The organism is Streptomyces brasiliensis (genome assembly GCF_014647875.1).
In the GTDB taxonomy this organism is placed as follows: Bacteria; Actinomycetota; Actinomycetes; order Streptomycetales; family Streptomycetaceae; genus Streptomyces; species Streptomyces brasiliensis.
Genome location: NZ_BMQA01000032.1, coordinates 1 through 56,130 on the forward strand (window position 1 = coordinate 1; position 56,130 = coordinate 56,130).

Consider the following 56,130-nt stretch of genomic DNA (forward strand, 5'->3'; position numbering starts at 1 on the left):
TCTCGATCCGATTTCCTCGGTGCTTTCCAGGTTCCCGCTCTCGCGTTTCCCTTTCCGGCGGTTCCGACTCTATCAGATCCTTTCGGTTCCGATTCCCAGCCGGCGGGCCCGTCTTCGCGGCTGTTGGGCCGTTCCGACGAGTGAGACTTTAGCGGATTCCCGGCCTCCGAGCTAATCGGGGGTCGTCGTCCTTTCGAACGCGGATTCCTCATTTCGCAAATACGCACGCCAAAACAACGCGACGACGGATCGCCGATTGCTCGGTGAGTACCTACGGAATGGCTGCCCGGGGACCGACCGGAGTCGGCGCTCACGTCGGACAACTCGGAGAACACTACGTATCCGGTCGGGGTGTGTCAACTCACCTCCGGACGACCCCCGGAGGCGTACTGTGGAACGCGTGATGACGCATACGTGCAACGACCAGTGGTGGGCCGCCTGACGGCGGCCGCGCTCACGTATGCACTCAACGGCCGCCGCCTCGGCGGCCGTTCTCGTATCTCCCTCCAGAGCTCTTGAGGGCCGGCCGCCCGGGGCGGCGGTCTCGACCAGGAGATGGAGTGGAGATGACACGGGTCTTCAGCGGGGTCAAGCCGACCGGGCACCTGACGTTGGGGAACTACCTGGGGGCGATCCGACAGTGGGCCGCCGTCGACCAGCACCGGTCCGACGCGTTGTTCTGCGTCGTCGACCTGCACGCCCTGACCGTGGACCACGATCCCGCGCGGGTGCGCAGGCTCAGTCGGCAGGCGGCGACGTTGTTGCTCGCGGCCGGGCTCGATCCACAGCTGTGCACGCTCTTCGTGCAGTCACACGTCGACGAGCACGCTCGGCTGTCGTACGTCCTGGAGTGCGTGGCCACGGACGGCGAGATGCGGCGGATGATCCAGTACAAGGAGAAGGCCGCGCGGGAGCGGGAGCGGGGCGGGAGCGTTCGGCTGTCGCTGCTGACGTACCCCGTGCTGATGGCGGCGGACATCCTGGCGTACGGGACGGACGAGGTGCCCGTCGGGGACGACCAGACGCAGCACGTGGAGCTGGCGCGGGATCTGGCGGTGCGGTTCAACCAGCGCTACGGGCACACCTTCGTGGTGCCGAAGGCGACGCGGCCGCCGGTGGCCTCGCGGGTGATGAACCTGCAGGACCCGATGTCGAAGATGGGGAAGTCGGACGACTCGGGGTCGGGCATCGTCTATCTGCTCGACGAGCCGGACGTGGTGCGCAAGAAGGTGATGCGCGCCGTGACGGACAGCGGGCGGGACGTCGTGTACGACCCGGAGGGACGGCCGGGGGTCGCGAATCTGCTGGAGATCCTGGCGGCGTGCACGGGTGGGAACCCCGGGGCCTTGGGCGGTGTATATGAGTCGTACGGCGCCTTGAAAAAGGACACCGCGGACGCCGTGGTCGAGGTCCTCAAGCCCGTACAGGCCAGGCACAAGGAGTTGTGCGCGGATCCTGTGTATGTGGAGGGGGTGCTGCGGGATGGTGCTGAGAAGGCCCGGGCGATGGCCCGGCCGACCGTCGACGCGGCCTATCGGGCGATCGGGCTGCTGGAGCCCTCGTCGGACCCGGTGGCGGAGCCTGTACTGAACGCCGCGCGGTAGGCACGTGGGCTGGTGGCGAGGCGCGATGCGAAGTGCTGGCGCATCGTGACCTCGCTGCCGAAGCCCGCACAGCGGGCGATCTCGGGCATGGGCAGGTCGGTGCGCTCGAGGAGTTTCTGGGCGGCGGCGATGCGCTGGTCGAGGAGCCAGCGGAGCGGTGTCGTTCCGGTCACCGCGGTGAAGTGGCGGGCGAAGGACCGCGGGGACATGCCCGCATGGGCTGCCAGGTCGGCGACGGTGAGTGGTTCGTGGAGGCGACGCAGGGCGTGTTCGCGTACGGCGGCCATGGCGTCGGCGTCGCGGTCCACACGCGGGGTGGGGTGCTCGATGAACTGTGCCTGGGTGCCGGTGCGGAAGGGCGCGGTAACCATGGAGCGGGCGATGGTGGCGGCTGCCTCGGCTCCGTGGGACAGGCGGACGAGGTGGAGGCAGAGGTCGATGCCGGCCGCGGTGCCGGCGGCGGTCCAGATGTTGTCGTCCTCGATGAAGAGGGCGTCGGGGACGACGGTGACGTGGGGGTGATGCGTGCGGAAGAGGTCGATCAGGTTCCAGTGGGTGATCGCTCGGCGGCCGTCGAGGAGGCCGGCCTGGGCGAGGGTGAAGGCGCCGCCGCAGAGGGCGGCGAGGGTGGTGCCGCGAGCGTGGGCGCCGCGGAGGGCGTCGAGGACGGGAGCGGGTGCGGGAGTGAGGTGGTCGTCGAGGCCGGGGATGACGACGAGGTCGGCTCGGTCCAGCCAGGTGAGGGTGCGGTCGGGGTGGAGTGCGAGACCGCCGCGCATCGGGATGGGGGCGGGTTCGGCCGCCACCCGGCGGAGGCCGAAGGAGGGGGCGCCGCGGTCGGTGCGGTCGGTGCCCCAGACCTCGGTGATGACGGAGACGTCGAAGGCGCGGACGCCGGGGAAGGCGACAAGGGCGACGCGGTACGGGGAGGTCACGTCGGGCTTCTCGGCTGACGTCGGGTCCGGCATCACGCCTGGCAGTAAACCATCGATCGGTGACTTTTACCCCTCTGGGGCGCGAGCGGCTCCGGCGGCAGGATCGAGGGCATGGAGATCGCAGAGAACGCAGCGCTGGTGGTCGTGGACGTGCAGAAGGGCTTTGACGAGCTCGACTTCTGGGGTCCGCGGAACAATCCGGGGGCGGACGACAACATCGCGGCACTGATCGGCACCTGGCAGTCGACGGGGCGCCCGGTCGTGTTCGTACGGCACGATTCGCCGAAGCCGCAGTCGCCACTCCGCCCCGGCTACGAGGGGAACGAGTTCAAGGAATACGTGCAGGAGCGGCGCGGGAAGGGGGCGGGAGGCGAGCTGTTCGTCACCAAGACGGTGAACTCGGCCTTCCTCGGGGCGCCGGATCTGGGCGCCTGGCTGAAGGAGCAGGGCATCGGGCAGATCGTGCTGGCCGGGATCCAGACGAACATGTGCGTGGAGACGACGGCCCGGATGGGAGGCAACCTGGGGTACGACGTGCTGGTGGCGTACGACGCGACGTACACGTTCGATCTGGCAGGGCCGTTCGGCTGGCGGCGGAGCGCCGAGGAGATCGCCCAGGCGTCTGCGGTTTCCCTGCACGGCGGCGGGTTCGCCCGGGTGGTGACCACCGAGGAGGTGGTGGGCGCGGCCGGGTGAGCGGCCGCGCGGCCGGGGTCAGTCCTTCTTGCCGGAGGCCAGTTCGCGGCTGCGGTCGCGGGCGGCTTCGAGGGCGGCGATGAGGGCTGCTCGCACACCGTGGTTCTCGAGTTCGCGGATGGCGTTGATGGTGGTGCCCGCGGGGGAGGTGACGTTCTCCCGGAGTTTGACAGGGTGTTCGCCGCTGTCACGGAGCATCGTGGCTGCGCCGATCGCGGACTGGACGATGAGGTCGTGGGCCTTGTCGCGGGGCAGGCCGAGGAGGATGCCGGCGTCGGTCATGGCTTCGACCAGGTAGAAGAAGTACGCCGGGCCGGAGCCGGAGAGGGCGGTGCAGGCGTCCTGCTGGGACTCGGGGACGCGGAGCGTCTTGCCGACGGCGCCGAAGATCTCCTCGGCGTGGGCGAGGTGTTCGGCGGTGGCGTGGCTGCCGGCGGAGATGACGGACATGGCCTCGTCGACGAGGGCGGGGGTGTTCGTCATGACGCGGACGACCGCGGTGCCGGCGGCGAGGCGCTCCTCGATGAAGGAGGTGGGGATGCCTGCGGCTCCGCTGATGATCAGGCGGTCGGCGGGGATGTGCGGGGCGAGTTCGTCGAGGAGGGCGCCCATGTCCTGCGGTTTGACCGTGAGGATCAGGGTGTCGGCGGTCTTGGCGGCCTCGGGGTTGCTGACCGGGCTGACACCGTGGCGGGCGCGGAGCTCATCGGCGCGCTCGGGGCGGCGGGTGGTGACGAGGAGGTCGGCGGGGGCCCAACCGGCTCGGATCATTCCGCTGAGCAGGGCTTCACCGATCTTGCCGGTGCCGAGGACTGCGACTTTCTGAGTCATGGCGAGGGATGCCTCCGGGGGTGCGTCGTCCGGGGTACATCGTCGCACTGGGGGTGTGGGGCGTGGGTGGTTGTCCGGTTGGCGGACATGGGTGGAGTGGGCGAGCGGGGTGATGTTGTGGGCGGGCGCGGGATCCCTCGGGCCCTTCGGATCCCCGGGTCACCGATCCCCGGTTCACGGTGTGCGGCGTCGCAGGGTTGCCGCGCCCAGGCCCAGCACCAGCAGGGCGCAGCCCGCCACGATCAGGGCGTCCCTGATGAAGGTGGCCGTCATATCGGTGTGGCGGAGGACCTCGTTCATGCCGTCGACGGCGTACGACATGGGGAGGACGTCGGAGAGGCCCTCGAGGACGGACTGCATGTTGGAGCGCGGGGTGAAGAGGCCGCAGAGCAGGAGTTGGGGGAAGATCACCGCGGGCATGAACTGGACCGCCTGGAATTCCGAGGCCGCGAAGGCCGAGACGAAGAGACCGAGGGCCGTACCGAGCAGGGCGTCGAGGAGGGCGACCAGCAGGAGGAGCCAGGGAGAACCGGTGACGTCCAGGCCCAGGAACCACACCGCCAGTCCGGTGGCCAGCGCCGACTGGATGATGGCGAGGACGCCGAAGGCGAGGGCGTAGCCGACGATGAGGTCGGCCTTGCCGAGGGGCATGGCGAGGAGACGTTCGAGGGTGCCCGAGGTGCGCTCGCGCAGGGTGGCGATGGACGTGACCAGGAACATCGTGATCAGAGGGAAGATCCCCAAGAGTGACGCGCCGATGCTGTCGAAGGTGCGCGGGCTGCCGTCGAAGACGTAGCGGAGCAGGAACAGCATCAGGCAGGGGATCAGGATCATCAGCGCGATCGTGCGCGGGTCGTGCCGCAGCTGGCGCAGGACACGGGTCGCGGTGGCCGTCGTCCGGGCAACGTTCAGGGCGCCGGTGGGGGCAGGGGTCGTCGTCGTGCTCATCGCGTCGTCTCCTTGGCGCGGCCCGCTGCGACCGCCTCGTCGACCAGGTGCAGGAAGGCCGCCTCGACGGTCTCCGACCCGGTGCGGGTGCGGAGGGCCTCGGGGGTGTCGTCGGCGAGGATCTCGCCCTCGCGCATGAGGAGGAGCCGGTGGCAGCGCTCGGCCTCGTCCATGACGTGGGAGGAGATGAGGAGGGTGGCGCCGCGGGTGGCGGCGATGTCGTGGAAGAGGTTCCACAGGTCGCGGCGCAGGACCGGGTCGAGGCCGACGGTCGGTTCGTCGAGGACCAGGAGTTCGGGGGTGCCGAGAAGGGCGACGGCGAGGGAGACGCGGCTGCGCTGACCGCCGGAGAGGTTGCCGGCGAGAGCGTCGGCGTGGCTGGTGAGGTCGACATCGGTGATGGCGCGGGTGACGTCGGCCTGTCGGCGTTCGGCGGCGGCGCGGCCGGGGTCGAGGATCGCGGCGAAGTAGTCGAGGTTCTGGCGGACCGTCAGATCGTCATAGACGGAGGGGGCCTGGGTGACGTAGCCGATGCGGGTGCGGAGGGTGGGGTGACCGGCGAGTCGGCCGAGGACTTCGAGGGTGCCGGCGACCTTGGCCTGGGTGCCGACGATGGAGCGCATCAGCGTGGACTTGCCGCAGCCAGAGGGGCCGAGCAAGCCGGTGATCTGGCCGCGTGGGACGGCGAATTCGAGGCCGCGGAGGACGGTGCGGGGTCCGCGTACGACGGTGAGGCCGACGGCCCTGACCGCGGGGGTCTCGGCAGGACCGGGCAAGTAATTCATCATGCGATGAATAATGCTCTGAGGGTCGGGACCCGTCAAGTGCCGGACGGGGTAGGGCTTAGGGGGTATCCGCCCGGGTTGCCCCACCGGGGTGCGCGATCGGATGCCGGCCTTCCGGGTCCGGACATGCGGGCGCGGCAGCCGCCGGAGTGGGTCCGGGGACTGCCGCGCGGGGCGAGGGGGTGAGGACGGGGTCAGGTGTCCAGGTCGGTCCGGGTGTTGAGGGCGACGAGAAGCATCACGTCGTACGTCTCCTCGACGATGCCGTCCGGGAAGACGTTCAGCAGGTGGGCGCGCTCCGCGTCCAAGAAGGCATCTCTGCTGCCCTCCGGGGCGACGAGGAAGGCCGAGTGGCTGCCGATGTTGGCGAGGTGCATGTCGAGCGTGATGCGGCGGCTCCAGCGGACCGTGCGGCGGGTGAAGCCGAGGCGGTCGATGAAGTGGGCCATCGCGGAACGCGCGCCGTCGCCGTTCTTCGCCACGACCCCGTCGACGCCGAAGTGGCTCTGGATGCGGTCCGCCTGTTCGCCTATCCACGGCACGTCGAGCGCGTCGGTGTTCCACCACAGCGCCAGCGCGCCGCCCGGCCGCAGCACGCGCAGTGCCTCCGGCAGAGAACGCTCCGGGTCGGTCCAGTGCCAGGCCTGGGCGTAGGTGATGAAGTCGGCGGTGGCGCCGGCGAGGGGCAGGGCGTTGCCGTTGCCGCGCACGATCGGCACGTCGGGCAGGCCGCGACGGAACTCGGCCGCCATGCCGGCACCGGGTTCGACGGCGATCACCCGCGCACCGCGCTCACGCAGCCGCGCGCTCGCGATCCCCGTGCCGGCGCCCACGTCCACGACCCGGGCACCGGTGAGGGAGCGGCCGGCGAGCTCTTCGAGCGTGTCGAAGAGGGCGGGTGGGTAGGAGGGGCGGTTCTCGGCGTACTGGGCTGCGGCGGCGTTGAAGGAGTGCGCGCGGGTGGAGATGAGGCCGGTGGTGTCGGCGGTACGGGAGGTGTCCGGGTCCGGGGTGGGCGGCTTCGTCGTCATACAGACATGGTCGTCCGGGTGGGGCGGAAGGGGACAGTCGATATAGGTGGGAGGTCGGTACCGGAGCGTGTCCGACGGGGTCTTCCGTCATGGCGGGACCGGCGACGGCTTGCCGGCTCCGGCTCCGGCTCCGGCTCCGGCTCCGGCTGTCGGACATAACCGGCCGTGATGCACCGCGGCCCGGGCGGCGGGGGCCGTTCCGGGCTACTTCTTGCGGCGCTTCTTCGACGGGTTGCCGGTGCGGCGGGCCGAGCGGCTCTCGTACTGACGGAGGGCCGACTCGTACTCCTCGCGGTGCAGCTTCTCGCCCGGGGCCTCGGTGAGGGAGCGGAAGAAGCAGGCGAGGAGCGAGCCCACGAAACCGATTGCCAGGAGGCCACGGAGGGAAGCCTGACGGTCGGGGTCGGGGCGCTTGGTGAAGCCGTCCCAGGTGTTGCGGAAGGCCATCGCGCTGCAGATCGCGAACATCACGACGACCAGGACGGTCACGAAGGAACCGGTGTCGGCGATCTGCAGGCCCTGGTAGGCGAAGCGCAGGACCAGGCAGGAGACGCCGGCCGCCACGAGCGAGCCGACGGCCACGCCGGCCCGGCGGGCGGCGTAGCCGTCGTCGTGGTTCACCCAGGACGTGCCGAAGAATCGGAGGGGCTCGGGCCGTGGGCCGCCACCCGGCTCGCCGCCGGTGGGGGCCGCGGGGGTGCCCGGGGTGCCTGGTTCGTCGCTCACGGGACGATTATGGCGCCGGGGTGGTGGGCTCCTGCATGGGGGTCAGCCGCAGGGTGAGGCGACATTGCCGTCGCTGCCCGTGTACACGTAGGCGTCGGACACGTACTCACCGTTGTCGATGTTGTCCCAGATCTTCGACGTGCCGTACGGACCCGTCACCGTCGTACCCGTCGTCTGGCAGAAAATCGGAACGCGCGCGCCTTCGGGCAGGACGCGCACGATGCCGTAAGTCGTGCCGGGACCACTGCGGACGTTCAGACGAACGCCCGGAGCGACCGGGTAGGTGCGGATCGTGTCCGCGTCGGCAACAACAGGAGTTCCCAGCACCATGAGAAAGGCGCCTGCTGCGCCTGCGAGTAAGACGGATCTGCGTCTGCGGGATTTCATTCCAGTCCCCCTCAGGAGTGTCGGTCAGGCGCACCGGTCGGCCACGTAGCCGTCGCTGCCGGTGTGCACGTAGGTGTCCGAGACGAACTCGCCGTTGCTGATGTTGTCCCAGATGTTCGACGTGCCGTAGTAGCCGGTCACCTTCGTGCCCGGCGTCTGGCAGTAGACCGGGACCCTGGCTCCCTCGGGCAGCAGCCGGACGATGCCGTAGCCGGTGCCGGGACCGCTACGGACATTGAGCCGGACGCCCGGTGCCACCGGGTAGTAGCGCACGGTTGGCGACGTCGCCGTGACGGCCTCTGCCTCGCCCTTGCTGTCGCCCTCTTCGATGCGGTCAACAGACATGAAAAACCTCCCCCGTTGGTCCCATGACTGCCATGGGACCCGTTGATTCCCCTGAATCGCGCGACGAAACGCATGTACGCAACTCGCACTCGGAGGCTAGCAAGCCGCCTCTGTCTCGTACGAGTCATCGACTAGGCTCCCTGCGTCGCGCGCGCGGATGAACAGCACGGGGGTGGTCCCATGGCGCCACGGTGGAACACCGGAGCGAGCGCGGAAGAAGAACTTCCCGAGTACGCCGGTCACTACCGCCTGGAGTCCTGCCTGGGGTCGGGTGGCATGGGCGTCGTGCATCTGGCCCGAAGCACCTCGGGGCTGAAGCTCGCGGTGAAGGTCGTACACGCCGAATTCGCCAAGGACCGTGAGTTCAGGGGACGTTTCCGGCAGGAGGTCGCCGCTGCCCGACGGGTCAGCGGTGCTTTCACCGCGCCCGTCGTCGATGCCGATCCGGAGGCCGACCGGCCCTGGATGGCCACATTGTTCATCCCGGGGCCGACCCTTTCCGAGTACGTCAAGCAGAACGGCCCGATGCCACCCGCGCAGTTGCGCCGGTTGATGGCAGGGCTCGCCGAGGCCCTCCGGGACATCCATCGGGTCGGGGTCGTGCACCGCGACCTGAAGCCGAGCAACGTACTGCTCGCCGAGGACGGTCCCAAGGTCATCGACTTCGGCATCTCCCGGCCGAAGGACAGCGAACTGCGCACCGAGACCGGGAAGCTGATCGGCACGCCGCCGTTCATGGCACCCGAGCAGTTCCGGCGACCGCGGGAGGTCGGGCCGGCCGCCGACATCTTCGCGCTGGGTTCTGTGCTGGTGCATGCGGCCACCGGGCGTGGGCCGTTCGACTCCGACAGTCCGTACGTCGTGGCGTATCAGGTCGTGCACGACGAGCCGGATCTGACCGGCGTACCGGAGAATCTGGCTCCGCTGGTGCTGCGGTGCCTCGCCAAGGAGCCCGAGGACCGGCCGACTCCGGACGAACTCATGCGGGAACTGCGTTCGGTCTCGGCCTCGTACGACACACAGGCGTTCATACCGGCGCAGCGGTCCGACGACAGGCCGAAGCCGGATCCCGTCGTGCCACCGGCGGTACGGCCCAGGCGTCGTCGCCTCAGCAGACGGGCCGCCCTCTCCATCGGAGCCCTCGGCCTGGTCCTGGCGGGTGCGCTTGCCTCGGTGGTGTGGCTCTTGAGCGACAGCGGTCCTATGCCGAAGGCGACCGGCGCCCAGGGCGCGCCGAACAGATTCGCCGGCTGGCAGACGAGACCGGGCGACGGAGGCTCGGGCACACCTCAATGCACATATGGGGCGGGGTACTTGATCTGCTCCCGTACCGGGTCGGTCTTCGCTCTCGACCCGGCCGACGGCACGGTTCTGTGGAAGCGCTCTGTCGCGAAGACCCACTGGAGCGGCCCGCCGATCGTGTCGGGCGGACTCGTCCAGTTCAAGGCGGACGGGCAGCGCCACGTGGAGGCGCTCGACCCCGTCTCGGGCAGAACACAGTGGCAGCGGGACCTGCCCGAGAACAACGAAACGGTGTACGCCGGCAACATGCTCCTGCTCCGCCGCCCCGACGGCACCGTCACCGGTGTCGACAGTGCCTCGGGCCACACGGAGTGGACCGAGCGGATACCAGGCCACGGTCAGCTGCACATCCACTACTTCTCGGGGGACTCGCTGGCATACGCGACGAGCACCTCGAACGACGGGGCGAGCACCCACGTCACCGCGGTGGATCCGGCAAGCGGCGCCCTACGGTGGGACACACGGTTGAAGGGGCTGCTCGAGCCGGTCGGTGCCCGCGCCGGGTCCGTCTACCTCCTCGCGGCCGACCCCGTCTACCTCGATACGAACGCCGTGGTCCGCTACGACGCGAAATCCGGGACGGCGCACCGGGTGCAACTCCCGGCACCGCGCCACGACGCCCAGGCCGCCGTCCGGGGCAACGTGGTCTTCCTGCTGGGCGCCGACGGCGCGCTCGATGGCGTCGACACCGGTGCGGGCAAACGCGCCTGGCACGTCGACACGTCTGTGAGCCGAGGCTCGGCACCGGTGGCCGACGACCGCCACGTGTACCTCACGGCGGCAGACGGGCGGCTCCTCGCCGTGAACGCCCGCGACGGACGGCCCATCGGCCAGACACCGCCCCGGCGGGGAGCAAGCGGGGACCGGGTCACCGCCGTGCTGCCGGCCCCCGTCATCGCCCACAACCACGTCTACGCCACCGCCCCCGACGGCACCGTCTTCGCCGTGGACGCGCGTGATCCGTCGGACTGGTGACACCGGACGCGGAACGCGGAAAGGGGCCGTCCCCATACGGAAACGGCCCCGATCCTCGTACGAACGGTCAGCCCAGCTTCGTGACGTCCCGCACCGCGCCCTTGTCCGCGCTCGTGGCCATCGCCGCGTAGGCCCGCAGGGCGGCCGAGACCTTGCGGTCGCGGTTCTTCGGGGCGTACACGCCGTCGTGGACCTGCTCGCGGCGGGTCAGTTCCGCCTCGTCGACCAGGAGCTCGATCGTGCGGCCCGGGATGTCGATGCGGATGCGGTCGCCGTCTTCGACCAGCGCGATCGTGCCACCGGAGGCCGCCTCGGGCGACGCGTGGCCGATCGACAGGCCCGACGTGCCGCCGGAGAAGCGGCCGTCCGTGATCAGCGCGCAGGTCTTGCCCAGGCCGCGGCCCTTGAGGAACGACGTCGGGTAGAGCATCTCCTGCATGCCGGGGCCGCCCTTGGGGCCCTCGTAGCGGATGACGACCACGTCGCCGTCCTTGACCTGCTTGTTGAGGATCTTCTCGACGGCCTCCTCCTGCGACTCGCAGACGACCGCCGGGCCCTCGAACGTCCAGATCGACTCGTCGACGCCGGCCGTCTTGACCACGCAGCCGTCGACCGCCAGGTTGCCCTTGAGGACCGCCAGGCCGCCGTCCTTCGAGTACGCGTGCTCCGCGCTGCGGATGCAGCCGCCCTCGGCGTCGTCGTCCAGCGCCTCCCAGCGCTCCGACTGCGAGAAGGCCTCCGCCGAGCGGACGCAGCCCGGCGCCGCGTGCCACAGTTCCACTGCCTCCGGCGAGGGGGAGCCGCCGCGCACGTCCCACGTCTTCAGCCAGTCCGCCAGGGACGGGCTGTGGACCGCGTGCACGTCCTCGTTGAGCAGACCGGCGCGGTGCAGTTCGCCGAGCAGGGCGGGGATGCCGCCGGCGCGGTGCACGTCCTCCATGTAGTACGTGCGGCTCTTCGCGACGTTGGGGGCGACCTTCGCCAGGCACGGCACCCGGCGGGAGACCGCGTCGATCTGCTCGAGGCCGAACGGGACGCCCGCCTCCTGGGCCGCAGCCAGCAGGTGCAGGATCGTGTTCGTGGAGCCGCCCATCGCGATGTCCAGCGCCATGGCGTTCTCGAAGGCCGCGAAGGTGGCGATGGAGAGGGGCAGGACCGTCTCGTCGTCCTGCTCGTAGTAGCGGCGGGTGAGGTCCATGACCGTGTGGGCCGCGTCGACGTACAGCTGCTTGCGGGCCGTGTGCGTGGCGAGGACCGAGCCGTTGCCGGGGAGGGAGAGGCCGATGGCCTCGGTCAGGCAGTTCATCGAGTTGGCCGTGAACATGCCGGAACAGGAGCCGCAGGTCGGGCAGGCGTTCTCCTCGATGTTGAGGACGTCCGCGTCCGAGACCTGCTCGTTGGCGGCCTCCACCATCGCGTCGATCAGGTCGAGCGTACGGACCGTGCCGTCCACGAGGGTGGCGCGGCCGGCCTCCATGGGACCGCCGGAGACGAACACCGTCGGGATGTTCAGGCGCAGCGCCGCCATCAGCATGCCCGGGGTGATCTTGTCGCAGTTGGAGATGCAGACCAGGGCGTCGGCACAGTGGGCCTCGACCATGTACTCGACCGAGTCCGCGATCAGGTCGCGGGAGGGCAGCGAGTAGAGCATGCCGCCGTGGCCCATCGCGATGCCGTCGTCGACGGCGATGGTGTTGAACTCGCGCGGGATGCCGCCCGCCTCCTTGATCGCCTCGCTGACGATCCGGCCGACCGGCTGGAGGTGGGTGTGGCCGGGCACGAACTCGGTGAAGCTGTTGGCGACCGCGATGATCGGCTTCCGGCCGATGTCCGCACCGGGTACACCGGAAGCGCGCATAAGGGCGCGGGCGCCCGCCATGTTGCGGCCGTGGGTGACTGTGCGGGACCTCAGCTCGGGCATCGTCACTCGCTCCTTCATGGACTGCTCTACAGACTGCGATGGAGACTGCGATCAGAGAGACTTCTGATTGCTCACGAGCGTACGCCGGTCATCCATGGGTCGGGACGCGCTGTCCGGAATACGGGACACATGTCTCGCCCCGCCCCCAGGCGGTCTCGGGCCGGGCGACGCGGGCGGTGACCCGTCAGGGACCGGTCAGGTGTCCCTGTACCACCGGCGCCACCCGCGCCACGATCTGCTCCAGATCCGCCGAGGCCAGCGGCTCCACCTTGATCACGTAGCGCAGCATCGCACAGCCCACCAGTTGCGCCGCCGCGAGCTCCGCGCGCAGCTCCGCGTCCGGCAGGTCCAGCTGTCCGGCGATACGGCGCAGCAGCTGGGCGGCGACCAGGCGGCGGAAGACGGCGGCCGCGTTGTCGTTGTTGACGGCGGAGCGGACGATCGCCAGCAGCGGCGTACGGGTGGTGGGGTTCTCCCAGATGCCGAAGATGAAGCGAGTGAGCCGCTCCCCGACGTTGTCCGGCGGGCCCTCGGCCACGGCCGTCGGCGCCTCCAGCGCGGGGGCGAACGCGACCTCGATGGCCGCCTCGAAGATCTGGTCCTTCGTGCCGAAGTAGTGGTGGACCAGCGCCGAGTCGACACCGGCGGACTTGGCGATGCCTCGTACGGACGTCTTCTCGTAGCCGCGCTCGGAGAACTCCTCGCGGGCCGCGGTCAGGATGCGGTCGCGGGTGTCGGCGGACTCGGTGCGGCGGGGGCGGCCGCGGCGGCGGGCGGTCGCGTCGGTACGGCCGCCGCTCGCATCCCTGGCGTCGGGGGTCGCACCTCGTGTGGTCCCGGTCATCGGCGGGGCACCTTCACCGCCGAGGCGAGGTGGAGGCGGGTGAAGGCCAGGGCCTCCGCCAGGTCGGCCTCACGTTCGGCGCTGGACATCGCGCGCCTCGTGTTGACCTCGATGACGACGTGGCCGTCGAAGCCGGTGTGCGCGAGCCGCTCCAGCAGCTCTGCGCAGGGCTGGCCGCCGCGGCCGGGGACCAGGTGCTCGTCCTTCGCCGAGCCCTTGCCGTCGGCGAGGTGCACGTGGCCGAGCCGGTCGCCCATGCGGTCGACCATGTGCAGGGCGTCCGTACGGGCCGTCGCCGCGTGGCTGAGGTCGATCGTGAAGTGGCGGTAGTCGTCCTTGGTGACGTCCCAGTCCGGGGCGTACGCGAGCATCTCGCGGTCGCGGTAGCGCCAGGGGTACATGTTCTCGACAGCGAACCGTACGTCCGTCTCGTTCGCCATCCGCCAGATCCCGGCGACGAAGTCACGGGCGTACTGACGCTGCCAGCGGAACGGCGGGTGGACGACGACCGTGCTCGCGCCCAGCTTCTCGGCGGCAGCGCGGGCCCGCTGGAGCTTGACCCAGGGGTCGGTGGACCAGACGCGCTGGGTGATCAGCAGGCAGGGGGCGTGCACGGCCAGGATCGGGATGCGGTGGTAGTCGGACAGCCGGCGCAGGGCGTCGATGTTCTGGCTGACCGGGTCGGTCCACACCATGACCTCGACGCCGTCGTATCCGAGACGCGCGGCGATCTCGAAGGCCGTCGCCGTGGACTCCGGGTAGACGGAGGCAGTGGACAGGGCGACCTTCGCATCCGGGATTCGGACGGGGACGTCCCTTGGTTCAGCCACGTTGGACAGGGTACGGGGTGTCATTGGTTCGGGGGTTGTCTGCCTATTCGCCGTCTTGGTGAGTGCGGATCCGCCCTGGCTGCTCGCGCCCACGCGGTGGTGCCGCATATCGATACGGCCCCGCGCCCCTTCGGGGCGCACCCCTGTGGGCGCGTGCTACGCCGTGCCCATGTGGTCCAGGCGCCGAAGGATCACGCCCTCCCGCAGTGCCCACGGGCAGATCTCCAGGTTTTCCACCGCGAAGAGGTCCATGGCCGCCTCCGCCACCAGCGCGCCGGCCAGGAGCTGGTTCGAGCGGCCCTCGGAGACTCCGGGGAGGTCCCTGCGCTGGTCGGCTGTCATGGCACCCAGGCGCGGGACCCAGGCCTGCAGGGACTCGCGCTTCAGCTCGCGTTGGACGTACAGGCCGTCCGCCGACCGTGCCGCGCCCGCGATACGGGCCAGCTGCTTGAAGGTCTTGGAGGTGGCGACCACGTGGTCGGGTGCGCCGAAGCGGCTGAACTCGCCGACAGTGCGGGCGATCTCGGCGCGCACGTGACGGCGCAGGGCCCTGATCGCCTCGGGCGCGGGCGGGTCACCGGGCAGCCGGGCGGCGGTCAGGCGGCCGGCACCCAGGGGCAGCGAAACGGCCGCGTCCGGGTCCTCGTCGATGCCGTAGGCGATCTCCAGGGAGCCGCCGCCGATGTCCAGGACCAGGAGTTTTCCGGCGGACCAGCCGAACCAGCGGCGGGCGGCGAGGAAGGTGAGACGGGCCTCTTCGGCGCCGGTGAGGACCTTGAGCTCGACGCCCGTCTCGGCCTTCACGCGCGCGAGGACGTCGTCGGCGTTGGTGGCCTCGCGCACGGCGGACGTGGCGAACGGCAGCAGGTCCTCGACACCCTTGTCCTCGGCCGCCTGCAGCGCGTCGTGGACGACACCGATCAGCTTGTCGATCCCCTCGGGGCCGATCGCCCCGTCATCGTCGAGAAGTTGGGCGAGGCGCAGCTCCGCCTTGTGCGAGTGTGCGGGCAGCGGGCGCGCGCCGGGGTGTGCGTCCACCACCAGTAGATGCACCGTGTTCGATCCAACGTCGAGGACACCGAGTCTCATGTACGGAACGCTACTGCCACCTGCGCGGTCAGCCGTCCCCGGAGCCGTGCTCGGCGTCTTACCCTGGACGGGTGCCAAAGACGAAAAAGGCGAAGGACCACAAGACAGCCAAATCATCCAGCGGTTCTTCGCAGGTGAAGCCGGCGAAGACGTCACCGAAGAAGTCGAAGAAGGCCGAGGAGTCCCTGGCGGCCGACGAGAAGGGGCTCGACTTCGCGCGCGCGTGGGTGGAGTTCCCGGATCCGGCGGACGACGAGCAGGTCTTCCGGTGCGATCTGACCTGGCTGACCTCCCGCTGGAACTGCATCTTCGGCAGCGGCTGCCAGGGCATCCAGGCGGGCCGCGCGGACGACGGGTGCTGCACGCTGGGCGCGCACTTCTCCGACGAGGACGACGAGAAGCGGGTCGCCGAGCACGTGGCGCGTCTCACGCCGGAGATCTGGCAGCACCACGACGAGGGCATGGAGCACGGCTGGGTCGCGGAGGACGAGGACGGTTCCCGTCAGACGCGCCCGTACCAGGGGTCGTGCATCTTCCAGAACCGGCCCGGTTTCGCGGGCGGCGCGGGCTGCTCGTTGCACATCCTGGCGCTCAGGGAGGGCCGCGAGCCGCTGGAGACCAAGCCGGACGTCTGCTGGCAGCTGCCGATCCGGCGGACGTACGACTGGATCGACCGGCCCGACGACACACGCGTGCTCCAGGTGTCGATCGGTGAGTACGACCGCAGGGGATGGGGCCCGGGCGGCCACGATCTGCACTGGTGGTGCACGTCGGCGACGTCGGCGCACGGCGCGGGTGAGCCGGTGTACGTCTCCTACCGTGCGGAACTGACCGAGCTGATGGGCAAGGCCGGCTACGACCGCCTGGTCGAGCTGTGCGAGGAGCGCCTGGCATCGGGTCTGCCCCTGCTGGCACCGCATCCGGCGGATCCGGTGGGCTGACGGACGGCCACTGGCCGAGGCTCCGACCGCGCCCACCGCCCGGATCTCTAGCTCCCGCCAGGACTCGGCTCAGGCCCACCACTGTCACTGGGCGGCGGGGACTGCGTCTCCGGGGCGGTCGGTGACGGGCTCGTCGGGGTCGGGGTCGGGTCTGTCGGAGTCGGGGTCGGCGTGGGGCTCGACGGGGGGTCGGTCGGGGGTGAGGTCGACGGTGTCGGGGTCGGGGACCCGGTCGACGGCGGCGGGCTGCCGGGGGTCGTCGGACCGGTCGGCGCGGTGCCGTACCCCCTGATCGAGACGACTGCGCCCGCCGGTGCCACGGCCACCTGCGCGCTCCAGTACCCGGCCGGTTCGCGCAGAGGGTCGACGTACACCTTGATCGTCAACGACTCGCCGGGGCGGAGGGTTCCCGAGGACCGGCTGAGGTAGAGCCACGCGGCCGAGGTGGACGCGGACCAGCGCACCGGTGCGGGGCCGGAGGCGGTGAGGGTGACGAGGGTGGTGTCGCCGCTGGATCCGGCCGAGACCGCGAGCCGGCCCTCGCCCTTCTTCCCGGCCCTCGAGACGCTGACGACCTCCACGGAGACGTCGGGCCTGCCGTCCTTGCCGAGGTCCACGCCCGGTTTCGTGCTGGCGTTCCCGGCGTTCTCGTAGCCGCCGACCGTGTCACCGCCGGGGCTGCCGGCACCGTCGGCCTCGCGCGCGGTGGCGGCGGGGTCGCTGGGCCCGTCACCGGCCGGCGAGCCCCGGTAGGCGGCCCACAGGGCGAGCACGGGAGCCGCGATGACGGTGGCGACGACGGTGGTCGTGACGGCACGCGCGCGTAGCCGGTCGCGGCGGGCCGCGCGGTCCTTGGGGTCCATGGGGAAGCCGCGCCGGTCGAAGCGCGGTACGGCGGTGCCCCGCGCGCGCGAGTGGTGCCCCGGGGCGAGGTGCAGGGCCGCGCGGGGCGCCTCCAGGACGGGCAGTTCGGCGGGCGTGACGGTGGCGCCGGGCCAGGTCCCCGGGATCGCGCGCTCGGCGGTGCGCCGGCAGCGCGGGCAGTCGTCGACGTGCCGGACGAGTTCCCGTCGTACGGCCGCGCTGAGGACGAGCTGGTGGTCGCCGGTGAGGCGGGCCACGCCCGGGCAGGTGCCGGTCTCGACGACGGCGAGCGCCGCGCGCGTGCGCTCGACCTCGCAGGCGGCGGAGGCGAGCAGGTCGCGGGCGGCGGCCTGGTCCATGCCGAGGACGGCGGCGACCTCGTGCGCGGCGAGGTGGTGGCGGACGGCGAGCTCGAGGGCCTCGCGCTGCTCCGGGGTCGTTCCGGCGGCCTCCGGCCAGGCCAGCAGGGCGAGTTCACGCCGCCGCCGCTCCTGGACCTCGTCGGGGACGGACGGTCCGGCGGGCTGCGGGGCGTGCCGGTCCGAGGTGCCGTCGCGGCCGGACGCGTGTGTGGCATGACGTTTCCGTCTGGCCTCGGCCAGCTTGCGCAGACACGCCCAGCGGGCCAGCGCGTACAGCCAGGCCCTGCGGTCACCGGCCGCCTCCGGGGCCCGCTGACCGCGCCGCTCGGCCAGCGCCAGGACGTCGCCCAGCGCCGCCGTCGCCGCGTCGTGGTCGCACAGCACCGACAGACAGTAGGTGAACAGGCCGTCCAGGTACGGCTCGTAGCACGCGGGCGGCCGCTGCGCCAGCGTGCGCGCCGCAGCGCGGTCGCGTGCCTCCTTGTGCGCCCGGTGTGCGCCGGTGGTGCGGGTCGAGGTGTGCGGACTGCTGCTCATCACCTGTGCGACCGTAGGCGGCGGCGGACGGGCGCTTCCGGAGCCTTGAGGACTTTTAATCCGTACGGGTGAAACGATCCCTCATAAGGGGACACAAGCCCTTCATTCCATGGCTCGATCGTGACCGGGATGGCCGGTTGCGGTCCACCCACGTCCGCCTCGGCCGCCTCGGCGCGCGCCCCCTCCCCCGCGCGCGGGACGACCCGGGTCCGGGTTGTCAGTGCCGGCGGCTACGGTTTCGTCCATGGCTGCGCGTACCAAGACCACCAAGGACCGCCCGTCCTACCGCTGCACCGAGTGCGGCTGGCAGACGGCCAAGTGGCTCGGCCGCTGCCCCGAGTGCCAGGCCTGGGGGACGATCGAGGAGTACGGCGCGCCCGCGGTGCGGACCACGACGCCGGGGCGTGTCACCACCTCCGCGCTGCCCATCGGCCAGGTCGACGGCAGGCAGGCCACCGCCCGCACGACCGGCGTGCCGGAGCTGGACCGGGTGCTCGGCGGCGGCCTGGTGCCCGGCGCGGTCGTGCTCCTGGCGGGCGAGCCCGGCGTCGGCAAGTCCACGCTCCTGCTCGACGTGGCGGCCAAGTCGGCGAGCGACGAGCACCCCACGCTCTACGTCACCGGTGAGGAGTCGGCGAGCCAGGTCCGGCTGCGCGCCGACCGCATCGGCGCGATCGCCGACCATCTGTATCTCACCGCGGAGACCGATCTGGCCGCGGTTCTCGGGCACTTGGACGAGGTGAAGCCGTCCCTGCTGATCCTCGACTCCGTGCAGACGGTCGCCTCCCCGGAGATCGACGGCGCCCCCGGCGGCATGGCCCAGGTCCGGGAGGTGGCCGGCGCACTCATCCGCGCCTCGAAGGAGCGCGGCATGTCCACCCTGCTCGTGGGCCACGTCACCAAGGACGGCGCGATCGCCGGCCCGCGCCTCCTGGAGCACCTCGTGGACGTCGTCCTCCATTTCGAGGGCGACCGGCACGCGCGCCTGCGCCTCGTACGTGGCGTCAAGAACCGGTACGGCGCGACGGACGAGGTCGGCTGCTTCGAACTGCACGACCAGGGCATCACCGGCCTCGCCGACCCGAGCGGACTTTTCCTGACACGACGTGCCGAACCGGTTCCGGGAACCTGCCTCACGGTCACCCTGGAGGGCCGCCGCCCGCTGGTCGCCGAGGTGCAGGCACTGACCGTCGACTCGCAGATCCCCTCTCCGCGCCGTACGACGTCGGGGCTGGAGACGTCCCGGGTCTCGATGATGCTGGCGGTCCTCGAGCAGCGCGGCCGGATCAGCGCGCTCGGCAAGCGGGACATCTACTCGGCGACGGTCGGCGGTGTGAAGCTCTCGGAGCCCGCCGCGGACCTCGCCGTCGCGCTCGCCCTGGCGTCGGCCGCCAGTGACACCCCGCTGCCGAAGAACCTCGTCGCGATCGGCGAGGTCGGCCTCGCGGGCGAGGTGAGACGGGTCACGGGCGTGCAGCGCAGACTCGCGGAGGCGCACCGCCTCGGCTTCACGCACGCGCTCGTGCCGGGCGACCCGGGCAAGATCCCTCCCGGCATGAAGGTCCTGGAAGTGGCCGACATAGGGGACGCGCTCAGGGTGCTGCCGCGCTCCCGTCGCCGAGACGCCCCACGGGAGGACGAGGACCGCCGGTAGACTTTGCCCTGGTCTCGCCCGTCCGTACGAACCGAGTGCGCGCACGGGAGCACCCCAGAACCTGCGACCGGAGGAGTGCAGTGGCAGCCAACGACCGGGCAGCAGCTCCCGGAAAGTCCGGTGGGAGTGCCGGTTCCGATGGCCTGATGCGCGCCTCGCTGAGCGCCGTGGCACCCGGTACGGGCTTGCGTGACGGCCTCGAGCGGGTTCTGCGCGGCAACACCGGCGGTCTGATCGTGCTCGGCTGCGACAAGACGGTCGAGACGATGTGCACGGGCGGCTTCGTCCTGGACGTCGAGTTCAGCGCGACCCGGCTGCGCGAGCTGTGCAAGCTGGACGGCGGCATCGTGCTCTCCTCCGATCTGTCGAAGATCCTGCGGGCCGGCGTGCAGCTGGTCCCGGACCCGACGATCCCCACGGAGGAGACGGGCACCCGGCACCGCACGGCGGACCGCGTCTCCAAGCAGGTCGGCTTCCCCGTGGTCTCCGTCTCCCAGTCGATGCGGCTGATCGCGCTGTACGTCGACGGGCAGCGCCGTGTCCTGGAGGACTCGGCCGCGATCCTGTCCCGTGCGAACCAGGCGCTGGCCACCCTGGAGCGCTACAAGCTCCGCCTGGACGAGGTCGCGGGCACGCTGTCGGCGCTGGAGATCGAGGACCTGGTCACGGTCCGCGACGTCTCCGCGGTGGCGCAGCGCCTGGAGATGGTCCGCCGTATCGCGACGGAGATCGCCGAGTACGTGGTGGAGCTGGGCACGGACGGGCGCCTGCTCGCCCTCCAGCTGGACGAGCTGATCGCGGGCGTCGAGCCGGAGCGCGAGCTGGTCGTCCGGGACTACGTCCCCGAGCCCACGGCGAAACGCTCTCGCACGGTCGAGGAGGCCCTGTCCGAGCTGGACGCCCACGGCCACGGCGAACTCCTCGAACTCGCCACGGTGGCCCGGGCCCTGGGCTACACCGGCTCCCCCGAGGCCCTCGACTCGGCGGTCTCCCCCCGCGGCTTCCGCCTCCTGGCCAAGGTCCCCCGCCTGCCCGGCGCGATCATCGACCGCCTGGTGGAACACTTCGGTGGCCTGCAGAAACTCCTGGCAGCCAGCGTCGACGACCTCCAGACGGTCGACGGAGTGGGCGAGGCACGTGCCCGCAGCGTCAGGGAGGGCCTGTCGAGACTGGCGGAGTCGTCGATCCTGGAACGCTACGTCTGAGCTCCGCAGGCAGCCTGCATACCCGCCGTAGCTGCGGGCAGTCTCCCCAGTGGCCTGGGCGGACCCCAGGCGGCACGGGTGGGCGATGGAGGTCCCCCGCTCGAGCGAAGCCGAGAGCGGGGAGCACGCCGCCGGCGCGGGCGAGCGAGACCCACCCCGCCCAGCCACAGCGCCGGGCGCCCAGTGCTGTGGCCGGGAAGGTTTGCCGGGAAGCTCGCGGCGTCCGGTGCGGTCCATCTCAAGGCGGAGCGTCACCCGCGTACTGGATGTACTCGGGTGAGGCGACAACGCCGCGAGGTGCCGTGCCGGGCGTCGCGAGCCGGTGAACCCTTCCGGTCACGGCACTAGTCAGCCGCCAGCACGAACGACGTCTGCATCTTCGGGAACCCCGCAGCCGACGCCTCCAGCAGATACGTCCCCGCCCCGGCCGACCCCGCCGGAGGCGTGGCGCACTGTGCGGCGCTCGGCTTCCGGTCCCACTTCACCGTGTACGTGATGCTGCTCCCCGCCGGCACCCGGTACATCCGGTTCCCGGAGACCTTCGGACAGTCGGCGGACGACCAGTAGTCGTCACTGCTGTCGGCCTGAGTGACCGTCAACACCGCCTGCTTGGGCCCGAGATCGATCTTGCAGTCGCTCCCGGACTTGTTCTTCGCGGTGAGTTCGAACGCGGGCGTCTGGTCGGGCGAGTAGGAGTTGTGGACGCTCCGCAGGCTCAACGTCACAGACCCGGCAGTGCAGTTGGGCAGCACCGACGACGCCGGCACCTGGTCGCCCGAACTGACCCCACCGGCAGACCCGGCACCCGCACCACCCCCGGCACCGGCTCCGGCACCCGCACCACCCCCGGCCCCCGGAGAACCGCTCCCGTCACCCGACCCGTCGTCCGCACCGTCACCGGAGCCGCCCGACCCGGCACCGCCCCCACCGGTACCCCCGCCGCTCGACTCGTCACGCCCGCCCGGGTGTTGGCTTATCGCCGGCCCGGAACCGGTCGGCCCCGGCGTGATCGTGGACACGGGATTCTTGCCGTTGGTCCCGTCGGCGCTGTTCTTGCCGCCCCCGCCGCCACCGGACGTGACGATCCACACGGTCAGCAGCGCCAGCACGGCGACCACCGACAGCATGACGGCCCTCCGTCGCCAGTAGATGGAGGAGGGAAGCGGCCCGACAGGATTGCGCAGAGATCCCACGGCGCAAACTGTACGAGAGATCGGCGCGCTTGCTTGCGCCACCCGCCGCCTCGGCTCAACTTTTCCGGATCATCATCACGGCAACTGCCCTGAGAGCGCCCACCCTTCGCGTTACCGCTGCGCCCGTCCCGGCGGTGCCACGGACCGCTCCCGCCCATCCCGTGGCAGGATCGGGAGGGCCATGACTGAGAAGCTCCACGCCCCCGTGATCGCCTGGTTCGACGTCCATGCCCGCGACCTCCCCTGGCGCCGCCCGGAGGCGGGCCCCTGGGGCGTGATGGTCAGCGAGTTCATGCTCCAGCAGACGCCGGTCAACCGGGTGCTGCCCGTCTACGAACAGTGGCTGGCCCGCTGGCCGCGCCCCGCGGACCTCGCCGAGGAACCGCCCGGCGAGGCCGTCCGTGCCTGGGGCCGGCTCGGCTACCCGCGCCGCGCCCTGCGCCTGCACGGCGCCGCGGTCGCTATAACGGAACGGCACGACGGCGACGTACCGACGGACCACGCGCAGCTGCTCGCGCTGCCCGGCATCGGCGAGTACACGGCCGCTGCGGTGGCCTCCTTCGCCTACGGCCAGCGCCACGCCGTCCTCGACACCAACGTCCGCCGGGTCTTCGCGCGGGCGGTCACCGGCGTGCAGTACCCGCCGAACGCCACCACGGCCGCGGAGCGCAAGCTGGCCCGCGAACTGCTGCCCGAGGACGAGAAGACGGCCGCGCGCTGGGCCGCCGCCTCGATGGAACTGGGCGCCCTGGTGTGCACGGCGAAGAACGAGACCTGCGGGCGCTGCCCGATCGCGGACCTGTGCGAGTGGCAGCTCGCGGGCAAGCCGGAGCACGAGGGTCCGCCGCGCCGCGGGCAGACGTACGCCGGGACCGACCGCCAGGTGCGCGGCAAGCTGCTCGCCGTACTGCGCGAGGCGCACGGGCCCGTACCGCAGGCATCGCTCGACCGCGTCTGGCACGAGCCGGTGCAACGGGCCCGGGCACTGGACGGACTCGTCTCGGACGGTCTGGTGGAGCCGTTGGCCGGCGGTATGTATCGACTCCCACTGAGCGGACACATCGCCACATAGCGGGACGAACAACCAACTGCCCTTACCCTGCCCCTACTTCCGTTACACAACCGACGGACAGCCGAGTGCTAGCCGCAGGCTGCTTCGGACAGCCCCGTGACAACAACTCCGTAGCTTCATTTCTGTGCCCGAACGACCACGGGACCGCAGGAACGACAGGCACAGGGCCGGAGAAATACGGGGATCGGAGGCGGTTGATATGGCGCAGGGTGAGGTGCTCGAGTTCGAGGAGTATGTCCGCACCCGGCAGGACGCGCTGCTGCGCAGCGCCCGCCGACTGGTCCCGGACCCGGTCGACGCCCAGGACCTGCTGCAGACGGCGCTCGTACGGACGTACGGCCGCTGGGACGGCATCGCGGACAAGCGCCTCGCGGACGCCTATCTGCGCCGAGTCATGATCAACACGCGGACCGAGTGGTGGCGTGCGCGCAAGCTGGAGGAGGTCCCGACCGAGCAGCTGCCGGACGCGTGCGTGGACGACACCACGGAGCAGCACGCCGACCGCGCGCTCCTGATGGACGTCATGAAGGTGCTCGCTCCGAAGCAGCGCAGTGTCGTCGTGCTGCGACACTGGGAGCAGATGTCCACGGAGGAGACGGCCGCCGCCCTCGGCATGTCGGCCGGAACGGTCAAGAGCACGCTGCACCGGGCGCTCGCCCGGCTCCGCGAGGAGCTGGAGGCGCGCGATCAGGACGCACGCGCGCCGGAGCGTGAGGAGCAGGAGCGTTGCGCGGCCTGACCGGCGCCGGGCTCAGCCGGGCCCTGGGGAACCTGCAGGCGGCGATCACGGCACTGGCCGTGATCGCCGCCCTCGGCCTTTTTCTGACGTCCTGCACCACCGGCGGCACCGGAGCCCGCGACGAGGGCCCGGCGCACGCCGACTCGGTGGCGGGCACGGCGCCCTCCCCCGAGCCCAGCCCCTCCCACAGCTACCAGAAGGTCGACGCGGTCCAGCTGATCAAGGACGACCCGAAGGTCTCGGACGCCGTGAAGCGGGACCTCAAGCCGTGCGTCGGCGACGAGTACCCGGTCGACGTGTCGTACGGCGACCTGACCGGCTCGGCTGCGGAGGACGTCGTGGTCAACGTGCTGACCTGCGGTGACGCGGTCGGTGTCGGCGCGTACGTGTACCGCGCGCGCGGCGGCCGGTACGAGAACGTGTTCCGGGCCGAGGAGTCACCGGTGTACGCCGAGATAGACCGCGGCGACCTGATGGTGACCAAGCAGGTGTACGAGAGGGGCGATCCGGTCTCCAGCCCGTCCGGCGAGAACGTGATCACGTACAGCTGGACGGGGGGCCGCTTCGTCCAGGAGTCGTACCACCACACCGACTACGGCAACGCGGTCGGCGGCTCGGCGTCATCGGCCCCGGCCGGCTGACGGCAGGCCGGCGCGGACCGCGGTCCACCGGGCGGGCACTTCCTTACGTCACTTGAGCGACGGCACCGGCATCATCCGTACGAGACACCACCGGCACACAACGACACGAGGACTGAGAGCACCAGGATGGCAGACCAGACCCACGTCCTGTTCGTGGAGGACGACGACGTCATCCGCGAGGCCACGCAACTCGCCCTGGAGAGGGACGGCTTCGTGGTCACGGCGATGCCCGACGGGCTGTCGGGCCTGGCGGCGTTCCGGGCGGACCGGCCCGACATCGCGCTCCTGGACGTCATGGTCCCCGGCCTGGACGGGGTGAGCCTGTGCCGGCGCATCCGCGACGAGTCGACGGTGCCGGTGATCATGCTCTCGGCGCGCGCCGACTCGATCGACGTCGTGCTGGGGCTGGAAGCGGGCGCCGACGACTACGTGACCAAGCCGTTCGACGGTGCCGTGCTGGTCGCCCGCATCCGTGCGGTGCTGCGCCGGTTCGGGCACGCGGGCGGGGCCGCGCACGCGGAGGAGGCCGCTGCGTCGGTGAACGGCGGCACGCTGACCTTCGGCGACCTGGAGATCGACACCGAGGGCATGGAGGTGCGGCGGACCGGGCAGCCGGTGGCACTCACGCCGACCGAGATGCGGCTGCTGCTGGAGTTCTCCGCCGTGCCGGGTACGGTGCTCTCCCGCGACAAGCTGCTCGAGCGGGTGTGGGACTACGGCTGGGGCGGGGACACCCGGGTCGTCGACGTCCATGTGCAGCGGCTGCGCACCAAGATCGGCCAGGACCGGATCGAGACGGTCCGCGGCTTCGGCTACAAGCTGAAGGCCTGAGCGGGGCGGCGGCATGCGCGGGACGATCCGACACCCAGCCCGTGAACGCGTCCAGCAGGCGGGCGTCGGCAGGGGACTCAAGGCCGGCCTCAGAACCGGACTCAGATGGAAGCTCAGCGCTGCCATCGCGCTGGTCGGCGCACTGGTGGCGGTCGCGCTCAGCCTCGTCGTGCACAACGCGGCCCGGGTCTCGATGCTGGACAACGCGCGCGACCTCGCGGACGAGCGTGTGCAGATCGCACAGCGCAACTACGAGCTGTCCGGGCGCCCGAACTTCCCCAGCATCAAGATCGACGACCCCGAGCTGCCGTCCGAGCTGCGCGAGAAGGTCGACGAGGGCCGCCGGGCCACCTACGTCACGGACCGGGGCGGGAACGTGCCGGACATCTGGGCGGCCGTCCCGGTCAAGGACGGCCATGTGCTGTCGCTGCACACCCACTTCCCGGACCGCAGCACGGACGTGATGACGGACCTGAACAAGGCCCTGGTCATCGGCTCGATAGCGGTCGTCCTCGGCGGCAGCGCGCTGGGTGTGCTGATCGGCGGGCAGCTGTCGCGCCGGCTGCGCAAGGCGGCGGCCGCGGCGAACCAGGTCGCCAAGGGCGAGACGGACGTACGGGTGCGGGACGCCATCGGCGGAGTCGTACGAGACGAGACCGACGACCTTGCGCGTGCGGTGGACGCCATGGCGGACGCGCTCCAGCAGCGCCTCGAGGCCGAGCGCCGGGTCACCGCGGACATCGCGCACGAGCTGCGCACCCCGGTGACCGGCCTGCTGACCGCCGCCGAACTCCTCCCGCCCGGCCGCCCGACCGAACTGGTCCTGGACCGGGCCAAGGCGATGCGCACCCTCGTCGAGGACGTCCTGGAGGTGGCCCGGCTCGACAGCGCCTCCGAGCGGGCCGAGCTGCAGGACATCATGCTGGGCGAGTTCGTCACCCGGCGCGTGGCGGCCAAGGATCCGCAGATCGCTGTGCGGGTGGTGCACGAGTCGGAGGTCACCACCGATCCGCGGCGCCTTGAGCGGGTCCTGTTCAATCTGCTCGCCAACGCCGCCCGGCACGGCAAGCCCCCGATCGAGGTCACCGTGGAGGGCCGTGTCATCCGGGTCCGCGACCACGGCCCCGGCTTCCCGGAGGACCTGCTCGCGGAGGGGCCGAGCCGCTTCCGCACGGGCAGCACGGACCGCGCGGGCCAGGGTCACGGCCTCGGCCTGACCATCGCCGCGGGTCAGGCACGGGTGCTGGGTGCCCGGCTGACCTTCCGCAACGTACGGCCCGCGGGCGCGCCGGAGCACGTGCCCGCGGAGGGCGCGGTGGCGGTGCTGTGGCTGCCGGAGCACGCGCCGACGAGCACCGGCAGCTATCCGGTGATGCCGTAGGGGCGCAGGTCAGCTCGCCCAGTCCTGCGACAGGTCGAGGTCCTCGCGGGGCTGGGTGAACGAGAACCAGTTCCCGGAGTCGTCGCGGAACAGCGCCTCAGTGCCGTACGGCCGCTCCTGCGGCTCCTGGAGGAACTCCACCCCGCGGTCCTTGAGCCTCTTGTAGTCGCCGTGGATGTCGTCGGTGGTCAGCACCCCGGCGCCGAGCGCCCCCTTGGTCACGAGCTTCTTGACCATCTCGGCGGACTCGGGGTCCATCGCGGGCGGGCCCGGTACCATCAGGGTCAGCTCGACGTCGGGCTGGCTCGGGGAGCCCACGGTCAGCCAGCGCGCACCGGCCTCGCCCATCGTCATGTCCGTACGGATCTCGAGGCCCAGCTTCTCCGTGTAGAACTCCTTGGCCCGGTCCTGGTCGAGGACCCAGACGGTCGAGATCTTCAGTCCCTTGATCATCGTGCGCTCCTGTCGGCGGCGATCCCTCTTGCACCGTCACCGTAGGCAGCCGCGGCGTCAGTCCGCTTCTCCGGAATTGCGCTGTGCGTCGCCGGGTCCCTTTCTGAAGCCGCCCGCCCAGAGCATGGCGTAGCACCCCGGTATGAGGGCGGCTCCGCGTCCCACGTGCTTGGCCCGGTACTCGCTCGGGGTCAGCCCGGTCCAGTTCTTGAACCGGGCGGAGAAGGTGCCCAGGCTGCTGAAGCCGACGAGGTGACAGATCTCGGTGACCGTGAGGTTGGCGGTGCGCAGCAGATCCTCGGCCCGCTCGATGCGGCGGTGGGTCAGATACTGGCCGGGCGTCTCGCCGTACGCCTCCTTGAAGGCGCGGATGAAGTGATAGCGCGAGTAGCCCGCGTGCCTGGCCACCGTGTCCAGGTCGAGCGCGGGGTCGGCCCAGTCGCGGTCCATGGCGTCCTTGGCCAGGCGCAACTGGCGCATCTTGTCCATGGGCCGATGGTGACACGGGGCACTGACATCGCCGCCGGGCGGCAGCCCCGGACGCCTCCCGGCAACGGCGAAGGTCCCCCGGGGGCGGACACACCGGGGGACCTTCGGCTCAGGTCGGCTCAGACAGCCTCGGCCAGCGGAGCCGGCGCCGCGTCGGCCGCCTCCTCGGGCGCCTTCTGCGGGCCGCCCTTGAGCGGGACCTCCTTGACGAACAGGGCCGCCAGCAGGACGAGCACCGCGATCACCGAGCCCAGCAGGAACGCCGAGTGCGTACCGGCGGACACCGCGTGCTGGTACGCCTCGCGCGCCGCCGCAGGCAGCTTGGCGAGGCTGGCCGCGTCGAGCTGCGCGGACTGTTCGGTCATCTTGGCGCCCAGAGCCCCCGCCCGCTCGGCCATCACGTCCTGGACGCGGTGGTTGAACAGCGCGCCCATGATCGCGACGCCGAAGGACGAACCGAGCGTACGGAACAGGGTGGTCGACGAGGACGCGACGCCCATGTCCTTCATCTCCACGCTGTTCTGCGCGACCAGCATGGTGATCTGCATCAGGCAGCCCATGCCGAGGCCCAGGACGGCCATGTAGACGCCGGAGGTGAACCGGGAAGTGCCGGTGTCCATCAGCGACAGCAGATACAGACCCGTGATCATCAGCACGCCGCCGACGATCGGGAAGATCTTGTAGCGTCCGGTGTTGGTGGTCACGCGCCCGGCCACCATCGAGGTCACCAGCATCGCGCCGAGCATCGGCAGGAGCAGCAGACCCGAGTTGGTCGCGGACGCGCCCTGCACCGACTGCTGGTACAGCGGCAGGAAGAGCGTGGCGCCGAACATCACGAAACCGGTGATGAAACCGATGACGGACATCAGTGTGAAGTTGCGGCTGCGGAAGATGTGCAGCGGCACGACCGGCGCGGCGGCCTTGGTCTGCCAGAACACGAACCCGATCAGCGCGACGACGCCGATGCCGGTCAGCTCCGTGATCCGCGCGGACGTCCAGGCGTACTGCGTGCCGCCCCAGGTCGTCACCAGCACGATCGAGGTGATGCCGACGGTCAGCAGCAGGACGCCGAGGTAGTCGATGCCCGCCTTGGTCCGCTTCTTCGGCAGGTGCAGCACGACACTGACCAGCACCAGCGCGACCGCGCCGAGCGGCAGGTTGATGTAGAAGGACCAGCGCCAGCCCCAGTTGTCGGTGATGGTGCCGCCGACGAGCGGACCGCCGATCATGGCCAGCGCCATGATCGCGGCCATCATGCCCTGGTACTTGCCGCGCTCGCGGGGCGGGATCAGGTCGCCGATGATCGCCATGACGCCGACCATCAGACCGCCGGCGCCGAGGCCCTGTACGGCGCGGAACCCGATCAGCTGGCCCATGTCCTGCGCCATGCCGCTCAGCGCGGAGCCGATCAGGAAGAGCACGATCGAGGTCATGAAGGTGGCCTTGCGGCCGTACATGTCGCCGAGCTTGCCCCAGATCGGGGTGGCCGCCGCGGTCGCCAGGGTGTACCCGGTCACGACCCACGACAGGTGCTCGAGCCCGCCCAGCTCACCCACGATCGTCGGCATCGCGGTGCCCACGATCATGTTGTCGAGCATCGCGAGCATCATCGCGATCATGAGCGCGAGCAGGACGACCCGCACGCTCCTCGGCTGTTTCTCGGGCTTGCCCGCTGCCCCCTGGCCAGTCACGGCCGTCTCTGTGTCCGCCATCCCTCTCACTCCCCCTGCGACCGCACTTACTTGCCGCCCGGCTAGTTGACTACACTCGGGAAGGTAGACCTGTCACTAGCCGGTCGTCAAGTAAGTTTCTTGGGCGGGGCCAGCCGGGCGGCAGGTAAGTTTCGCCGGAGCGCGAGGAGTACGAGGATGGGCGTCACCATGGACGGCACCAAGCAGCAGCGCCGGGGAAACACCCGCCAGCGCATCCAGGACGTCGCACTCGAACTCTTCGCCGAGCAGGGCTACGAGAAGACCTCGCTGCGCGAGATCGCCGAGCGCCTCGACGTCACCAAGGCGGCGCTCTACTACCACTTCAAGACCAAGGAAGAGATCATCGTCAGCCTCTTCGAGGATCTGACGCAGCCGATCCAGGACCTGATCGAGTGGGGCGAGCGGCAGCCGCACACCCTGGAGACCAAGCAGGAGATCGTACGGCGCTACAGCCAGGCCCTCGCCGACGCCGGACCGCTGTTCCGCTTCATGCAGGAGAACCAGGCGACCGTACGGGAACTGCGCATCGGCGACTCGTTCAAGGACCGTATGCGCGGCCTGCGCGACATCATCATCGACCCGGACGCGGACCTGGTCGACCAGGTCCGCTGCGTCAGTGCGTTGTTCACGCTGCACGCCGGGATGTTCGTCATGCAGGACCTCGAAGGCGACCCCGAGAAGAAGCGCAAGGCCGTTCTCGAGGTCGCCGTGGACCTGGTGACGCAGGCGCACGAGGGCGCCCACGACTCAGGCTCTTAGACGTGCACGCCCTGGGCACGCAGGAAGGGGACCGGGTCGATGCCCGAGCCGTAGTTCGGGGTCGTACGGATCTCGAAGTGCAGGTGCGGGCCGGTCGAGTTGCCGGTGTTGCCGGAGAGGGCTATGTGCTGGCCGGTCTTGACGACCTGGCCCATCCGCACGTCGACCTTCGACAGGTGGGCGTACTGGGAGTAGGTCCCGTTGCCGTGCTTGATGACGATCGCGTTGCCGTACGCCGGACCGTCACCGGCGCCGTTCGGGCCGGCCTTGACGACGGTGCCGCCGTGGGCGGCGACGACGTTGGTGCCGATCGGCACGGCGAAGTCCTGACCGCTGTGCTTGTGCGCCCAGTGGCTGCCGGACTGGGCGAAGCCCGCGGACAGCGTGTACTTCTTCACCGGGTCGACCCAGGCGGCGGAGGACTTGGCGGCGGCCGCGACGGTGCCCGCCTTGGCGGCGGTGGCCGGTGCGGCGGTGTGCGCGGTGGCGGCGCCGGCGACCCCGGCTCCCAGGACGACCGAGGTGCCCAGGCCGACGGCCATGACGGCGGCGCGGGAGCGGAGCGTGGACGCGAGGGACTTGCGGGACGTGACGCGCTGGAACATCTAGACCTCGTCAGTTCGGGGACAGAGAACCACCTGGCACACAGCCGTCTGCCGGTGGGGCATCACCTTGGTAACCCGGCGACGCACTTGCCCTCAAACAGCCCATCTACGAAGCAATCTAGTAATTGACGGCGAAATCGCCCCATCCTTGACAGTGGCCGCGCCGGCCGGGCAATGCCCCTGACGACGCCGAATCCTTACGTAACATTCCGAAATAAATGTCCGCATTTGCCCGCATCCGATGTCCCACTATCTCGTGTAGTACCGGACATTTCGCCTGTAAGGCATGTCACTGAGGGGCAAGATCGACGACCCCCTGAATGTGACCGGCGCTACTCTGACCAGCGGTCACACGGGCGGGCACGTCAGGTTCGCGAGCGAGAAGGTTCTGCGCGGATCCACGGACCCGGGCGACGAGCGGGTCCGTGGATCCGGAGCACGTGGCGACGACCACCTGGCAAGGCTCGATCCCCTCGGCGGGGACGGTGGCGAGGTCGTCCCGGAGTGCGCCGCGCGGGTCGTCCGCACGGAACCGGGCTGCCGTCCGAACGGGGCTCGAGCCGCCAGAACCCGGTCCGCCGCCGGCGGAGGGCAGCGGCGTGGTGCTCACCACGTCCGTGGCGAACGTGCTGTGTCCGCACGACCGACGCCGAACTCACCGTGGACGGCGGGGGCTGCCGGCTCTGATCCTCGGCGTGGGCCGCGGGCTGTGCGCCGTTCCGGATGGAGTTCGAAGGTCCTTTCGCAACAGGGAAGTTGACGGTTCGTCTGGACCCCCTGTACGCCTGGGAGTTCCCTCCATGTGACGCGCATCTCTGGGCGCCTACCGTTCAGTAACCCTACGGTTTCCCTCACGCCACCGTCACCAAAGATCATGCCCCTGACACAGGCAGCGCACGGACGTGAGAGGACCCCCACCGATGACCAGACGCCCCTGGGCGCGCCGTATCGCCGTAACCGCCGTCTCCGTGGCCGCCGTGGCCGCGATGGCCGCACCCGCCGACGCGGCCACGACGGCCACGACGACCGCACCGGCCACCGCCGCGAGCAGCACCGCCGCCGAGGTCGACTACGCCACCTGGCAGCGGGACTGCCAATCGGTGATGAACCAGGCCCTGCCGTACCTGAAGAACCGCATCGCCGCCGCCGAGCCGGGCGAGAAGCAGGCGATCGTCTTCGACATCGACAACACCACGCTGGAGACCGACTTCGGCTTCACCTACCCGCAGCCGGCCAACAAGCCCGTCCTGGACGTCGCCAAGTACGCCCAGGAGCACGGAGTCTCGTTGTTCTTCGTCACGGCCCGCCCGGGCATCATCTACCTGCCCACCGAGTACAACCTCGAGTACGACGGTTACGACGTCTCCGGCCTGTACGTCCGCGGCCTCTTCGACCTCTTCAAGGACGTCGCCGCCTACAAGACCGCGCAGCGCGTCGACATCGAGAACAAGGGCTACACGATCATCGCGAACATCGGCAACAGCGCCACCGACCTGTCGGGCGGCCACGCCGAGAAGACGTTCAAGCTGCCGGACTACAACGGGCAGTTGTCCTGACGCCGGAAGGCATGCGAAAGGGGCCGGTGCTGGTGGCACCGGCCCCTTTCTTCGGCTCAACCCTCTGAGGGTCAGGCCTCCTTGCTCAGGTTCGGCCCGGCACCGCCGGCCGCCTGCTCGATCGGCGGGACGTCGGGCAGTGCCGACTTCTCCTCGCCGCGGAAGGTGAAGGTCTTGTTCTCACCCTCGCCCTCGGTGTCCACGACCACGATGTGACCGGGGCGCAGCTCGCCGAAGAGGATCTTCTCGGAGAGCGTGTCCTCGATCTCGCGCTGGATCGTGCGGCGCAGCGGCCGGGCGCCCAGCACGGGGTCGTAGCCCTTCTGGGACAGCAGTTCCTTGGCGGACTGGGAGAGCTCGATGCCCATGTCCCGGTCCTTCAGGCGCTCGTCCACCTTGCTGATCATCAGGTCGACGATCCGCAGGATGTCCTCCTGCGTCAGCTGCGGGAAGACGACCACGTCGTCGACGCGGTTGAGGAACTCGGGGCGGAAGTGCTGCTTGAGCTCGTCCGAGACCTTGTTCTTCATGCGCTCGTAGTTGGACTTCGTGTCACCCGAGGCCGCGAAGCCGAGGTTGAAGCCCTTGGAGATGTCCCGGGTGCCGAGGTTGGTCGTCATGATGATGACCGTGTTCTTGAAGTCCACGACCCGGCCCTGGGAGTCGGTCAGGCGACCGTCCTCCAGGATCTGCAGCAGCGAGTTGAAGATGTCCGGGTGGGCCTTCTCCACCTCGTCGAACAGAACGACGGAGAACGGCTTGCGGCGGACCTTCTCGGTCAGCTGGCCGCCCTCTTCGTACCCCACGTAACCGGGGGGCGAACCGAAGAGACGCGAGACCGTGTGCTTCTCGCTGAACTCCGACATGTCGAGGGAGATCAGCGCGTCCTCGTCACCGAAGAGGAACTCGGCGAGCGCCTTGGACAGCTCGGTCTTACCGACACCGGACGGGCCGGCGAAGATGAACGAACCACCCGGACGCTTCGGGTCCTTCAGGCCCGCGCGCGTACGGCGGATCGCCTTCGACAGCGCCTTGACGGCGTCGACCTGGCCGATGACCCGCTTGTGCAGCTCGTCCTCCATGCGGAGCAGCCGGCTGGACTCCTCCTCGGTCAGCTTGAAGACCGGGATGCCGGTGGCCGTGGCGAGGACCTCGGCGATCAGCTCGCCGTCGACCTCGGCGACGACGTCCATGTCGCCGGCCTTCCACTCCTTCTCCCGCTTGGCCTTGGCGGCCAGGAGCTGCTTCTCCTTGTCGCGGAGGGAGGCGGCCTTCTCGAAGTCCTGCGAGTCGATCGCGGACTCCTTGTCCCGGCGGACGGCGGCGATCTTCTCGTCGAACTCGCGCAGGTCCGGCGGAGCGGTCATCCGGCGGATGCGCATCCGGGAGCCGGCCTCGTCGATCAGGTCGATCGCCTTGTCCGGCAGGAAGCGGTCCGAGATGTAGCGGTCCGCCAGGGTGGCGGCCTGGACCAGCGCCTCGTCGGTGATGGAGACGCGGTGGTGCGCCTCGTACCGGTCGCGCAGGCCCTTGAGGATCTCGATGGTGTGCGGCAGGGACGGCTCCGCGACCTGGATGGGCTGGAAGCGGCGCTCCAGGGCCGCGTCCTTCTCCAGGTGCTTGCGGTACTCGTCCAGCGTGGTGGCACCGATGGTCTGCAGCTCACCGCGGGCCAGCATCGGCTTCAGGATGGAAGCCGCGTCGATGGCGCCCTCGGCGGCACCCGCACCGACCAGCGTGTGCAGCTCGTCGATGAACAGGATGATGTCGCCGCGGGTGCGGATCTCCTTGAGCACCTTCTTCAGGCGCTCCTCGAAGTCACCGCGGTAGCGGGAGCCGGCGACCAGTGCGCCGAGGTCCAGGGTGTAGAGGTGCTTGTCCTTGAGGGTCTCGGGCACCTCCCCCTTGACGATGGCCTGGGCGAGGCCCTCGACGACGGCGGTCTTGCCGACGCCGGGCTCACCGATCAGGACCGGGTTGTTCTTCGTACGGCGGGACAGCACCTGCATGACCCGCTCGATCTCCTTCTCGCGCCCGATGACCGGGTCGAGCTTGGACTCACGAGCGGCCTGGGTGAGGTTCCGGCCGAACTGGTCGAGGACCAGGGACGTCGAGGGGGTGCCCTCGGCAGGCCCGCCTGCGGTGGCGGTCTCCTTGCCCTGGTAACCGGAGAGCAGCTGGATCACCTGCTGCCGCACCCGGTTGAGATCGGCGCCCAGCTTGACCAGGACCTGGGCGGCGACGCCCTCGCCCTCACGGATCAGGCCGAGCAGGATGTGCTCCGTGCCGATGTAGTTGTGGCCCAGCTGAAGAGCCTCACGGAGCGACAGCTCCAGGACCTTCTTGGCACGGGGGGTGAAGGGAATGTGCCCGGACGGGGCCTGCTGGCCCTGGCCGATGATCTCCTCCACCTGCTGGCGGACCGCCTCGAGCGAAATCCCGAGGCTCTCAAGGGCCTTGGCGGCGACACCCTCACCCTCGTGGATCAGGCCCAGGAGGATGTGCTCGGTGCCGATGTAGTTGTGGTTGAGCATCCGGGCTTCTTCCTGAGCCAGGACGACAACCCGCCGCGCGCGGTCGGTGAACCTCTCGAACATCGTTAATCGCTCCTCAGAGCGGTCAGGCAGTGGGGGGAACTTCCCCTCCCTGTCCTTCCGCAGCTTAGTCCCGCAAGCGGGGACCGCTCATTCCAACTGCCGACACCGTCGATGGCCTCCTGACCCCGAACGCCGACATATGCTCCAACCCGATGGTGCGAGACGATGTTCCCGCAGGCCAGACAGTTACCCCCACCATCACTACGCCGATGGCGAACGCGAGACGGCTCGATCTGCGTGTCGCCCCCTCCCACTAGGGATGTCTTACCCGCACGGACTGACACTCCATGCGGGCGCGCACCGGTTCCCTCCGCTATGGGCGAACAACCTTGCGCCCCTCCGGACCCCCGAGCGCCCCCTCATCGGAAACCGTACGCAATCAAATGACCACCCAACGTAACTCGAGAGCGCTCCCGGTGGTTGCACCGGACATGACCGGCAGCGTTCCCTTGGTCCCCCTCCCCCGTCGCCCGCCCGAGCCGGGCGGCACGGGCGGTCCGGGCGATCCGGTCGTCCGGACGCGGAACTGGTACGAGAAGGAGCTGGGCTGGGCCACGGTGCCCGGAGCCCTCGGAGAGCCGCTGCGGCTCGTCACGGGGGTGCGCTTCGACGTCCTGGACGTCCCGGCGGAGGCGGGAGCGGCGGCGCTGCGGCACCTGGGCCCGGGCTCCCCGGTGGCCCTGTGCGGCGAGCGGATGCGGCTGCTGGTGGCCGCGGGCGGCGCGGAGGAACTGCCGGGCCTGCTGGAGTGGCTGGAGTGGGGCGCCCTGACACCGGACCTGAGGGCGATGGGCACGAACGGCCACGTGGAGGCTCCGCCGGTGCCTGAGCAGAGGGCTGATGGGGCCGGGCGCATGGACGTACCGCCGCAGCCCTTACAGGGGGCCGCCGTGTGGCTGCGGCCCCCCGAGCCGGGGTGCGAGGTCGAGGCCTCGCTGCCGACACTGTCGGCCGTGGGGGGCGTCGGGAACGCCCCCGATCTCGTACGGCTCGTGGACACGGTGGCCACACACTGTCACCGCATCCGGCTGCGGCGCGCCTGCGCCGGGCCGTCGGTCGTTCAGCCGTTGGCCTTCTCGTAGGCCTCGCGAATGGTCGCGGGAACACGGCCGCGGTCGTTGACCTCGTAACCGTTCTCCTTCGCCCACGCGCGGATCTGCGCGGTGTCCTGGCTGCCACCAGAAGCGGCGCGGGGCTTTCCACGCCCGCCCGAAGCACGACCTCCGGTACGACGACCACCCTTGACATAGGGCTCGAGAAGTCCGCGCAGCTTGTCCGCATTGGTCGTCGTGAGATCGATCTCGTACGTCTTGCCGTCCAGCGCGAACGTCACGGTCTCGTCCGCCTCGCCGCCGTCGAGGTCGTCGACAAGAAGGACCTGAACCTTCTGTGCCACCGGATTTCCTTTCATCGATAACTTGAGGACCTGGGGTCCGCGGCGCCCGCCGTTTCGCCGCCCCCTGTTATATGCAGTACTGCACTACGTCGGAAAGCAAACCCCTTTTGCGGGAAAAACACAAACCCCTGGGAGAGACCCGGGGGACCACTCCCGCGTAAAAGGTGCGCGTTTCGGACATAGGGAACCGGGGCAGCGTCGGAGCGCCGGAATACCGGGCGATGCCCGGCGATCCCTTGGCGATCACAGATGCAGAAGCATCCGGCTGTTGCCCAGGGTGTTCGGTTTCACTCGTTCGAGACCGAGGAACTCCGCGACGCCCTCGTCATAGGAACGCAACAGCTCCGCGTACACATCTCGGTCGACAGGTGTCTCCCCGATCTCCACGAAGCCGTGCTTGGTGAAGAAGTCCACTTCGAAGGTCAGACAGAAAACGCGGCGAACACCGAGCCAGCGCGCAGTCTGCAGCAACTTCCCCAGCAACTGGTGCCCGACGCCGGCGCCCTTGAGGCCGGGCTTCACCGCGAGAGTGCGGACTTCCGCGAGGTCTTCCCACATCACGTGCAGTGCGCCGCAGCCGACCACCTCGGCGTTGTCGTCGCGTTCCGCGACCCAGAACTCCTGGATGTCCTCGTAAAGCGTCACCGTCGCTTTGTCGAGCAGGATGTGTTCGCGTGCGTACGCGTCAAGGAGGTCGCGCACGACGGGGACATCGCCGGTCCGGGCGCGCCGGACGGTGACGGCTTTTGCGGTGACTTCGGGACGCTCTGCTGACATGGGCGGACGCTATCGCCCACCGTCGTCCCGCGCGGAGCCGGGGTTCTCGTCCTGCCGGGTTTCCGGACCCTGGACGATCCGTACGGCGTCCCGGAGGGCCTGACGCTGTTCGTCGCTCATCATCCCGAAGAAGGCGACGAGAGCAGCCGCCGGGTTGTCACTCTGCGACCACGCGTCGTTCATCAGGGCGGCGGCGTACGCGGCACGCGTGGAGACGGCCTCATATCGATAGGCCCGGCCTTCCGCCTCACGGCGTACCCAGCCCTTCTGATGGAGATTGTCCAAAACGGTCATCACCGTGGTGTATGCGATGGACCGTTCCTGCTGAAGGTCTTCCAGGACTTCTCGAACGGTCACCGGGCGGTTCCACTTCCACACCCGCGTCATGACCGCGTCTTCGAGTTCTCCCAATGGGCGAGGCACCCTCAGAACAATAGTGGGAGATCCCCACATTGGCGTGCCGAACAGGCACTTCAGCTACAAACGGCAGCAAAAAGGGCGTACGACTCGAAAGCGTGGGGTGTGCGAGTCGTACGCCGTGGCCCGGCGGAGTGCCGGACCGGTTCAGGCGTCGGAGCCGGCGGAGGCCTGGCGCGTGCCCTCGGCGCGCGCGAGCGCGGCGTCGACGGCGGCGTCCTCCTTGGCCTTGGCGGCCCCGCCCTGGGTCTTCACGATCACCCTGACCACACCGATGAAGAAGACGGCCATGACGACCGGGGGCACGAGCGCGGAGACATAGTCCATGCCCCCAGGGTAGCCACGGGGGCACGGAGGTCCGGGACGGGGGTTCTGGCGGGTTTTGCGGGGCCGTCCGGCGCCGGGGTCCCGCCACCCCGCTCACAGGCCCCTGCTCACCCCGCCGCGAGGCGCTGCTGCGGTGGAGTGGGCGCGACGGGCGGGGCCGACGGGGGCTTGCGGCGCGGGAAGACCTCGCCCGGGGTGGGGACGGGGCGAGACGGCTTCGGGGCACCGGGCAGCGGCGCGGGCTTCTCGGCCGGCTTCTCGGCGGGTTTCTCGGCGGGCTTCTTGCCCTTGTCCTCGTCGGCCCAGATGGCCCCGCCGCCGGGCAGGGCGGTCAGGCGGGTACGGCTGCGGCAGGCGGGCACGCTCGGCATGTCGGCGCCCAGGCCGGCCCCGCAGCGCTCCAGCAGGGCCGCCGCGGCGGGATTGCCGCGCAGGGCCCCGAGGGCGGCGAGGTCGTCGGGCATGGGGCGGTGGCCGGCCCTCAGAGCCTCCTCCAGGAGCGCGACATAGCCGACGGCGCTGCCCGGCAGTGCGGCGCGGTACCGGGCGAGGTCGGCCACCAGGAAGGCGCGCAGCCGGGCACCCTCGCGCTCCGCCTCGTCGAGCGACTCAGCCAGCCGCAGACAGTCCTGGACGTCCTCTGCCGAGGCGGGACGGGGGTGGACGGCGAGGGCGAGGGCGCGGCGGAGCACATGCAGCTCCTCCACGCCGAACGCCATGCCGCCGCGGGATCCGTATGGCGTGGGCATGGACAGAAGATACGCACTAATCAGACAAACCCGACACAATGATCCGCGCGTGGCGCTCGTGACCCACCCACCTGGACGGTTCTGGTCCGCAACACGGACAGCGCGCCCGGTGCTCACATACGGGACACGTTGCGGTCGTACACCAGACGGAGCCCTATCAGCGTCAGCCACGGCTCGTGCTCGTCGATGACCGACGACTCCCCCAGCACCATCGGCGCCAGGCCGCCCGTGGCGATCACCGTCACGTCGTCCGGGTCGTCGGCCAGCTCCCGGGCCATCCGGGTGACCACCCCGTCGACCTGACCGGCGAAGCCGTACACGATGCCCGACTGCATCGCCTCGACCGTGTTCTTGCCGATCACGCTGCGCGGCCGGGCGACCTCGATCTTGCGCAGCTGGGCGCCCTTGACGCCGAGCGCGTCGACCGAGATCTCGATGCCCGGCGCGATGACCCCGCCGATGTACTCCCCGCGCGCGGAGACCGCGTCGAAGGTCGTCGCCGTGCCGAAGTCCACGACGATCGCCGGGCCCCCGTACAGCTCGACGGCGGCCACCGCGTTGATGATGCGGTCCGCGCCGACCTCCTTGGGGTTGTCGGTGAGGATCGGCACGCCGGTCTTCACGCCCGGCTCGACCAGCACCGCGGGCACGTCGCCGTAGTACCTCCGTGTCACCTCGCGCAGCTCGTGCAGCACGGAGGGCACGGTCGCGCAGACCGCGATGCCGTCGATGCCGTCACCCAGCTCCTCGCCGAGGAGCGGGTGCATGCCCATCAGGCCCTGCAGCAGCACCGCGAGCTCGTCGGCCGTGCGGCGGGCGTCCGTGGAGATCCGCCAGTGCTCGACGATGTCCTCACCGTCGAACAGGCCCAGGACCGTGTGCGTGTTGCCCACGTCGATCGTGAGGAGCATGGCCGTCACTCCGCCTCACGCAGGTCGAGGCCGATGTCCAGGATCGGCGAGGAGTGGGTGAGGGATCCGACGGCCAGGAAGTCCACGCCGGTGTCGGCGTAGGCCTTCGCGTTCTCCAGCGTGAGCCGGCCCGAGGCCTCGAGCAGCGCCCGCCCGTGGACGATCGCCACGGCCTCCTCGCACTCGCCGGGCGTGAAGTTGTCCAGCAGGATCAGATCGGCGCCCGCGTCGACGACCTCGCGCAGCTGGTGCAGGGTGTCGACCTCGACCTCGATCGGTACGTCCGGGAAGGCCTGCCGTACGGCGTCGAAGGCCTGCGCCACGCCGCCTGCGGCGACCACGTGGTTGTCCTTGACGAGGGCCGCGTCCGACAGCGACATGCGGTGGTTCACGCCGCCGCCGCAGCGCACCGCGTACTTCTCCAGCGCCCTCAGGCCCGGCGTCGTCTTGCGGGTGTCACGCACGCGTGTCGTCGTGCCCTGCAGGGTGTCCGCCCACGCGCGTGTGGCGGTCGCGATGCCCGACAGACGGCACAGCAGGTTGAGGGCGCTGCGCTCGGCGGTCAGCAGGTCGCGGGTGCGCGTGGTGACCGACAGGAGCTTCCGCCCCGCCTCCACCGTGTCGCCGTCCTCGACGTGCCGCTCGACCTCGAACTCGTCCGTGGCGACGACCGAGATCACGGCCTCGGCGACCCTGAGGCCGGCCACCACGCCCGCCTCGCGCGCGATGAAGTCGGCGGTGGCCACGGCGTCCTCGGGGATGGTCGCGACGGTCGTCACGTCCACGCCGTGGGCGAGGTCCTCCTGGATGGCGACGTTCGCGATGTCCTCGACCTCCACGGGGTCGAGTCCGGCGTCGGCCAGGAGCTGGGCGAGCGCGGGGTCGAGCCCGCACTCCAGGTACTCCGCGTCGCCCTCGGCGCCGCAGGCACAGCCGTCGCCGCAGCCGCCGGACGAGGCGAGGGGAAGATCGGGGGTGCTCACTTTGGTCACTGCTCCTGGGGACGCTGGGGCCTGCGGGTGGGCCGGGTCGGGGGGAAGTCTGCGGTGTCCGTGGTGCGTACGGCCAGCGTGCGGTCCGGATTCAGCCGTACGACGATGTGGCGCCGCCAGTGCGTGTCGTCGCGCTCGGCGTGGTCCTCGCGCCAGTGGCAGCCGCGGGTCTCCTCGCGCTGCCGGGCGGCGCCGACCAGCACGCGCGCGACGCACAGGAGGTTGGTGGCCTCCCAGGTGTCGACGCCGGGCTCGGCGGTCTTGCCGTTCTCCTCGAGCGCGTCGCGGGCCTCGGTGTGCAGGCGGTGGAGCTGGTCCGCGGCCTTGGCCAGGGACTCGTCCGAGCGGAGCACGCCCGCGCCCTCGGTCATGATCCGCTGGATCGCGAACCGGGCCTCGGCGGCGAGCAGGGGGTGCGCCGGCTTCTCGGGGTGGGGCACCGGCTCGGGCACGCGCGCGTGGAGGCGGTCCTCCGCGTGCCGCGCGCCGATGTCGGCGGCGATGCGCTCGGCGTAGACCAGGCCCTCGAGGAGGGAGTTGGAGGCGAGCCGGTTGGCGCCGTGTACGCCGGTGCAGGCGACCTCGCCGCACGCGTAGAGGCCCGGCACGGTCGTACGGCCCCGGGCGTCGGTGCGGACGCCACCGGAGGCGTAGTGGGCGGCCGGGGCGACCGGCACGGGCTCGGTGACCGGGTCGATGCCGTTGGCGCGGCAGGCGGCCAGGATCGTCGGGAAGCGGTGCTCCCACATCTCGGCGCCGAAGTGCCGGGCGTCGAGGAACATGTGCTCGGCGTCCCGCTCCTGCATGCGCCGCATGATCGCCTTGGCGACGATGTCCCGGGGCGCCAGCTCGGCCAGCTCGTGCTGCCCGGCCATGAAGCGCACGCCGTCGGCGTCGACCAGGTGGGCGCCCTCTCCGCGCACGGCCTCGGAGACCAGCGGCTGCTGGCCCTCCGCGTCCGGGCCGAGGAACAGCACGGTCGGGTGGAACTGCACGAACTCCAGGTCGGAGACCTCAGCGCCCGCACGCAGGGCGAGCGCCACACCGTCGCCGGTGGACACGGACGGGTTGGTGGTCGCGGAGAACACCTGACCCATGCCGCCGGTCGCGAGGACCACCGCGGGGGCGTGCACGGCGCCCACGCCGTCGTGCTGGCCCTCACCCATGACGTGCAGGCTCACGCCCGCGGTACGGCCCTCGGCGTCCGTCAGCAGGTCCAGCACGAGCGCGTTCTCGATCGTGCGCAGGCCACGCGCGTGTACCGCCTCGACGAGCGCCCGGGAGACCTCGGCACCGGTCGCGTCGCCGCCTGCGTGCGCGATACGACGGCGGTGGTGACCGCCCTCGCGGGTGAGCGCCAGTCCGCCCTCGGTGGACTCGTCGAAGTGCGCGCCGGTGTCGATGAGCCGCCGTACGGCGTCGGGGCCCTCGGTCACGAGGATCCGTACGGCCTCCTCGTCGCACAGGCCCGCACCCGCCACCAGCGTGTCGTCCAGGTGCTGTTCGGGGGTGTCGCCCTCGCCCAGGGCAGCGGCGATGCCGCCCTGCGCCCAGCGCGTGGAGCCGTCGTCCAGTCGGGCCTTGGTGACGACGACCGTCCGCAGGCCCACGGCCTCGCAGCGCAGGGCCGCGGTGAGGCCGGCGACGCCGGAGCCGACGACGACGACGTCCGCGTCGATGGACCACCCGGGCGCGGGCGCGTGCAGTCGTATGCCTGTGCTGGTCACGAGGCGGCTCCGAAGGTGAGTGGGATGTTGTCGATCAGCCGGGTCGTCCCGACCCGGGCGGCGACGGCGAGGACGGCCTCGCCGGTGAAACCGTCCTCGATCTCCGTGAAGTCGGACGGGTCGACCAGGGCCAGATAGTCGAGTTCGAGCGGCGGGTCGAAGCGGGCGCCCTCGTCGAGCACGAGCCGGGTGGCGGCGCGGACGGCCGCCGGGCCGCCGGGCGCGGCCTTCGCCACCGCGTGCGCGTCGGCGGCGGCTCGGGACTCCCCTATGGCGCTGAGCGCCTCGGCACGCGCACGCGTGGCGGGCACCTCGCGGGCACGCGCGCGCAGCGCCTCCTGCGCGGCGTGCCGGTCACGGCCCGCGAACAGGGCGCGGGACAGGGTGAGGGCGGTGAGGCGCTCGTTGGCCGACAGGTAGCGGTTGCGGCTGGACAGGGCCAGGCCGTCCGCCTCGCGCACCGTCGGTACGGCGATGATCTCGACGCCGAAGTTCAGATCGCGCACCATGCGCCGGATCAGGGCCAGCTGCTGGGCGTCCTTCTGGCCGAACAGGGCCGCGTCGGGGCGGGTGAGGTGCAGCATCTTGGCGACGACGGTGAGCATGCCGTCGAAGTGCCCGGGGCGCGAGGCGCCCTCCAGTCGCTCGCCCATGGGGCCGGCGGAGATCCGCACCTGGGGCTGCCCGCCCGGGTAGACCTCGTCCACGGAGGGCGCGAACACGGCGTCCGCACCGGACTGTTCGGCGATCTTCAGGTCGGCCTCGAGGGTGCGCGGGTAGCGGTCCAGGTCCTCGCCGGCACCGAACTGGAGCGGGTTCACGAAGACGGTCACGACGACCTCGCCGTCGGGCCCGGCGATCTCGCGCGCGGTGCGGATCAGGGTGGCGTGGCCCTCGTGCAGGGCGCCCATGGTCATCACGACGGCCCGGCGGCCGCGGCGCACGCGCGCGTGCAACTCCTCGGCGGTGCTCAGCAGGGCGGTGCTCATCGGTTGTCTCCGTTCTCGGTCACACGCGTCACCGGGCGTCCAGCCTCGGCCACGCGTGTGATGTGACGGCCCGTCTCGGGCGCACCGGACGTTGCCGTCCCGAACCCGGCCCCGGTCATCGCGTGTCCTCGTCGTCGCCCGCGAGCACCCCGAGGAGGTCCTCGGCCAGCTCCGGCTTCAGCAGGCCGTGGGCGAGGGCCCGGTCGGCGGTCGCGCGGGCCATCGCCAGGTAGCCCGCGACGGTCTGCGGAGCGTGCTCGCGCAGCACGCGCACGTGCGCGGCGACCGTGCCCGCGTCCCCGCGCGCGACGGGCCCGGTCAGCGCCGCGTCGCCGGAGCGCAACGCGTTGTCCAGGGCGGCACCGAGCAGCGGCCCGAGCATCCGGTCGGGTGCCTCGACACCGGCGGTGCGCAGCAGCTCCATGGACTGGGCGACCAGGGTCACCAGGTGGTTGGAGCCGAGCGCGAGGGCCGCGTGGTAGAGCGGGCGGTTCTCCTCGGCGATCCACTCGGGCTCGCCGCCCATCTCGATGACGAGCGCCTCGGCGGCCATCCGCAGCTCCTCGGGTGCGGTGACGCCGAACGAGCAGCCGGCGAGCCGCTGGACGTCCACCGGGGTGCCGGTGAACGTCATCGCCGGGTGCAGGGCCAGCGGCAGCGCGCCCGCGCGCAGCGCCGGGTCCAGAACCCGCGCGCCGTACCGCCCCGAGGTGTGCACCAGAAGCTGTCCCGGCCGTACGGCCCCCGTCTCGGCGAGGCCCGTCACGAGGCCGGGGAGGGTGTCGTCCGGGACGGTGAGCAGCACCAGGTCGGCCCGCTCGAGGACCTCGGCGGGCGGGAGGAGGGGCACGTCGGGCAGCATGAGCGCGGCGCGCCGCCGGGAGGTGTCGGAGACCCCGGAGACGGCCACCGGGCGGTGCCCGGCGAGCTGCAGGGACGCGGCCAGCGCGGGGCCCACGCGTCCGGCGCCCACGACGCCGACGGTGAGCCGCGCGGGGCGGTCCTTGAGGTCTGGCTGCTGGTCTGTACTCACGCGACGGAGGCCTTCCCGTTCCAGTCCGCTCTGGGTACCGGACGATTTCTCGTCATGTTAACGCGATCGGGTCGAGGGCCGGTCGGTCGTCCACAGGCTGTGGGGTCCGGTCGTACCGCATCCGCGGAAACCGGGATGCCCGCGCACAGCCGGGCACGGCATCATCCCCTGCATGAGCGACGAGGCTGAGCAGGGCGAGGAGCGGTCGGCACAGGAGCGGATGCGGGAGCGCCGGGCGGCCGCCCACCGGCAGGCCCGCCGTGTGCTGTCGCGCACGGGCTTCCGGGGCACGATCGGGGAACGGCTCGCGCTGCTCCAGGAGGCCGGACCCCAGGTGTACGACCTGGACGAGCCCGCGGACATGTACGGCGACCGGATCGTGGCGGCCCTGGAGAAACGCGTCGCCACGCTGCTGGGCACGGAGGCCGCGGCGTTCTTCCCGACCGGCACGATGGCCCAGCAGGTCGCCCTGCGGTGCTGGGCGGCCCGCACCGGCGACCCCACGGTCGCCCTGCACGCCCTGGCCCACCCCGAGGTGCACGAGCGGAACGCGCTCAGCCAGGTCAGCGGCCTGCGCCCGGTCCGGGTGACCAGTGAGCCCCGGCTCCCCACGGCCGACGAAGTGCGCGACTTCACGGAGCCCTTCGGGACGCTGATGCTCGAACTTCCCCTCAGGGACGCCGGTTTCGTGCTCCCCACCTGGGGCGAACTGGAGGCGACCGTCGCGGCCGCCCGGGAGCGCGACGCGGTCGTCCACTTCGACGGTGCGCGCCTGTGGGAGGCCACGGAGCACTTCGGCCGCCCCCTGGACGAGATAGCGGGCCTGGCGGACAGCGTCTACGTGTCGTTCTACAAGTCCCTCGACGGCTTCGGCGGCGCCGCCCTGGCCGGCCCGCGCGCACTGGTGGACGACGCGAAGACCTGGCGGCACCGGTACGGCGGCATGGTGTTCCAGCAGTTCCCGACCGTGCTGTCGGCCCTCGTCGGGCTGGAGCGGGAGCTGCCCCGGCTGCCGGAGTACGTCCGCCACGCGCGCGTGGTGGCCGCCGGACTGCGCGAAGGGTTCGCCGCGGCCAAGGTCCCGTGGGCGCGTGTGCACCCCGAGGAGCCGCACACGCACCAGTTCCAGGTCTGGCTGCCGTACGACGCGGACGCACTGGAGGAAGCGGCGGTGCGCCAGGCCGAGGAGACCTCGGTGCTCCTCTTCGCGAGCGGCTGGCAGCCGGTCGGCCCCGGCATCTCGTTCACCGAGGTCACCGTCGTCGCGGCGGGGCTGGAGTGGACGGCGGACGACGTGAAGGCGGCCGTGGCGGAGTTCGTGGGGCGGCTGCCGGAGGGCAGCTGAACGACCGGCGGCAGCTGGACCACCGGATCGTGCGCACTACGGCACGCGCGCGTGCAGCCACCGGCTCAGGGCGAGCCGTACGCTCGCAAGCCGTACGCGCGCGGGCCGGGCGGCCCGCCAGGACGGCGCGGAAGCGGCGGTACTCGCGCAGCTCGCGCACGAGGCGGCCGCCACCGGTGCCGGGTGCGGGCGGGGCCGGCTCGCCGTGCAGGGCGGCGCGGTGGATGTCCAGGAGGTACTGCTGGGCGACGCTCATGGCGGATCGCCTTCTCGGACGTGCTCGGGACGTGGCCGGCCGGGCCCTGCTGCTGCCCCGGACTCCCGCCCTGCTCCGGTACGGCGCCCGTGTCGCGTCGATTGACGGCCGCCGTCAATCGACGACGGCGTTGTCGGTGGCGGCGTGCACCATGGGGGCATGAGCGTTCGCATCGACATCGCGGGGCTGCGGCCGGAGGGGGTCGCCGTCGTGCCCTCGCCCCTGGCCGAGCTCGGCATGGCGCTGCACGCGCTGTCCGAACCGGGCCACCACCCGGGCCTGCAGGGCTGGGTGACCGGCGTGACCGCCCGCCTGGACTCGCACCTGGCCGACCGGATGTGCGAGGCGGACTTCCTGTGGCGGACGACGTACTCGGACCTCTTCCTGCCGTTCGCGGGCATCCCCGGAGCCCTGCCCGGCGAGACGCTCGCCGAGGAACTCGACCTGGTGGACAAGCTGACGGACGAGCAGTTCGTGGATGCGGCCCTGGAGTTCACGTGCGTACCCGCGTACGACGCTCAGGCCCCGTTCATCCTGTCCGACCCCGCCGAGCGTCGCCGCGTCCTCGAGGTGGCCGCCGCGCGCGGCCCGGGGCCGGTGCGGTTCACCCGGCGGCTGCTCGACGACCCGCCGAGCGTCCGTGCGTGGCTGCGCCGGTTCCTGGAGGAGTGCGACGAGGCGGTCTTCCGCGGCACCTGGCCTCGGCTGCGCCACCAGCTCGCGGCGGACGCCCGGCACAAGACCGAGCTGCTGCGGCGCAAGGGGCTGGGCGAGGCGCTCGCCGCCGTCTCGCCCGCGGTGACGCTCGACGAGGCGGCCGAGCGGATCACGGTGGACAAGCTCAGCGAGGGCCGGGCCGCCACCACGGGCGGCACCCTCCTGCTGGTCCCGACGAGCCTGGGCTGGCCGCATCTGAACGTGCTGTACCGGCACGGCTGGCAACCGGTCCTGCACTACCCGGTGGGCTCTCCGGAGCTGGCGTCGCCGCCGTCGGTCGAACAGCTCACGCTGCGGATGACGGCCCTGTCCCACCCCGTCCGCATGCGGATATGCCGCCACCTGGCGCGCAGCGTCTACACCACCGGCGAGCTGGCGCAGGTCCACGGGCTGACCGCTCCCGAGGTGTCACGGCACCTCGGCGTGCTGAAGAAGGCGGGCCTGGTCACCACGCGCCGCCGCGGCCGGTATGTGCTGCACCAGCTGGACGTCACGGTCGTCGCCCGGCTGGGCAGCGACTTCCTGGAGGGCATCCTCAGATAGCCGGACGGCGGACGGCCGGCGCCCGTCAGCGGGTGCGCGGACAGCCGGTGAGCCGACAGCCGGTCAGGCGTGCCCGCCGCCCGCCCGCACCAGACCCCTCTCGTAGGCCAGGACCACGACCTGTACCCGGTCGCGCAGGCCCAGCTTGGTCAGGATGCGGCCCACGTGGGTCTTCACCGTTGCCTCGGACAGCACCAGCCGGGCCGCGATCTCGCCGTTGGACAGACCCTGGGCGACCAGCACCATGACCTCGCGCTCGCGGTCGGTGAGCCGGTCCAGCTCCTTGTGCCGGGGCTCCTTGCCGGTGGCGGGCAGCATCGGCGCGAAGCGGTCGAGGAGGCGGCGTGTCGTGGAGGGGGCGACGACGGCGTCGCCGCTGTGCACGGCACGGATGGCGGACAGCAGCTCACCGGGCGGCACGTCCTTGAGCATGAAGCCGGAGGCGCCCGCCTTCAGCCCTGAGAAGGCGTACTCGTCGAGGTCGAAGGTGGTCAGGATCAGTACCTTCGGCGGGTTGGGCTCGGCACAGACCCGGCGCGTGGTCTCGACGCCGTCCAGCTTCGGCATGCGGACGTCCATGAGGACGACGTCGACGGCGGTCTCGCGCAGCGCCTGCAGGGCCTCGACGCCGTCGCCGGCTTCCGCGACGACCTCCATGTCCGGCTGGGCGGCGAGCACCATCCGGAACCCGGTGCGCAGCAGCGCCTGGTCGTCGACGAGCATCACGCGGATCGTCATCCTGGCCTCTTCCGTGGGTTGGTGCAGGTGGGGGCGTGGCAGGTGTCATCCGGGGCGTACCGCGGCGTCAGTGCGCCGGTTTGAGCGGGAGCAGGGCGCTGATACGGAATCCTCCGCCCGGGCGAGGGCCCGCGTCGAGGGTGCCGCCGACCATGCCGACGCGCTCGCGCATGCCGATCAGGCCGTGGCCCTTCCCGTCGGCGCCGCCCTCCTCGTACAGCTCGTGCGCGGCGCCCTTGCCGTCGTCCTCGACGAGCAGGCCGAGCCCGTCGTCGAAGTAGACCAGCCGTACGCTGGCGCCGGCATTGGGCCCGCCGTGCTTGCGCGTGTTGGTCAGCGCCTCCTGAACGATGCGGTACGCCGTCAGCTCGACGCCGCTCGGCAACGGGCGCGGGGTGCCCTCGACCTTGAAGTCGACCGGCAGGCCGGAGCTGCGGCACTGCTCGACCAGCTCGTCGATCTGCTCGACGTCGGGCTGCGGGACGTACTCCCCGGCCTCCTTGTGCTCACCGGTGCGCAGCACGCCCAGCAGGCGGCGCATCTCGGCGAGGGCCTGGCGGCCGGTGGAGGAGATCGTCTCCAGGGCCTTCTTGGCCTGGTCGGGCGCGGAGTCGAGAACGTAGGCGGCGCCGTCGGCCTGTACCACCATCACCGACACGTTGTGCGCGACGACGTCGTGCAGTTCACGCGCGATCCGGGCGCGCTCGGCCGCGACCGCGACCTTGGCCTGCGCCTCGCGCTCCTTCTCCAGCCGGGCGGCGCGCTCCTCCAGCTGCGCGAAGTAGGCGCGACGGGTGCGCATGGAGTCGCCGAGCACCCAGGCGAGGGCGAACGGCACCGTCTGGAACACGGCTACCGCCACGTTCCCCAGCGCACTGGAGTGCTCCTGCGGCCAGCGGATCTGCGCGAGGGGCGCGGCGCTCAGTCCCGCGATCAGGGCGAAGCGAGAGGCCCAGCCGGCGCCGACCGCAGCCACCGTGTAGACGATCACCAGCATGGCGAAGTCGGCGACCGTCGTCTCGACGTCCAGGACCAGCTGCGCCAGTCCCGTGGCGACGGCCAGCAGCAGCATCTTCTCCGGCATACGGCGGCGCAGCGCGACGACCAGGCACATCACGGCGGAGACGGCGATCGACGCCGCCAGGCCTCCGTGGTGGTCGCGTGCCCCGTTGACGCTGTAGACGCTCGCGCCGGCGATTCCGAGCAGCACGACGGCCCAGAAGGCGTCGACCCATGTCGGGTGCCGGCGGAGGAAGTCGTAGAGGCGCTGCACGTAACCCAGCGTAGGGAAACGTGGTGTGTGCAGGGGTCAACCGGAGGACCGATCCGCGCCCCGTGCGCATACTCCGCAAGGTGGAGGCCGTGATCACCTGTGCGCCTAGTCTGTTGACGTGACGGACGGGACAGCGGACGCGGCCGAGAAGGGTTGGCGCGGGTGGCGGGCGGCCACCGAGGCGGCTCTGTACGGTCCCGGCGGCTTCTACCGGCGCCCCGAGGGCCCTGCCGGGCACTTCCGTACGTCCGTCCACGCGTCGCCGCTCTTCGCCGGCGCGGTCGCACGGCTGCTGTGCCGGGTCGACGAGGCGCTGGGGCGACCGGAGCGGCTGGACTTCGTCGACGTGGGCGCCGGGCGGGGCGAGTTGATCACGGGTGTCCTGGCCGCGCTGCCCACGGAGGTGGCCGCACGCGCGCGTGCATTCGCCGTGGAGCGCGCGGAACGTCCGGCCGGCCTCGACGACCGGATCACCTGGCTGAACGAACCCCCGAGGGAGATCACCGGGCTTCTCTTCGCCAACGAGTGGCTGGACAACGTACCGCTGGAGATCGCCGAGGTGGACTCCACGGGCGTGCCCCGCCTGGTCCTCGTACGCCACGACGGCACCGAACGCCTGGGGGACCCCGTGTCCGGTCCGCAGGCGGCCTGGCTCACCCGCTGGTGGCCCCTGCCACCGGAGGAGGGCCTGCGAGCGGAGATCGGCCTGCCCCGGGACGAGGCATGGACGTCCGCCGTCGCCGGCGTCACGCGGGGTTTGACGGTGGCCGTGGACTACGCCCACACCAGGGAAACCCGCCCCCCGTTCGGCACGCTCACCGCATTCCGGGAGGGCCGCGAGACGAGACCGGTCCCGGACGGCTCGTGCGACATCACGACGCATGTGGCACTGGACGCGTGTGCGGCGGCGGGTGAGGGCGCGCCGGGTGGGGGCGTGGAGCTGGACGGGGGCGCGGCAGGGCACGCGGGCGCCGCTCCGGACGGGCACACGGAGCGGGATGCGGGTGCTGTGCGCGACGGGGGTGCGTTGCGTGCGCCGGGCGCGCGTGCCGTGCCGGGCGCGGCAGCGGCGGACCGTGGCGCGCGTGCGTCGTCCGGGGCGAGGGTGCTTGTGCAGCGCGACGTTCTGCGCGCCTTGGGCGTCGTCGGCGTGCGCCCCCCGCTCGCGCTCGCCTCCACCGACCCCGGCGGCTACCTGCGCGCCCTTGCCGGCGCCGGTGAAGCCGCCGAGCTCACCGCAACCGGTGGGCTCGGGGACTTCGGTTGGCTCGTGCAGGCCGTTGGGATTCCGGACCCGCTCCACGACGCCGGCGACAGCACCTCCGCGTGACCCGGTCGGCGGCGGCTATTTGTCGATGTCGCCGACCACGAAGAACATCGATCCCAGGATCGCCACCATGTCCGCGACCAGCGTGCCGGGAAGCAGTTCGGTCAGGGCCTGGATGTTGTTGTACGACGCCGAGCGCAGCTTCAGCCGGTACGGCGTCTTCTCGCCCCTGCTGACCAGGTAGTAGCCGTTGATCCCGAGCGGGTTCTCGGTCCACGCGTACGTGTGTCCCTCGGGCGCCTTCAGGACCTTCGGGAGCCGCTGGTTGATCGGTCCGGGCGGCAGTTCGGCGAGCCGGTCGAGGCAGGCGTCGGCCAGCTCCAGGGCGTTGTGGGTCTGGGCCAGGAGGCACTCGAAGCGGGCGAGGCAGTCGCCCTCCTCGCGCGTCACCACCTTCAGCGTGTCCTGCAGTTCCCCGTACGCCAGATACGGCTCGTCGCGGCGCAGGTCGAAGTCGACGCCCGAGGCACGCGCGATGGGCCCGCTCACGCCGTACGCGTGCACCGTCTCCGGCGCCATCGCCCCCACGCCCCGGGTGCGCCCCCGGAAGATCTCGTTGCCGAGGACCAGGTCGTCGAACACGTCCATGCGCGAGCGCACGGCGGCGACGGCGCCACGCGCGCGTGAGGCCCAGCCCGCCGGCAGGTCCTCCTTGAGGCCGCCGACGCGGTTGAACATGTAGTGCATGCGCCCGCCGGAGACCTCCTCCATGACGTGCTGAAGCACCTCACGCTCCCGGAACGCGTAGAAGACCGGCGTGATGCCGCCCAGCTCCAGCGGGTACGACCCGAGGAACATCAGATGGTTCAGCACCCGGTTCAGCTCGGCGAGCAGCGTGCGCGTCCACACCGCCCGCTCGGGGACCTCCATGCCGAGCATCCGCTCCACGGCGAGGACCACGCCCAGCTCGTTGGAGAACGCCGACAGCCAGTCGTGCCGGTTGGCGAGCATGATGATCTGCCGGTAGTCGCGCGCCTCGAAGAGCTTCTCCGCGCCCCGGTGCATGTAGCCGATCACCGGTTCCGCGTGCACGATGCGTTCGCCGTCCAGCACGAGCCGCAGCCGCAGCACGCCGTGCGTGGAGGGGTGCTGCGGACCGATGTTGAGCACCATGTCGGTGCTCTCCGCTGCGCCGCCGATCCCGACCGTGGTCTCCGTCGTAGGAGTCATGGACACAGTCTCCCCTACGTACGCTGACCGTATGGAGACGGGGAGCTCACAGAACTCGGGGACCTCAGCACCGACCACGGCGTCCGGCGCCGAGCCGGTGTGGACCGGCCTGCCGTCGGGGCTGTTGCGCATGCGGCGGCTGTTGCTGGTGGTGTGGCTGGGACTGGCCGCGCTCGCCGCCGGGGTGCTGCCCGGAGTGTTCGCCGGACCCCCCTGGGCCGCGTTCGCGCTGCTGCCGCTGGCCCTGCTGGTGTGGGGCTGGGTTCTCCTCGGCCGCAACTGGCGCTCCTGGAGGTACGCCGAGCGCGCCGACGACCTGCTGATCAGCCGAGGTGTGCTGTGGCGCGAGGAGACCGTGGTGCCGTACGGCCGCATGCAGCTCGTGGAGGTCACCTCCGGTCCCGTCGAACGGCACTTCGGCCTGGCCAGCGTCCAGCTGCACACCGCGGCCGCGGCGACCGACGCGACCATCCCCGGCCTCGACCCGGCCGAGGCGGAACGGCTGCGTGACCGGCTCACCGAGCTGGGCGAGGCCCGATCGGCCGGCCTGTGACGGCCCCGGGCGCCGCCGACGCCGTACGCGAGGAGCGGTGGGTGACCGATCGGCGGCTGCACCCCATAACGCCGTTCCGGCGGGCGTGGGCGCCGGTCGCCGTGCTCGCCGGATGGGCGGCGCACGACCCGAACCAGGCGCAGGAGCAGCTGACGAGGCTGACCACGACCATGCTCCTCGCCGGGCTCGCGGTGCTGGTCCCGGCGGCCGCCCTCTACGGGTTCCTGTCCTGGTGGTTCACGTACTTCGCGGTGACCGACAGCGAACTGCGCATCCGTACCGGCCTGTTGTTCCGGCGCACCGCGCACATCCGGCTGGAGCGGATCCAGGCCGTCGACGTCACGCGGCCGCTCCTCGCGCGCGTGGCGGGCGTCGCCAAGCTCAGGATCGACGTCGTGGGGGCCGACAAGAAGGACGAGCTGGCCTTCCTCGGGGAGGGCGAGGCGCGCGCCCTGCGCGCGGAACTGCTCGCCCGCGCCGCCGGTTTCGCGCCCGAGACGGCGCACGAAGTCGGCGAGGCGCCGGCGCGCGAGCTGATGCACGTACCCCCGCGTGAGCTCGCGCTCTCCCTGGTGCTGACGGGCGCCACCTGGGGTTCCCTGGCCGCCGCACTCGTCGTACCGCCGGTGCTGTGGCTGCTCACCCAGAGCGTGTGGACGGTCCTCGCCACCGGTCTGCCCCTGCTGGGCGCGGCGGGCGCGAGCAGTGTGGGACGGTTCGTCGCCGAGTACGACTGGACGGTGGCCGAGTCCCCGGACGGGCTGCGCATCGACCACGGGCTGCTGGACCGCACACACGAGACGGTGCCGCCGGGGCGGGTGCAGACCGTGCGGATCGTGGAGCCGCTGCTGTGGCGGCGGCGCGGCTGGGTGCGGGTGGAGCTCGACGTGGCCGGGTCCTCGAATTCGGTCCTGGTGCCGGTCGCCCCGCGCGCGGTGGCCGAGGACGTCGTCGCGCGCGTGCTGCCCGGGGTGAGTGTGCCCCGGTCGCTCGAGCGCCCGCCGCGGCGGGCCGGGTGGTGCGTGCCGCTGTGGTGGCGCGGGTACGGCATCGAGGTCACCGGCACCGTGTTCGCCGCCCGGCACGGTCTGCTGCGCCGGAGCCTGTCCCTGGTCCCGCACGCCAAGGTTCAGAGCGTGCGGCTCGCTCAGGGCCCCTGGGAGCGCCTCTGGCGGCTTTCCGACGTGCACGTGGACACGGGGGCCGACAAGACCGTCACAGCCCGTCTGCGGGACGCGGAGGGGGCCGCGGAGCTGCTCCACGGCCAGGCGGAGAGGTCCCGGACGGGACGCAGGGACGCACTGCCGGACCGCTGGATGGCCTGAACGGCCGGATACCGGGTGCGTCTCGCCCTCAGGAAGCCGCGCTGCGCAGCCCCTGGACGTCGATCTGTTCCGTCTCGTCGTGGGCCGTGAGGTCGATGACCTGGCCGACACCGCGCGCACTCTCGTGGGCCGGCTTGAACTCGGCCTCGGACTCGGCCTTGTGGAGGGCGAGCGCCTCCTGGCCGACGACGTCGGCGAGGTCCTCGTTCTGCACGGTGTCCAGGGCGCCCGGCGACGCGCCCTTCTGCGTACCGAAGAAGTCGAACCCGCCCTCGACGGCCGGGCGCCGTACGGGCGCGGCCGGTACGACCGCCACCGCGGTCGGCACCGTGAAGTGCCCGGAGGGCTGCTGCGCCGCCTTGGCGGGAAGGGCCTTCGCCGTCGTGGTGGTGGCGGCCGCGCGCTCGTGCCCGTCGACCGCCTCCGGCTGCCCCTCGGTGTCGCCCTCCTGAGCGGGCTCCTCGGCGACCTCGGCCTGCGCGCCCTTCGGCTCGACCGCGGCGCCGGTCTCCGTCACGCCGTTGTCGGCGCTCTCTCCTTTGGCGGCGGGCACGTCCGCGGTCGTCCCGTCGTCACCGTCGCCGAAGCGGGACAGCGCCGCCTTGGCCCGCAGGAAGAGCTGGGAGCCCGCGGGCGAGAACACGGCGGGAGCCTCGGGCTGCTCCTCGGCGGTCTCGGACGCCTCCGCAACCTGGGGTGCCTCGTCGGCCTCGGTGTCGGCCGGCGCAGCCACAGGCTCGGCCTCCTGGGTCGGCGCGGGAGCGGGCGGCAACGCGCGCGCGGGTGTGGCCGCCTCTATCTCCAGCAGGCGGCGGCCCTCCAGGGCGCTGGCCCGCTCGGTCTCCGCCGTGGCGTACCGCCGCAGCAGGGCCGCGTGCTCGTTGCGCAGCCCCGCCAGCTCCGCGCGCTTCGCCCGCAGCCGCTGCTCGAGTTTGGTGCGCAGTTCGCGCGACTCCTCGAGGTCGGTCTCCAGTTCGGCGACCCGCTCCTCGTGCCGCCAGTCGTCGCTGGCACGCGCGCGCGTGAGGTCGGCGACCTGTTTTCCGGCCTGCGCGTCCCAGCGGCGCATGACGAACGCGCCGGCGACGGCCGTCGCCGCGGCGACCGCGGCCAGGGAACGGAGCACCATGGTCTCCGAGGAAACCCAGGGACCCAGGGCGCACACTAGGGAGACGCCTGCGATCACCGAAGGCGGCAACAGCCTGTGCAAAGGCGGGGAATGGCGGTGACGTCCACGTGGCATGGCCAGAAACTTACCGCGCGTAGGCGAATCGTGGTGGCCCGCCCCGTAAAAACACAGCCGCTCCGATGCCTTCACAAGGCATCGGGAACGACATGAGTCATCGGACCCGCACCGAATTCCGCAAGATCGTTTTCAGTGGTCGCTCAGCCGCCCGCTCATCCACTGCAGGGCAGCCGGAATCTCGCGCCGCCAGGTGTTGAAGTTGTGGCCCCCGCTGTCGAGGATGATCGACGAGATCCGCGTCAGGTCCGTGGCCCGCACACGCGCGATGAACCCGAGCGTGGCCTTGTAGTTCGACTCGCCGACCTTGCTGCTACTGACGAGCAGTGAAGTGTCCGGTGCGGAAAGGTGCTTGAGGCACCACCACAGGTCGGCACGGTTCTTCAGGCCCTCTTTCCCGCGGAAGAGATCACCGGTGGTGGGGTCGATCGGCGCCTTGTAGTACGGCGAGAGGCCCGCGCCCGCCGCGAACACATCGGGATGGTGCATGGCGAGCTTCAGCGCGCAGTAACCGCCCGTGGAATCGCCGATGATCCCCCAGCTCCCCGGTTTTCCGCCCACCCTGTAGTGGGCGAGTACGGCATCGGGAAGATCCTTCGCGAAGAACGTCTCGGCCCGCGGCCCACCCGGGACGTCCACGCATTCCGTGTCTCGCGGCGGCGCCACCGTCGGCCGAAGCATCACCAGGATCATCGGCTGCATCCGCCCGTCCTTGGCCAACTGCTGTGCCGTGCGCGGGTAGTGCAGCTTGTCCACCAGGGCCTGCGCGGTGCCCGGATAGCCGGTGAGGACGACGGCCGCCGGGAACGCGCGCGTGCGGTACCGCGACTGGAAGTACTCCGGCGGCAGATACACGTACGCGGGCGTGGCGATGCGCGTCGTACGCCCCACGATGTCGACCTTCTGGATCTGCCCCGTCGTCCGGGGCCACGATCCGCTCGCGCCCTGCACACGCGCGGTTGCAAGGACCTCGATCGGACCGCTCGCGCCGCGCCTGGCGGTGTGGTCCACGACGACGCCCTGGCCGGTCTCCCTGCCGAACAGGTCGGCCCAGCCGGCATAGAAACCGAATGCCTGATTGACGGCGATCCCCAGAGAGGCCAACAGCGCCAGCTGGGTGGCCAGGAGCAGGCCGACGCGTCCGCTGACGGGCCGCCAGCCGTGCCGGGCCAGCCGCGGCCACAGCCACACCGTGCCGACGAACAGCACGATGGCCAGAGCGATCCCCAGCACCAGCACTTTGTTGCTCGTGAGACCCATGGGCTGTTTCCTGCTGCGCTTTCCGCCCGAGGCCGGCCGACGCATTCGTGGCGTGGGCTTGCCCCGGACTTTCCTCGGCCTTTGAACCGGCTTTCCAGTGGGGAGTGAACCTCTCTCCCCAAGACACCGTCCTAGAGGGCGCAATGTCGCCGGATGCCCGAATCGGCACCGGGTTCAAGGTCTCTCGCAGAACTACGGGATGCGATGTCTGTCAGGGTAGAT

53 protein-coding genes are annotated in these 56,130 nt (G+C 71.1%); 19 read left to right on the forward strand and 34 right to left on the reverse strand.

Annotated elements, in window-relative coordinates:
* The first annotated feature begins 566 nt into the window (after positions 1-566).
* Positions 567-1,604 (forward strand): tryptophan--tRNA ligase, encoded by a 1,038-nt coding sequence (gene trpS / locus IEZ19_RS33120; RefSeq protein ID WP_189315007.1) that lies wholly within the window; start codon positions 567-569, stop codon positions 1,602-1,604.
* Here the strand turns inward: trpS and IEZ19_RS33125 are convergent.
* Entirely contained in the window at positions 1,532-2,572 is a 1,041-nt protein-coding gene (locus tag IEZ19_RS33125; protein ID WP_189315008.1) for a GlxA family transcriptional regulator, read from the reverse strand. The genes trpS and IEZ19_RS33125 overlap by 73 nt on opposite strands.
* Before the next feature lie 78 nt (positions 2,573-2,650).
* Here IEZ19_RS33125 and IEZ19_RS33130 point away from each other — a divergent pair, with 78 nt between their 5' ends.
* Positions 2,651-3,235: a cysteine hydrolase family protein gene (locus IEZ19_RS33130; protein WP_189315009.1), complete on the forward strand. Its 585-nt coding sequence runs from the start codon at positions 2,651-2,653 to the stop codon at positions 3,233-3,235.
* An 18-nt stretch (positions 3,236-3,253) separates the two neighbouring features.
* Here IEZ19_RS33130 and proC read toward each other — a convergent pair whose 3' ends face one another.
* The 7 genes from proC to IEZ19_RS33165 all read right to left on the reverse strand — a co-directional run bounded on the left by proC (position 3,254) and on the right by IEZ19_RS33165 (position 8,288).
* Positions 3,254-4,066, reverse strand: coding sequence for a pyrroline-5-carboxylate reductase (gene proC / locus IEZ19_RS33135; RefSeq protein ID WP_189315010.1), 813 nt, complete (start codon positions 4,064-4,066; stop codon positions 3,254-3,256).
* A gap of 174 nt (positions 4,067-4,240) precedes the next feature.
* A complete protein-coding gene (locus tag IEZ19_RS33140) occupies positions 4,241-5,014 on the reverse strand; it encodes an ABC transporter permease (protein ID WP_189315011.1) in 774 nt (257 codons plus the stop codon).
* The gene (locus IEZ19_RS33145; RefSeq protein ID WP_189315012.1) at positions 5,011-5,802 is read right to left on the reverse strand and encodes an ABC transporter ATP-binding protein; all 792 of its coding nucleotides are present in this window, start codon (positions 5,800-5,802) and stop codon (positions 5,011-5,013) included. Before IEZ19_RS33145 ends, IEZ19_RS33140 begins: the two co-directional genes overlap by 4 nt.
* A 191-nt stretch (positions 5,803-5,993) precedes the next feature.
* Positions 5,994-6,830 (reverse strand): class I SAM-dependent methyltransferase, encoded by an 837-nt coding sequence (locus IEZ19_RS33150; protein WP_189315013.1) that lies wholly within the window; start codon positions 6,828-6,830, stop codon positions 5,994-5,996.
* Between the two features lie 204 nt (positions 6,831-7,034).
* Positions 7,035-7,556 carry an EamA/RhaT family transporter gene (locus IEZ19_RS33155; RefSeq protein WP_189315014.1) on the reverse strand — a complete coding sequence of 174 codons (522 nt, stop codon included), beginning with the start codon at positions 7,554-7,556 and terminating at the stop codon, positions 7,035-7,037.
* Between the two features lie 42 nt (positions 7,557-7,598).
* Positions 7,599-7,886, reverse strand: coding sequence for an SH3 domain-containing protein (locus tag IEZ19_RS33160; protein WP_229841145.1), 288 nt, complete (start codon positions 7,884-7,886; stop codon positions 7,599-7,601).
* An 81-nt stretch (positions 7,887-7,967) separates the two neighbouring features.
* Positions 7,968-8,288: an SH3 domain-containing protein gene (locus IEZ19_RS33165; protein WP_189315016.1), complete on the reverse strand. Its 321-nt coding sequence runs from the start codon at positions 8,286-8,288 to the stop codon at positions 7,968-7,970.
* Positions 8,289-8,468: 180 nt separating this feature from the next.
* On the opposite strand from IEZ19_RS33165, the gene IEZ19_RS33170 reads away from it, so the two are divergent.
* Positions 8,469-10,565 (forward strand): protein kinase domain-containing protein, encoded by a 2,097-nt coding sequence (locus IEZ19_RS33170; protein ID WP_189315017.1) that lies wholly within the window; start codon positions 8,469-8,471, stop codon positions 10,563-10,565.
* 67 nt (positions 10,566-10,632) lie between these two features.
* Here IEZ19_RS33170 and ilvD read toward each other — a convergent pair whose 3' ends face one another.
* From ilvD to IEZ19_RS33190, 4 genes are all read right to left on the reverse strand, one after another.
* Complete coding sequence (gene ilvD / locus IEZ19_RS33175) at positions 10,633-12,486, reverse strand: dihydroxy-acid dehydratase (RefSeq protein WP_189315018.1); 1,854 nt, start codon at positions 12,484-12,486, stop codon at positions 10,633-10,635.
* 184 nt (positions 12,487-12,670) lie between these two features.
* Positions 12,671-13,330 carry a TetR/AcrR family transcriptional regulator gene (locus tag IEZ19_RS33180; RefSeq protein ID WP_189315019.1) on the reverse strand — a complete coding sequence of 220 codons (660 nt, stop codon included), beginning with the start codon at positions 13,328-13,330 and terminating at the stop codon, positions 12,671-12,673.
* Positions 13,327-14,184, reverse strand: a complete 858-nt coding sequence (locus IEZ19_RS33185) for a sugar phosphate isomerase/epimerase family protein (RefSeq protein ID WP_189315020.1) — start codon at positions 14,182-14,184, stop codon at positions 13,327-13,329. Before IEZ19_RS33185 ends, IEZ19_RS33180 begins: the two co-directional genes overlap by 4 nt.
* 132 nt (positions 14,185-14,316) lie before the next feature.
* Entirely contained in the window at positions 14,317-15,249 is a 933-nt protein-coding gene (locus IEZ19_RS33190; RefSeq protein ID WP_189315021.1) for a Ppx/GppA family phosphatase, read from the reverse strand.
* A 71-nt stretch (positions 15,250-15,320) separates the two neighbouring features.
* On the opposite strand from IEZ19_RS33190, the gene IEZ19_RS33195 reads away from it, so the two are divergent.
* Complete coding sequence (locus IEZ19_RS33195) at positions 15,321-16,190, forward strand: DUF3109 family protein (RefSeq protein ID WP_189315022.1); 870 nt, start codon at positions 15,321-15,323, stop codon at positions 16,188-16,190.
* 47 nt (positions 16,191-16,237) lie between these two features.
* On the opposite strand, the gene IEZ19_RS33200 is transcribed toward IEZ19_RS33195, so the two are convergent.
* Positions 16,238-17,956, reverse strand: coding sequence for a BACON domain-containing protein (locus tag IEZ19_RS33200; RefSeq protein WP_189315023.1), 1,719 nt, complete (start codon positions 17,954-17,956; stop codon positions 16,238-16,240).
* A 241-nt stretch (positions 17,957-18,197) separates the two neighbouring features.
* On the opposite strand from IEZ19_RS33200, the gene radA reads away from it, so the two are divergent.
* On the forward strand, positions 18,198-19,607 hold the full coding sequence (gene radA / locus IEZ19_RS33205; RefSeq protein WP_189315024.1) for a DNA repair protein RadA: 1,410 nt from the start codon (positions 18,198-18,200) through the stop codon (positions 19,605-19,607).
* Positions 19,608-19,687: 80 nt separating this feature from the next.
* On the forward strand, positions 19,688-20,812 hold the full coding sequence (disA, locus tag IEZ19_RS33210; RefSeq protein ID WP_189315025.1) for a DNA integrity scanning diadenylate cyclase DisA: 1,125 nt from the start codon (positions 19,688-19,690) through the stop codon (positions 20,810-20,812).
* A gap of 344 nt (positions 20,813-21,156) precedes the next feature.
* Here the strand turns inward: disA and IEZ19_RS33215 are convergent, their stop codons facing one another.
* Positions 21,157-22,005, reverse strand: coding sequence for a hypothetical protein (locus IEZ19_RS33215; protein ID WP_189315026.1), 849 nt, complete (start codon positions 22,003-22,005; stop codon positions 21,157-21,159).
* A gap of 181 nt (positions 22,006-22,186) precedes the next feature.
* Between IEZ19_RS33215 and IEZ19_RS33220 the strand changes: the two genes are divergently transcribed.
* The 5 genes from IEZ19_RS33220 (at position 22,187) to cseC (ending at position 26,669) form a co-directional block, all read left to right on the forward strand.
* The gene (locus IEZ19_RS33220) at positions 22,187-23,077 is read left to right on the forward strand and encodes an iron-sulfur binding domain-containing protein (protein WP_189315027.1); all 891 of its coding nucleotides are present in this window, start codon (positions 22,187-22,189) and stop codon (positions 23,075-23,077) included.
* 199 nt (positions 23,078-23,276) lie between these two features.
* On the forward strand, positions 23,277-23,816 hold the full coding sequence (locus IEZ19_RS33225) for a SigE family RNA polymerase sigma factor (RefSeq protein WP_189315028.1): 540 nt from the start codon (positions 23,277-23,279) through the stop codon (positions 23,814-23,816).
* Complete coding sequence (locus IEZ19_RS33230; RefSeq protein WP_189315029.1) at positions 23,804-24,457, forward strand: hypothetical protein; 654 nt, start codon at positions 23,804-23,806, stop codon at positions 24,455-24,457. Before IEZ19_RS33225 ends, IEZ19_RS33230 begins: the two co-directional genes overlap by 13 nt.
* 126 nt (positions 24,458-24,583) lie before the next feature.
* A complete protein-coding gene (gene cseB, locus IEZ19_RS33235) occupies positions 24,584-25,288 on the forward strand; it encodes a two-component system response regulator CseB (RefSeq protein ID WP_189315030.1) in 705 nt (234 codons plus the stop codon).
* A gap of 13 nt (positions 25,289-25,301) precedes the next feature.
* Positions 25,302-26,669, forward strand: a complete 1,368-nt coding sequence (cseC, locus tag IEZ19_RS33240; protein ID WP_189315031.1) for a two-component system sensor histidine kinase CseC — start codon at positions 25,302-25,304, stop codon at positions 26,667-26,669.
* A gap of 9 nt (positions 26,670-26,678) precedes the next feature.
* Here the strand turns inward: cseC and IEZ19_RS33245 are convergent, their stop codons facing one another.
* From IEZ19_RS33245 to IEZ19_RS33255, 3 genes are all read right to left on the reverse strand, one after another.
* Positions 26,679-27,122 (reverse strand): VOC family protein, encoded by a 444-nt coding sequence (locus IEZ19_RS33245; RefSeq protein WP_189315032.1) that lies wholly within the window; start codon positions 27,120-27,122, stop codon positions 26,679-26,681.
* Between the two features lie 57 nt (positions 27,123-27,179).
* Positions 27,180-27,611, reverse strand: coding sequence for a helix-turn-helix transcriptional regulator (locus IEZ19_RS33250; protein ID WP_229841147.1), 432 nt, complete (start codon positions 27,609-27,611; stop codon positions 27,180-27,182).
* 119 nt (positions 27,612-27,730) lie between these two features.
* Positions 27,731-29,323 (reverse strand): MDR family MFS transporter, encoded by a 1,593-nt coding sequence (locus tag IEZ19_RS33255; protein ID WP_189315033.1) that lies wholly within the window; start codon positions 29,321-29,323, stop codon positions 27,731-27,733.
* Positions 29,324-29,479: 156 nt separating this feature from the next.
* On the opposite strand from IEZ19_RS33255, the gene IEZ19_RS33260 reads away from it, so the two are divergent.
* Positions 29,480-30,082, forward strand: a complete 603-nt coding sequence (locus IEZ19_RS33260) for a TetR/AcrR family transcriptional regulator (RefSeq protein ID WP_189315034.1) — start codon at positions 29,480-29,482, stop codon at positions 30,080-30,082.
* Here the strand turns inward: IEZ19_RS33260 and IEZ19_RS33265 are convergent.
* The gene (locus IEZ19_RS33265; protein WP_189315035.1) at positions 30,079-30,687 is read right to left on the reverse strand and encodes a M23 family metallopeptidase; all 609 of its coding nucleotides are present in this window, start codon (positions 30,685-30,687) and stop codon (positions 30,079-30,081) included. The two genes, IEZ19_RS33260 and IEZ19_RS33265, sit on opposite strands and share 4 nt — an antisense overlap.
* A 920-nt stretch (positions 30,688-31,607) precedes the next feature.
* Between IEZ19_RS33265 and IEZ19_RS33270 the strand changes: the two genes are divergently transcribed.
* On the forward strand, positions 31,608-32,243 hold the full coding sequence (locus tag IEZ19_RS33270; protein WP_189315036.1) for an HAD family acid phosphatase: 636 nt from the start codon (positions 31,608-31,610) through the stop codon (positions 32,241-32,243).
* Positions 32,244-32,314: 71 nt separating this feature from the next.
* On the opposite strand, the gene IEZ19_RS33275 is transcribed toward IEZ19_RS33270, so the two are convergent.
* Positions 32,315-34,840, reverse strand: coding sequence for an ATP-dependent Clp protease ATP-binding subunit (locus IEZ19_RS33275; RefSeq protein ID WP_189315037.1), 2,526 nt, complete (start codon positions 34,838-34,840; stop codon positions 32,315-32,317).
* A gap of 431 nt (positions 34,841-35,271) precedes the next feature.
* On the opposite strand from IEZ19_RS33275, the gene IEZ19_RS33280 reads away from it, so the two are divergent.
* Positions 35,272-35,922 (forward strand): SCO3374 family protein, encoded by a 651-nt coding sequence (locus IEZ19_RS33280; protein WP_189315038.1) that lies wholly within the window; start codon positions 35,272-35,274, stop codon positions 35,920-35,922.
* On the opposite strand, the gene IEZ19_RS33285 is transcribed toward IEZ19_RS33280, so the two are convergent.
* From IEZ19_RS33285 to IEZ19_RS33330, 10 genes are all read right to left on the reverse strand, one after another.
* Positions 35,901-36,236: a histone-like nucleoid-structuring protein Lsr2 gene (locus tag IEZ19_RS33285; protein ID WP_189315039.1), complete on the reverse strand. Its 336-nt coding sequence runs from the start codon at positions 36,234-36,236 to the stop codon at positions 35,901-35,903. The genes IEZ19_RS33280 and IEZ19_RS33285 overlap by 22 nt on opposite strands.
* Before the next feature lie 243 nt (positions 36,237-36,479).
* Positions 36,480-37,013: an amino-acid N-acetyltransferase gene (locus IEZ19_RS33290; RefSeq protein ID WP_189315040.1), complete on the reverse strand. Its 534-nt coding sequence runs from the start codon at positions 37,011-37,013 to the stop codon at positions 36,480-36,482.
* A 9-nt stretch (positions 37,014-37,022) separates the two neighbouring features.
* Complete coding sequence (locus IEZ19_RS33295) at positions 37,023-37,424, reverse strand: BlaI/MecI/CopY family transcriptional regulator (protein WP_189315041.1); 402 nt, start codon at positions 37,422-37,424, stop codon at positions 37,023-37,025.
* A 153-nt stretch (positions 37,425-37,577) separates the two neighbouring features.
* Complete coding sequence (locus IEZ19_RS33300; RefSeq protein WP_189315042.1) at positions 37,578-37,757, reverse strand: hypothetical protein; 180 nt, start codon at positions 37,755-37,757, stop codon at positions 37,578-37,580.
* A gap of 107 nt (positions 37,758-37,864) precedes the next feature.
* On the reverse strand, positions 37,865-38,506 hold the full coding sequence (locus IEZ19_RS33305; RefSeq protein WP_189315043.1) for a serine/threonine-protein kinase: 642 nt from the start codon (positions 38,504-38,506) through the stop codon (positions 37,865-37,867).
* Positions 38,507-38,619: 113 nt separating this feature from the next.
* A complete protein-coding gene (locus tag IEZ19_RS33310; RefSeq protein ID WP_189315044.1) occupies positions 38,620-39,417 on the reverse strand; it encodes a type III pantothenate kinase in 798 nt (265 codons plus the stop codon).
* Between the two features lie 5 nt (positions 39,418-39,422).
* Positions 39,423-40,400, reverse strand: a complete 978-nt coding sequence (nadC, locus tag IEZ19_RS33315) for a carboxylating nicotinate-nucleotide diphosphorylase (RefSeq protein ID WP_189315045.1) — start codon at positions 40,398-40,400, stop codon at positions 39,423-39,425.
* Between the two features lie 5 nt (positions 40,401-40,405).
* Complete coding sequence (locus IEZ19_RS33320) at positions 40,406-42,136, reverse strand: L-aspartate oxidase (protein ID WP_189315046.1); 1,731 nt, start codon at positions 42,134-42,136, stop codon at positions 40,406-40,408.
* Positions 42,133-43,125 carry a pantoate--beta-alanine ligase gene (gene panC / locus IEZ19_RS33325; protein ID WP_189315047.1) on the reverse strand — a complete coding sequence of 331 codons (993 nt, stop codon included), beginning with the start codon at positions 43,123-43,125 and terminating at the stop codon, positions 42,133-42,135. Before panC ends, IEZ19_RS33320 begins: the two co-directional genes overlap by 4 nt.
* A 115-nt stretch (positions 43,126-43,240) precedes the next feature.
* The gene (locus tag IEZ19_RS33330) at positions 43,241-44,158 is read right to left on the reverse strand and encodes a Rossmann-like and DUF2520 domain-containing protein (RefSeq protein ID WP_189315048.1); all 918 of its coding nucleotides are present in this window, start codon (positions 44,156-44,158) and stop codon (positions 43,241-43,243) included.
* A gap of 172 nt (positions 44,159-44,330) precedes the next feature.
* Here IEZ19_RS33330 and IEZ19_RS33335 point away from each other — a divergent pair, with 172 nt between their 5' ends.
* Both IEZ19_RS33335 and IEZ19_RS33340 read left to right on the forward strand, forming a co-directional pair.
* Positions 44,331-45,503 (forward strand): threonine aldolase family protein, encoded by a 1,173-nt coding sequence (locus IEZ19_RS33335; protein ID WP_189315049.1) that lies wholly within the window; start codon positions 44,331-44,333, stop codon positions 45,501-45,503.
* Positions 45,504-45,918: 415 nt separating this feature from the next.
* On the forward strand, positions 45,919-47,019 hold the full coding sequence (locus tag IEZ19_RS33340; RefSeq protein WP_189315050.1) for a DUF5937 family protein: 1,101 nt from the start codon (positions 45,919-45,921) through the stop codon (positions 47,017-47,019).
* A gap of 63 nt (positions 47,020-47,082) precedes the next feature.
* Here IEZ19_RS33340 and IEZ19_RS33345 read toward each other — a convergent pair whose 3' ends face one another.
* Both IEZ19_RS33345 and IEZ19_RS33350 read right to left on the reverse strand, forming a co-directional pair.
* Positions 47,083-47,757: a response regulator gene (locus tag IEZ19_RS33345; protein WP_189315051.1), complete on the reverse strand. Its 675-nt coding sequence runs from the start codon at positions 47,755-47,757 to the stop codon at positions 47,083-47,085.
* 67 nt (positions 47,758-47,824) lie between these two features.
* A complete protein-coding gene (locus IEZ19_RS33350; RefSeq protein WP_189315052.1) occupies positions 47,825-49,030 on the reverse strand; it encodes a sensor histidine kinase in 1,206 nt (401 codons plus the stop codon).
* A gap of 118 nt (positions 49,031-49,148) precedes the next feature.
* Between IEZ19_RS33350 and IEZ19_RS33355 the strand changes: the two genes are divergently transcribed.
* Positions 49,149-50,360, forward strand: a complete 1,212-nt coding sequence (locus IEZ19_RS33355; protein ID WP_189315053.1) for an SAM-dependent methyltransferase — start codon at positions 49,149-49,151, stop codon at positions 50,358-50,360.
* Positions 50,361-50,375: 15 nt separating this feature from the next.
* Here the strand turns inward: IEZ19_RS33355 and IEZ19_RS33360 are convergent, their stop codons facing one another.
* Positions 50,376-51,527 (reverse strand): NADH-quinone oxidoreductase subunit D, encoded by a 1,152-nt coding sequence (locus tag IEZ19_RS33360; RefSeq protein WP_189315054.1) that lies wholly within the window; start codon positions 51,525-51,527, stop codon positions 50,376-50,378.
* Between the two features lie 31 nt (positions 51,528-51,558).
* On the opposite strand from IEZ19_RS33360, the gene IEZ19_RS33365 reads away from it, so the two are divergent.
* Both IEZ19_RS33365 and IEZ19_RS33370 read left to right on the forward strand, forming a co-directional pair.
* Entirely contained in the window at positions 51,559-52,080 is a 522-nt protein-coding gene (locus IEZ19_RS33365; RefSeq protein WP_189315055.1) for a PH domain-containing protein, read from the forward strand.
* Positions 52,077-53,405: a PH domain-containing protein gene (locus IEZ19_RS33370; protein WP_189315056.1), complete on the forward strand. Its 1,329-nt coding sequence runs from the start codon at positions 52,077-52,079 to the stop codon at positions 53,403-53,405. Before IEZ19_RS33365 ends, IEZ19_RS33370 begins: the two co-directional genes overlap by 4 nt.
* A gap of 28 nt (positions 53,406-53,433) precedes the next feature.
* Here the strand turns inward: IEZ19_RS33370 and IEZ19_RS33375 are convergent, their stop codons facing one another.
* Positions 53,434-54,648 carry a hypothetical protein gene (locus IEZ19_RS33375; RefSeq protein ID WP_189315057.1) on the reverse strand — a complete coding sequence of 405 codons (1,215 nt, stop codon included), beginning with the start codon at positions 54,646-54,648 and terminating at the stop codon, positions 53,434-53,436.
* A 132-nt stretch (positions 54,649-54,780) separates the two neighbouring features.
* Complete coding sequence (locus IEZ19_RS33380) at positions 54,781-55,908, reverse strand: alpha/beta hydrolase (RefSeq protein WP_189315058.1); 1,128 nt, start codon at positions 55,906-55,908, stop codon at positions 54,781-54,783.
* Positions 55,909-56,130: the final 222 nt, after the last annotated feature.

Bases quoted from the DNA above. Each gene is read 5' to 3' on its own strand.
- trpS (WP_189315007.1), top strand. From the start codon at position 567: ATGACACGGGTCTTCAGCGGGGTCAAGCCGACCGGGCACCTGACGTTG.
- IEZ19_RS33125 (WP_189315008.1), bottom strand. From the start codon at position 2,572: ATGCCGGACCCGACGTCAGCCGAGAAGCCCGACGTGACCTCCCCGTAC.
- IEZ19_RS33130 (WP_189315009.1), top strand. From the start codon at position 2,651: ATGGAGATCGCAGAGAACGCAGCGCTGGTGGTCGTGGACGTGCAGAAG.
- proC (WP_189315010.1), bottom strand. From the start codon at position 4,066: ATGACTCAGAAAGTCGCAGTCCTCGGCACCGGCAAGATCGGTGAAGCC.
- IEZ19_RS33140 (WP_189315011.1), bottom strand. From the start codon at position 5,014: ATGAGCACGACGACGACCCCTGCCCCCACCGGCGCCCTGAACGTTGCC.
- IEZ19_RS33145 (WP_189315012.1), bottom strand. From the start codon at position 5,802: ATGATGAATTACTTGCCCGGTCCTGCCGAGACCCCCGCGGTCAGGGCC.
- IEZ19_RS33150 (WP_189315013.1), bottom strand. From the start codon at position 6,830: ATGACGACGAAGCCGCCCACCCCGGACCCGGACACCTCCCGTACCGCC.
- IEZ19_RS33160 (WP_229841145.1), bottom strand. From the start codon at position 7,886: ATGGTGCTGGGAACTCCTGTTGTTGCCGACGCGGACACGATCCGCACC.
- IEZ19_RS33165 (WP_189315016.1), bottom strand. From the start codon at position 8,288: ATGTCTGTTGACCGCATCGAAGAGGGCGACAGCAAGGGCGAGGCAGAG.
- IEZ19_RS33170 (WP_189315017.1), top strand. From the start codon at position 8,469: ATGGCGCCACGGTGGAACACCGGAGCGAGCGCGGAAGAAGAACTTCCC.
- ilvD (WP_189315018.1), bottom strand. From the start codon at position 12,486: ATGCCCGAGCTGAGGTCCCGCACAGTCACCCACGGCCGCAACATGGCG.
- IEZ19_RS33180 (WP_189315019.1), bottom strand. From the start codon at position 13,330: ATGACCGGGACCACACGAGGTGCGACCCCCGACGCCAGGGATGCGAGC.
- IEZ19_RS33185 (WP_189315020.1), bottom strand. From the start codon at position 14,184: ATGACACCCCGTACCCTGTCCAACGTGGCTGAACCAAGGGACGTCCCC.
- IEZ19_RS33190 (WP_189315021.1), bottom strand. From the start codon at position 15,249: ATGAGACTCGGTGTCCTCGACGTTGGATCGAACACGGTGCATCTACTG.
- radA (WP_189315024.1), top strand. From the start codon at position 18,198: ATGGCTGCGCGTACCAAGACCACCAAGGACCGCCCGTCCTACCGCTGC.
- IEZ19_RS33220 (WP_189315027.1), top strand. From the start codon at position 22,187: ATGACTGAGAAGCTCCACGCCCCCGTGATCGCCTGGTTCGACGTCCAT.
- IEZ19_RS33225 (WP_189315028.1), top strand. From the start codon at position 23,277: ATGGCGCAGGGTGAGGTGCTCGAGTTCGAGGAGTATGTCCGCACCCGG.
- cseB (WP_189315030.1), top strand. From the start codon at position 24,584: ATGGCAGACCAGACCCACGTCCTGTTCGTGGAGGACGACGACGTCATC.
- cseC (WP_189315031.1), top strand. From the start codon at position 25,302: ATGCGCGGGACGATCCGACACCCAGCCCGTGAACGCGTCCAGCAGGCG.
- IEZ19_RS33245 (WP_189315032.1), bottom strand. From the start codon at position 27,122: ATGATCAAGGGACTGAAGATCTCGACCGTCTGGGTCCTCGACCAGGAC.
- IEZ19_RS33250 (WP_229841147.1), bottom strand. From the start codon at position 27,611: ATGGACAAGATGCGCCAGTTGCGCCTGGCCAAGGACGCCATGGACCGC.
- IEZ19_RS33255 (WP_189315033.1), bottom strand. From the start codon at position 29,323: ATGGCGGACACAGAGACGGCCGTGACTGGCCAGGGGGCAGCGGGCAAG.
- IEZ19_RS33260 (WP_189315034.1), top strand. From the start codon at position 29,480: ATGGGCGTCACCATGGACGGCACCAAGCAGCAGCGCCGGGGAAACACC.
- IEZ19_RS33265 (WP_189315035.1), bottom strand. From the start codon at position 30,687: ATGTTCCAGCGCGTCACGTCCCGCAAGTCCCTCGCGTCCACGCTCCGC.
- IEZ19_RS33270 (WP_189315036.1), top strand. From the start codon at position 31,608: ATGACCAGACGCCCCTGGGCGCGCCGTATCGCCGTAACCGCCGTCTCC.
- IEZ19_RS33275 (WP_189315037.1), bottom strand. From the start codon at position 34,840: ATGTTCGAGAGGTTCACCGACCGCGCGCGGCGGGTTGTCGTCCTGGCT.
- IEZ19_RS33280 (WP_189315038.1), top strand. From the start codon at position 35,272: ATGACCGGCAGCGTTCCCTTGGTCCCCCTCCCCCGTCGCCCGCCCGAG.
- IEZ19_RS33290 (WP_189315040.1), bottom strand. From the start codon at position 37,013: ATGTCAGCAGAGCGTCCCGAAGTCACCGCAAAAGCCGTCACCGTCCGG.
- IEZ19_RS33300 (WP_189315042.1), bottom strand. From the start codon at position 37,757: ATGGACTATGTCTCCGCGCTCGTGCCCCCGGTCGTCATGGCCGTCTTC.
- IEZ19_RS33305 (WP_189315043.1), bottom strand. From the start codon at position 38,506: ATGCCCACGCCATACGGATCCCGCGGCGGCATGGCGTTCGGCGTGGAG.
- IEZ19_RS33310 (WP_189315044.1), bottom strand. From the start codon at position 39,417: ATGCTCCTCACGATCGACGTGGGCAACACGCACACGGTCCTGGGCCTG.
- panC (WP_189315047.1), bottom strand. From the start codon at position 43,125: ATGAGCACCGCCCTGCTGAGCACCGCCGAGGAGTTGCACGCGCGCGTG.
- IEZ19_RS33335 (WP_189315049.1), top strand. From the start codon at position 44,331: ATGAGCGACGAGGCTGAGCAGGGCGAGGAGCGGTCGGCACAGGAGCGG.
- IEZ19_RS33340 (WP_189315050.1), top strand. From the start codon at position 45,919: ATGAGCGTTCGCATCGACATCGCGGGGCTGCGGCCGGAGGGGGTCGCC.
- IEZ19_RS33345 (WP_189315051.1), bottom strand. From the start codon at position 47,757: ATGACGATCCGCGTGATGCTCGTCGACGACCAGGCGCTGCTGCGCACC.
- IEZ19_RS33360 (WP_189315054.1), bottom strand. From the start codon at position 51,527: ATGACTCCTACGACGGAGACCACGGTCGGGATCGGCGGCGCAGCGGAG.
- IEZ19_RS33365 (WP_189315055.1), top strand. From the start codon at position 51,559: ATGGAGACGGGGAGCTCACAGAACTCGGGGACCTCAGCACCGACCACG.
- IEZ19_RS33375 (WP_189315057.1), bottom strand. From the start codon at position 54,648: ATGCCACGTGGACGTCACCGCCATTCCCCGCCTTTGCACAGGCTGTTG.
- IEZ19_RS33380 (WP_189315058.1), bottom strand. From the start codon at position 55,908: ATGGGTCTCACGAGCAACAAAGTGCTGGTGCTGGGGATCGCTCTGGCC.